Annotated in this window: 48 protein-coding genes (1 of these 48 running past the window's edge); 23 read left to right on the top strand and 25 right to left on the bottom strand. The window is 70.4% G+C overall.

What is annotated here, in order from left to right:
• Positions 1-917: the 3' portion of a GntP family permease gene (locus ML01_RS12040; protein WP_216819163.1), read on the top strand. The gene continues 556 nt to the left of window position 1, outside the view; only the last 917 of its 1,473 coding nucleotides appear in the window; the start codon falls outside the window, past its left edge; its stop codon occupies positions 915-917.
• Between the two features lie 109 nt (positions 918-1,026).
• On the opposite strand, the gene ML01_RS12035 is transcribed toward ML01_RS12040, so the two are convergent.
• Positions 1,027-3,276 carry a DUF262 domain-containing protein gene (locus ML01_RS12035; protein WP_058555650.1) on the bottom strand — a complete coding sequence of 750 codons (2,250 nt, stop codon included), beginning with the start codon at positions 3,274-3,276 and terminating at the stop codon, positions 1,027-1,029.
• A 169-nt stretch (positions 3,277-3,445) separates the two neighbouring features.
• The gene (locus tag ML01_RS12030; RefSeq protein WP_058555649.1) at positions 3,446-4,207 is read right to left on the bottom strand and encodes a hypothetical protein; all 762 of its coding nucleotides are present in this window, start codon (positions 4,205-4,207) and stop codon (positions 3,446-3,448) included.
• A 241-nt stretch (positions 4,208-4,448) separates the two neighbouring features.
• Between ML01_RS12030 and gltS the strand changes: the two genes are divergently transcribed.
• Positions 4,449-5,687: a sodium/glutamate symporter gene (gltS, locus tag ML01_RS12025; protein ID WP_058555648.1), complete on the top strand. Its 1,239-nt coding sequence runs from the start codon at positions 4,449-4,451 to the stop codon at positions 5,685-5,687.
• 86 nt (positions 5,688-5,773) lie between these two features.
• On the top strand, positions 5,774-6,349 hold the full coding sequence (locus ML01_RS12020; protein WP_058555647.1) for a hypothetical protein: 576 nt from the start codon (positions 5,774-5,776) through the stop codon (positions 6,347-6,349).
• A gap of 165 nt (positions 6,350-6,514) precedes the next feature.
• On the opposite strand, the gene ML01_RS12015 is transcribed toward ML01_RS12020, so the two are convergent.
• The 3 genes from ML01_RS12015 to ML01_RS12005 form a co-directional block, all read right to left on the bottom strand.
• On the bottom strand, positions 6,515-7,009 hold the full coding sequence (locus tag ML01_RS12015) for a hypothetical protein (protein ID WP_058555646.1): 495 nt from the start codon (positions 7,007-7,009) through the stop codon (positions 6,515-6,517).
• Between the two features lie 127 nt (positions 7,010-7,136).
• A complete protein-coding gene (locus ML01_RS12010) occupies positions 7,137-7,604 on the bottom strand; it encodes a TerB family tellurite resistance protein (RefSeq protein WP_058555645.1) in 468 nt (155 codons plus the stop codon).
• Between the two features lie 28 nt (positions 7,605-7,632).
• Positions 7,633-9,123 carry a carboxylesterase gene (locus ML01_RS12005; RefSeq protein WP_058555644.1) on the bottom strand — a complete coding sequence of 497 codons (1,491 nt, stop codon included), beginning with the start codon at positions 9,121-9,123 and terminating at the stop codon, positions 7,633-7,635.
• Between the two features lie 225 nt (positions 9,124-9,348).
• On the opposite strand from ML01_RS12005, the gene ML01_RS12000 reads away from it, so the two are divergent.
• The 3 genes from ML01_RS12000 to ML01_RS11990 all read left to right on the top strand — a co-directional run bounded on the left by ML01_RS12000 (position 9,349) and on the right by ML01_RS11990 (position 12,447).
• Complete coding sequence (locus ML01_RS12000) at positions 9,349-9,591, top strand: glycine zipper family protein (protein WP_058555643.1); 243 nt, start codon at positions 9,349-9,351, stop codon at positions 9,589-9,591.
• 16 nt (positions 9,592-9,607) lie between these two features.
• Entirely contained in the window at positions 9,608-11,158 is a 1,551-nt protein-coding gene (locus ML01_RS11995; RefSeq protein WP_058555642.1) for a triacylglycerol lipase, read from the top strand.
• A gap of 146 nt (positions 11,159-11,304) precedes the next feature.
• The gene (locus tag ML01_RS11990; protein WP_058555641.1) at positions 11,305-12,447 is read left to right on the top strand and encodes an AI-2E family transporter; all 1,143 of its coding nucleotides are present in this window, start codon (positions 11,305-11,307) and stop codon (positions 12,445-12,447) included.
• A gap of 80 nt (positions 12,448-12,527) precedes the next feature.
• On the opposite strand, the gene ML01_RS11985 is transcribed toward ML01_RS11990, so the two are convergent.
• On the bottom strand, positions 12,528-13,727 hold the full coding sequence (locus ML01_RS11985; protein WP_058555640.1) for an alpha/beta hydrolase: 1,200 nt from the start codon (positions 13,725-13,727) through the stop codon (positions 12,528-12,530).
• Between the two features lie 313 nt (positions 13,728-14,040).
• Here ML01_RS11985 and ML01_RS11980 point away from each other — a divergent pair, with 313 nt between their 5' ends.
• A complete protein-coding gene (locus ML01_RS11980; protein WP_058555639.1) occupies positions 14,041-15,129 on the top strand; it encodes a phospholipase A in 1,089 nt (362 codons plus the stop codon).
• A gap of 196 nt (positions 15,130-15,325) precedes the next feature.
• Here ML01_RS11980 and ML01_RS11975 read toward each other — a convergent pair whose 3' ends face one another.
• The 7 genes from ML01_RS11975 to ML01_RS11945 all read right to left on the bottom strand — a co-directional run bounded on the left by ML01_RS11975 (position 15,326) and on the right by ML01_RS11945 (position 24,299).
• Positions 15,326-15,826 carry a hypothetical protein gene (locus ML01_RS11975; protein WP_058555638.1) on the bottom strand — a complete coding sequence of 167 codons (501 nt, stop codon included), beginning with the start codon at positions 15,824-15,826 and terminating at the stop codon, positions 15,326-15,328.
• Between the two features lie 99 nt (positions 15,827-15,925).
• Positions 15,926-16,663: a hypothetical protein gene (locus ML01_RS11970; RefSeq protein WP_156427682.1), complete on the bottom strand. Its 738-nt coding sequence runs from the start codon at positions 16,661-16,663 to the stop codon at positions 15,926-15,928.
• Positions 16,664-16,873: 210 nt separating this feature from the next.
• Positions 16,874-18,562: an SUMF1/EgtB/PvdO family nonheme iron enzyme gene (locus ML01_RS11965; protein WP_058555636.1), complete on the bottom strand. Its 1,689-nt coding sequence runs from the start codon at positions 18,560-18,562 to the stop codon at positions 16,874-16,876.
• Between the two features lie 85 nt (positions 18,563-18,647).
• On the bottom strand, positions 18,648-19,862 hold the full coding sequence (locus tag ML01_RS11960; protein WP_058555635.1) for an FtsX-like permease family protein: 1,215 nt from the start codon (positions 19,860-19,862) through the stop codon (positions 18,648-18,650).
• Between the two features lie 86 nt (positions 19,863-19,948).
• Positions 19,949-20,743, bottom strand: a complete 795-nt coding sequence (locus tag ML01_RS11955) for an ABC transporter ATP-binding protein (RefSeq protein ID WP_254045230.1) — start codon at positions 20,741-20,743, stop codon at positions 19,949-19,951.
• A complete protein-coding gene (locus ML01_RS11950; RefSeq protein ID WP_058555634.1) occupies positions 20,740-22,794 on the bottom strand; it encodes a vWA domain-containing protein in 2,055 nt (684 codons plus the stop codon). The genes ML01_RS11955 and ML01_RS11950 overlap by 4 nt, the downstream gene beginning before the upstream one ends.
• A complete protein-coding gene (locus ML01_RS11945; protein ID WP_162268008.1) occupies positions 22,794-24,299 on the bottom strand; it encodes a serine/threonine-protein kinase in 1,506 nt (501 codons plus the stop codon). Before ML01_RS11945 ends, ML01_RS11950 begins: the two co-directional genes overlap by 1 nt.
• Positions 24,300-24,613: 314 nt before the next feature.
• On the opposite strand from ML01_RS11945, the gene ML01_RS11940 reads away from it, so the two are divergent.
• The 7 genes from ML01_RS11940 (at position 24,614) to ML01_RS11910 (ending at position 31,660) form a co-directional block, all read left to right on the top strand.
• Positions 24,614-25,498: a Uma2 family endonuclease gene (locus ML01_RS11940; protein ID WP_058555632.1), complete on the top strand. Its 885-nt coding sequence runs from the start codon at positions 24,614-24,616 to the stop codon at positions 25,496-25,498.
• A 186-nt stretch (positions 25,499-25,684) separates the two neighbouring features.
• Complete coding sequence (locus ML01_RS11935; RefSeq protein WP_058555631.1) at positions 25,685-26,665, top strand: Uma2 family endonuclease; 981 nt, start codon at positions 25,685-25,687, stop codon at positions 26,663-26,665.
• 454 nt (positions 26,666-27,119) lie between these two features.
• The gene (locus ML01_RS11930; protein ID WP_058555630.1) at positions 27,120-28,235 is read left to right on the top strand and encodes a 4Fe-4S dicluster domain-containing protein; all 1,116 of its coding nucleotides are present in this window, start codon (positions 27,120-27,122) and stop codon (positions 28,233-28,235) included.
• Positions 28,232-29,065, top strand: a complete 834-nt coding sequence (locus ML01_RS11925) for an FAD/NAD(P)-binding protein (protein ID WP_058555629.1) — start codon at positions 28,232-28,234, stop codon at positions 29,063-29,065. The genes ML01_RS11930 and ML01_RS11925 overlap by 4 nt, the downstream gene beginning before the upstream one ends.
• Positions 29,066-29,074: 9 nt before the next feature.
• Positions 29,075-29,920: a sulfhydrogenase subunit delta gene (locus ML01_RS11920; RefSeq protein WP_058555628.1), complete on the top strand. Its 846-nt coding sequence runs from the start codon at positions 29,075-29,077 to the stop codon at positions 29,918-29,920.
• Positions 29,913-31,211 carry a Ni/Fe hydrogenase subunit alpha gene (locus tag ML01_RS11915; RefSeq protein ID WP_058555627.1) on the top strand — a complete coding sequence of 433 codons (1,299 nt, stop codon included), beginning with the start codon at positions 29,913-29,915 and terminating at the stop codon, positions 31,209-31,211. Before ML01_RS11920 ends, ML01_RS11915 begins: the two co-directional genes overlap by 8 nt.
• Positions 31,208-31,660 carry a hydrogenase maturation protease gene (locus ML01_RS11910; RefSeq protein WP_058555626.1) on the top strand — a complete coding sequence of 151 codons (453 nt, stop codon included), beginning with the start codon at positions 31,208-31,210 and terminating at the stop codon, positions 31,658-31,660. The genes ML01_RS11915 and ML01_RS11910 overlap by 4 nt, the downstream gene beginning before the upstream one ends.
• Positions 31,661-31,873: 213 nt before the next feature.
• Here ML01_RS11910 and ML01_RS11905 read toward each other — a convergent pair whose 3' ends face one another.
• The 3 genes from ML01_RS11905 to ML01_RS11895 form a co-directional block, all read right to left on the bottom strand.
• Positions 31,874-33,688, bottom strand: a complete 1,815-nt coding sequence (locus ML01_RS11905) for an AAA family ATPase (protein WP_058555625.1) — start codon at positions 33,686-33,688, stop codon at positions 31,874-31,876.
• Positions 33,678-34,874 (bottom strand): ATP-binding protein, encoded by a 1,197-nt coding sequence (locus ML01_RS11900; RefSeq protein ID WP_156427681.1) that lies wholly within the window; start codon positions 34,872-34,874, stop codon positions 33,678-33,680. The genes ML01_RS11905 and ML01_RS11900 overlap by 11 nt, the downstream gene beginning before the upstream one ends.
• 186 nt (positions 34,875-35,060) lie before the next feature.
• The gene (locus tag ML01_RS11895) at positions 35,061-36,989 is read right to left on the bottom strand and encodes a mechanosensitive ion channel domain-containing protein (RefSeq protein ID WP_058555623.1); all 1,929 of its coding nucleotides are present in this window, start codon (positions 36,987-36,989) and stop codon (positions 35,061-35,063) included.
• A gap of 272 nt (positions 36,990-37,261) precedes the next feature.
• Here ML01_RS11895 and ML01_RS11885 point away from each other — a divergent pair, with 272 nt between their 5' ends.
• Complete coding sequence (locus ML01_RS11885; RefSeq protein ID WP_058555621.1) at positions 37,262-37,777, top strand: hypothetical protein; 516 nt, start codon at positions 37,262-37,264, stop codon at positions 37,775-37,777.
• Between the two features lie 345 nt (positions 37,778-38,122).
• Here ML01_RS11885 and ML01_RS11880 read toward each other — a convergent pair whose 3' ends face one another.
• Positions 38,123-38,497, bottom strand: coding sequence for a TusE/DsrC/DsvC family sulfur relay protein (locus ML01_RS11880; RefSeq protein ID WP_162268007.1), 375 nt, complete (start codon positions 38,495-38,497; stop codon positions 38,123-38,125).
• A 510-nt stretch (positions 38,498-39,007) separates the two neighbouring features.
• Between ML01_RS11880 and ML01_RS11875 the strand changes: the two genes are divergently transcribed.
• Genes ML01_RS11875 through ML01_RS11865 form a run of 3 tightly spaced genes read left to right on the top strand, consistent with a single transcriptional unit; the run spans position 39,008 to position 44,052 of the window.
• A complete protein-coding gene (locus tag ML01_RS11875; RefSeq protein ID WP_058555619.1) occupies positions 39,008-39,736 on the top strand; it encodes a DUF502 domain-containing protein in 729 nt (242 codons plus the stop codon).
• A gap of 42 nt (positions 39,737-39,778) precedes the next feature.
• Positions 39,779-40,951, top strand: coding sequence for an efflux RND transporter periplasmic adaptor subunit (locus ML01_RS11870; RefSeq protein ID WP_058555618.1), 1,173 nt, complete (start codon positions 39,779-39,781; stop codon positions 40,949-40,951).
• Entirely contained in the window at positions 40,948-44,052 is a 3,105-nt protein-coding gene (locus ML01_RS11865; RefSeq protein ID WP_058555617.1) for an efflux RND transporter permease subunit, read from the top strand. The genes ML01_RS11870 and ML01_RS11865 overlap by 4 nt, the downstream gene beginning before the upstream one ends.
• Positions 44,053-44,405: 353 nt before the next feature.
• Here ML01_RS11865 and ML01_RS11860 read toward each other — a convergent pair whose 3' ends face one another.
• A complete protein-coding gene (locus tag ML01_RS11860; protein ID WP_058555616.1) occupies positions 44,406-44,945 on the bottom strand; it encodes a type 1 glutamine amidotransferase domain-containing protein in 540 nt (179 codons plus the stop codon).
• A gap of 410 nt (positions 44,946-45,355) precedes the next feature.
• Here ML01_RS11860 and ML01_RS30190 point away from each other — a divergent pair, with 410 nt between their 5' ends.
• The 3 genes from ML01_RS30190 (at position 45,356) to ML01_RS11845 (ending at position 48,696) form a co-directional block, all read left to right on the top strand.
• Positions 45,356-45,622, top strand: a complete 267-nt coding sequence (locus tag ML01_RS30190) for a hypothetical protein (RefSeq protein WP_058555615.1) — start codon at positions 45,356-45,358, stop codon at positions 45,620-45,622.
• A 180-nt stretch (positions 45,623-45,802) separates the two neighbouring features.
• Positions 45,803-47,785, top strand: coding sequence for an ATP-dependent zinc metalloprotease FtsH (gene ftsH, locus ML01_RS11850; RefSeq protein WP_058555614.1), 1,983 nt, complete (start codon positions 45,803-45,805; stop codon positions 47,783-47,785).
• Between the two features lie 296 nt (positions 47,786-48,081).
• Positions 48,082-48,696 (top strand): fasciclin domain-containing protein, encoded by a 615-nt coding sequence (locus ML01_RS11845; protein ID WP_058555613.1) that lies wholly within the window; start codon positions 48,082-48,084, stop codon positions 48,694-48,696.
• 1,015 nt (positions 48,697-49,711) lie between these two features.
• Here ML01_RS11845 and ML01_RS11835 read toward each other — a convergent pair.
• The 7 genes from ML01_RS11835 to ML01_RS11815 all read right to left on the bottom strand — a co-directional run bounded on the left by ML01_RS11835 (position 49,712) and on the right by ML01_RS11815 (position 55,037).
• On the bottom strand, positions 49,712-50,323 hold the full coding sequence (locus ML01_RS11835) for a DUF1080 domain-containing protein (RefSeq protein ID WP_058555611.1): 612 nt from the start codon (positions 50,321-50,323) through the stop codon (positions 49,712-49,714).
• Between the two features lie 132 nt (positions 50,324-50,455).
• Positions 50,456-50,608 carry a DUF5989 family protein gene (locus tag ML01_RS29955; RefSeq protein ID WP_173865168.1) on the bottom strand — a complete coding sequence of 51 codons (153 nt, stop codon included), beginning with the start codon at positions 50,606-50,608 and terminating at the stop codon, positions 50,456-50,458.
• Positions 50,608-51,033, bottom strand: a complete 426-nt coding sequence (locus ML01_RS11830) for an SxtJ family membrane protein (RefSeq protein WP_058555610.1) — start codon at positions 51,031-51,033, stop codon at positions 50,608-50,610. The genes ML01_RS29955 and ML01_RS11830 overlap by 1 nt, the downstream gene beginning before the upstream one ends.
• A gap of 6 nt (positions 51,034-51,039) precedes the next feature.
• Entirely contained in the window at positions 51,040-52,920 is a 1,881-nt protein-coding gene (locus tag ML01_RS11825; protein WP_058555609.1) for a carbamoyltransferase, read from the bottom strand.
• 205 nt (positions 52,921-53,125) lie between these two features.
• Positions 53,126-53,353, bottom strand: coding sequence for an HNH endonuclease (locus ML01_RS11820; RefSeq protein WP_082674199.1), 228 nt, complete (start codon positions 53,351-53,353; stop codon positions 53,126-53,128).
• The gene (locus tag ML01_RS31045; protein ID WP_256363641.1) at positions 53,350-53,472 is read right to left on the bottom strand and encodes a hypothetical protein; all 123 of its coding nucleotides are present in this window, start codon (positions 53,470-53,472) and stop codon (positions 53,350-53,352) included. Before ML01_RS31045 ends, ML01_RS11820 begins: the two co-directional genes overlap by 4 nt.
• A 209-nt stretch (positions 53,473-53,681) precedes the next feature.
• Positions 53,682-55,037: a diguanylate cyclase gene (locus ML01_RS11815; protein ID WP_058555608.1), complete on the bottom strand. Its 1,356-nt coding sequence runs from the start codon at positions 55,035-55,037 to the stop codon at positions 53,682-53,684.
• Positions 55,038-55,968: 931 nt separating this feature from the next.
• Between ML01_RS11815 and ML01_RS11810 the strand changes: the two genes are divergently transcribed.
• A complete protein-coding gene (locus ML01_RS11810) occupies positions 55,969-56,271 on the top strand; it encodes a hypothetical protein (RefSeq protein WP_058555607.1) in 303 nt (100 codons plus the stop codon).
• Positions 56,272-56,399: 128 nt separating this feature from the next.
• Complete coding sequence (locus ML01_RS11805) at positions 56,400-57,515, top strand: hypothetical protein (RefSeq protein ID WP_058555606.1); 1,116 nt, start codon at positions 56,400-56,402, stop codon at positions 57,513-57,515.
• Positions 57,516-57,671 lie beyond the last annotated feature (156 nt).

Raw genomic sequence — 57,671 nt, 5'->3', positions numbered from 1 at the left:
GCGTCATCGCCACGGTCATTACGGTGCTGTTCGGGCTCTGGTGGCTGGGGCGGGTGGAGGCCGCCGCGCGTCGGCGCGGCGAGGGCTTCGAGGCGGTGGCGAGCGGTGGCGCCAGCGCAGAGCAAGCGGCCACGGACCCGATGGTGCGCGAGCGCGCGACGGTGGCGCGGGAGTTCGACCCGGCGGAGGTGCAGCGCGGCGCCGAATGCGCGAACCGACCCGGGGTGCTGGTGGCCGTGCTGCCGCTGCTGGTGGTGCTCGCCGTGAACCTGACCATGACGGCGCTGGTGTTGCCGAACCTGGACCTGGGCTTTCTCGCTGAGGAACGCTTCGGCGCGACGACGCCGGCAGCCGTCAGCGGCATCTGGTCGGTCAGCGTCGCGCTGGCGGCGGCCATCCTGGTGCTGATCGCGCTCAATCGGCGCCGGCTGGCGGACCTGCGCGCGAGCGTCGATGCCGGCGTCAACGCCTCCGTGCTGCCGATCGTGAGCGTCGCGAGCCTGGTGGGCTTCGGCACCGTCATCGCCGCCCTGCCCGCGTTTCAGCTCGTGAGCGACTGGGTGCTCGGCATCCAGGGCGGGCCGCTGGTGTCGCTGGCGGTGTCCACCAACGTGCTCGCCGCGCTGACCGGCTCCGCGTCCGGCGGGCTCACCATCGCGCTGGAGGCGCTGGGCGCGACCTACATGGCGCTCGCAGCGGACTTGGGCATCGACCCGGCGCTGATGCACCGCGTCTCGGTCATCGGCGCCGGCACGCTGGACATGCTGCCGCACAACGGCGCGGTGGTGACGCTGCTCGCCGTCTGCGGCAGCACGCACCGCGAGAGCTATCGCGACATCGTCATGGTGTCCATCGTCGGCGCGCTGCTGGCGCTGGCGGCGGTGATCGTGCTGGGGACGCTGTTCGGGTCGTTTTGAGCGGCGCAGCTTTGGCTCGATCAGGCGGCTCGGCCAGTCGGGCGATGACCGGCTGCTCGTCCAAGAGCGTCTTCGGTAGAGCCAGCCGGGCTCATCGCTCACCGTCCCGTCAGTTACCGAACCGCTGCTTGATGAAGTCCTGGGCCTGGCTCCCCGTCAGCTCGGCGGTCGCCGCTCCGGTCCGCATGTAGAACCGCTCAGTCTGACCATCTTTGACGAAGACCGGGGACTTCGCCGGCAAGCACTCCACCACCAGCACCCGCGAGTGGTCGAAGTCGTCGAACCGAGGGTGGATGTACATCATGTGCTTCGCACCCATGCGCTCTTTGATCAGGTTGACCAGGTGCAGATACATCTTGTCTTCATTCGGGAACTGGTCCACACCGATTCCCACCGGGTTGCCGTCGTCCGCGACACCAACGATGAGTGTCCCGCCAGATGAGTTCACGAAGGCCGCGATGGTCTTGAGCACCGACAGCTCCATTCGCGGGTCCTTCTCGCCCGTGTGCAGATTGATCCGCAGGGTGGATTTGAGCTCCACCGTGGTCGACTCGCCCTGAGTCACGAGAACATCCACGGGCACAATGTCGGCTGTCGTCTGCGCGTCCCCGGCGAGGCCGCGGTAGGCGTCTCGGATCACATGCGCCATGAGTTCCCGGCGCTGGCGCAGGAAGTCACGATACTCCATCTGCTCCCAACCGTCCGGCAGGGCGTGCCAGTAGTACATGCGCTCCAGATCCTTTCCGCTGAACCGCGCGCTCAGCTCGGGCACATACTCCGCCGGGTGCTTGTCGGCGATCTTGGCGTTGTCGCCCCACTCCACCATGGTGAAGTTCGCGATCTGATTCGTCTCGCGAGTGTCCGTGATGCCCAGGCTGGCCAGGTGCGCCTTGGGGAAGAGGTGGTGCCGCTCCAACGAGGCGCGGTGGGCTTGGGTGGCCGGGTCCATCAGCTCCGAGACCTTGTGATCCGAGAACAGCACGCGCGCCTCGTGCAGGTTCAGGGCCGCGAAGAAAGCGAACATTGAGGGGCTGCGTGCCGCGGAGGTCGCCAGCTCCGTGGGTAGGGTGATGCCCCAAAAGTCACTCGTAAGCGTGGCGTCGCAGATCGACCTGAGGGTGCCGACGAAGGCATCCGCATCCTTAACCTGTCGGAAGCGGGCCAGGTCGAACTCCATCGTGGACTCCGGCGAGCTGGAGTAGCGACCGGTCAGCGCCGTCATAAAGAACCACTGGGCGATGAGGCGCCGCAGCTCGTACTCCTCGACGCCGTACTCCGTCCTGCCCAGCAGGTAGAGCATGTAGGCGAACAGGAGATTGTTCTGGGAGCTGATTATCCGCCCACTGCGGAATCCCGCCCGCATGACGGCTTTGAAGAAGTCGTGCCAGTGCTGGAGGTTCAGCACCCGCGCTTGGGCCTGCCCAAGCACGGCGAACTGGGCGTCCCGCATCTCTTTGATCGGGATGTCCGTATCCAGATCCTTGCCGCGCAGCACCGAGTAGACGGCCTTCAGGCGCGCGCGGCGAAACCCCACCCCGACGCTCACCTTCAGAAGCTGGTCCGGGCTAGGCTCGATGAAATGGTTGAAGGGCGACGGCTTGCCCGCGGCAGGCTTGCGGGCTTGGCGGCAGAAGTCCTCCAACCGCGCCCGGCCCTCGTCCCAGAAAACAGACATCAGGGTCAGGATGAAGTCCGCCTGATTGAGCGACTTGCCCTCGCTGTTGATGCGGACGAAAACCTCGGAGACCTGCTCTACGTCGATATTGGCCGCGAGCGCCAGCGTATTGAATGGGAAGCTTAGAAGGTTCTGCAGCTTGGTGACGGCGCGCTTGATGCGCTTGTTCTCGTCCGGCGTGATCTCCCGCACGCCGCCGAGGGCATCGAGGTAGCCTTCCACCAGCTCGAACAGGTCGGTCTCCGGGCTCCACAGCACCGAGATGTTCGGGATAAAGCTCTTGTCCCGCCGGATGGCGGCATCCGCCACCTCGAACTTCTCGGTCAGCGGACTGAAGGCGATCTCAATTAGCTCGGATGCATAGTTCTCCCGCACCACCGGCACGCCCTTCACCACAGCGAACAGCGAGGTCAGCCGCTGCTGACCGTCCACGATCAACAGGCTCGGCACCTTTTGCTTGTCGCCGGCGCCGATCGTTTTGGAGTCCTCGACGTTTGCGTTCTCCCACAACAGGAGATAGCCCACAGGGTAGCCGCGGTACATGGAGTCGAACAGGTTGCGCACCTTCGCGTTCTTCCACACGAACGGCCGCTGGATGTCCGGCAGCCCGATGGTGCCCATCGCTACCGCGTCCATCAGGGCGCCGAGGGTGTAACCGACGTTGGTGAAGACGGTGTCGCTCATGTGAGTTGGTCCTTGATGGCGATGGCTTTGGGGTCCGAGCCGGCCGCATGGGCACGCTGCGCTTTGCCTATCCTACGGCTTGGGTTTGGTGCGCAGCGCGTCGGTCGCGGTCCAGAGGCGGGCCTCGCGCCGGTTGCATGGGCACGCTGCGATTTACCCATCCGCGGGCTCAGGCCGGCGGCGCCTCCCACGCGAACGCCGGCAGCGCCGCGAAGGCCTGGCGCTGGCTCGCCTCCCAGCTCTCGGTGAGCGCCGTCAGGTCCGGCGAGCGCGCGTCGAGCTTGAGGCGCTGGCTCGGCCCCATGGCGTCGCGCGGGCAGAGCACCACCTCGAAGGGCGGCGCGACGGTGAGATTGGCGCGCGCGGTGCTATCCAGCGAGACCAGACAGAGGCGCGCGCCGTCCTCCAGCGACAGGCCCGGGTGCGCGAAGCGGTCCAGGTCCGTCTTGCCGAACTTGCTCTCGCCGATCTGCAGGTATGGCGTCTCCGGCGTGGCGGCGATGGCGTTGCCCTGCGGGTAGATTAAGAGCAGCGAGGGCGGCTCGTGGCCGATGCGCCCGCCCAATATGAACGTGGCCTCCGGTGCCGCGCCGACCTCGCGCAGCGCCGGGCCGTGCAGCAGTTGCACGTCCCGATTCACCCGGCCGATGTAAAGCCCGGCCTCGAACAGGTAGTTGACCGTCGCCAGGTTCTCGGGCGGCGCATCGAAGGCGCCGACCGCGGCGCGATCGAGGTCGCGGCGGATCCGGTCCACCACCTCCCGGGTCGTCGCCAGGTTGCCGGCCGCGAGCAGCACGAAGTAGCGATCCGGCGCGGGCAGGAACAGGTGCAGCTTGCTGTAGGAGGAGATGTGGTCGACACCCGCGTTGGTGCGCGAGTCGCTCGCCATCACCAGCCCCTGATCGAGCAGCAATCCGACACAGTAAGTCATGTCATGTCCTCTGAATGGAAGATCGGCGCCAGCCGCCACAGGGCGCGAGATTGCGCCACATGGGGACATCTGCGCAATTGCCGCTGCCGTTACCGGCTGCTAGGCTTCGCGCCGCAATGCCGGCTCGCGGACGCCGCCCTTCCCGGCAGCGACTGCTCGCCGGTCCCAATAACTCCGCCCGTCGCCGGGCAGCGCCGTTGCGGCTGTCGCGCCGCGGCCAAGAACCGAGAGGACGCGTGCCATGGACTTTCAGGACGGTGTGCTGCGCATCGACTCCTTCCTTGCCGTCACCATCGGCATTCTGGTGCTGTTCGTCGGCAAGCGCATCAACGACGGCGTGCGCACGCTGCGGGAGCTGAGCATCCCGGAGCCCGTCACGGGCGGGCTCCTGTTCTCCATCCTATTCGCGCTGCTCTATGTCGCTACCGGCGCGGCGGTGGAGTTCGAGCTTCGCGCGCGCGACGTGCTCTTGGTCTACTTCTTCACCACCATCGGCATCAACGCGCGGGCGGCGGACCTGCTCGCCGGCGGCAAGCCCTTTGTCATCCTGCTGCTCATCACCATCGGCTTCATGTTCGCGCAGAACCTGACCGGCATCTCGGTGGCGTCCCTGTTCGGGCTGCCAGCCGCGGTGGGCGTGGTGGGCGGCAGCGTGTCGCTGATCGGCGGGCACGGCACCACCATCGCCTGGGCACCGTCCATTGCCGAGCAGTACGGCATTGCGAACGCCATGGAGATCGGCATCGCCAGCGCGACCTTCGGCTTGATCCTGGCCAGCCTCATGGGCGGGCCGATTGCGCGCTTTTTGATCACTCGCCACAAGCTCACGCCGACGGCACCGGCGCTGCTCGACGACGTTCAGGAGGTCGGCCTAACCGATCGGCAGACGGCCGCCGGCATCAATCACATGGACTTCCTGGGCGCGGTGCTCGCAATCCACGTGGCGATCATCTTCGGCTACGCGCTGAACGGCATCATCGCCGAGCTCGGGCTCAAGCTGCCGCTGTTCGTCACCTGTCTGTTCGCCGGCATCCTGCTGACCAACCTGGTGCCGGGGGCGATCTACCGGCGCCTCGGCATCAATTGGCCATCGCGCACGCCGGCGGTGGCGCTCATTGCGGACATCGCCCTCGGCACCTTTCTGGCGATGTCGCTGATGAGCATGCAGCTCTGGACGCTCATCGACCTAGCGGCGCCGATCTTTACCATCCTGGCCGCGCAGTTCCTGCTCGCGGTACTGGTGACGATCTTCGTGCTCTACCCGCTGCTCGGGCGCAACTACGACGCCGCGGTGGTGGCCGCGGGCTTCGGCGGGGTCACGCTGGGCTCCACGCCGACGGCCATGGCCAATATGGCGGCGGTCACGCAGCGCTACGGCGCCTCGCACCGCGCCTTCATCATCGTGCCGTTGGTGTCGGCGTTCTTCATCGATATCGCCAACGCGCTGATCATCCCGTACTTTTTGCAGAGTTTTAGCTGACGAGCGAGCACACCCAGCGGCGGGCTGCGCGATACCCCGCCAGGTTCCCGAGACAACAAGCACCGACCCGAGAGGAGCAACGACCGATGAAGACTCACGCCAACACCGCGAGCGCGCTCGCGCTGACCCTGACGCTCGCCATGGCCACGGGCGCCTGGGCCCAGCCGGACCTGCGCACCCAGCCCATCGAGGCCATGGGCATGGTCAGCACCATCGAGGGCCGCGTTGTCGCGGTGAACCCGGAGACGCGGCTCATGACGCTGCGCACGCCCGACGACAAGTTCGAGGTGTTGCGCGTGCCGCCGGAGGTCTCACGCCTGGATCGGGTGCGCATCGGCAACCAGGTCCAGGTGACGGAGGTCACGACGGCGCTGATCGAGGTGCAGCGGGGCCGCGATGCCGGCGCCATGGGCATCCAGTCGTCCGGCAGCGCGGACCGGGCCCCGGGCAGCCTGCCGGCGGGCACGCTGCGCAGCACGATCCGGCTCTACGGCCAGATCGTCGGCGTGGACAGCGCCGCCGGCACGGTCCAGATCAAGGGCGCCCGCGACACGCATACCTTCGAAATCACGGACAAGGGCCTGCTCGGACAGCTCAAGGTCGGCGACGGGGTGATCGCCACCATCCGCGAGACGCTGACGGGCGAGATCACGATGCGCTGATCGCAGCCGAGGTGCGCCTGGCCTGTTGAGGGACGACAACCGGCCGGGTGCATTCGGCCGCACCCGACGACTACCGGCATTGCGCTCGGGGAACTGGCAGGTCCGCTCAGCGTCAAATTCGATTTCGATAGCGATGGCCCGACGCCAAGGGATGGCGACCGGTGGTCAGCCGCAGGCGCCGGTGCAGCGGACGCTGATGCGCACGCAATTCAAGGCGCGCAATTGCTCGGGCGACAGCGCGACGGCGCCCTCCCCGGTGTGGACCACGGTGGCGCTGTTGCACTGCATCCGGCTCGGCGCAAAGGCCGTGTCCGTCTGCCAGTCCGCGTCCGCGCAGTCGCCGCCGCCGCGACCGAACCGCACGCCGACCTGGTAGGTCGCGCAGCGCAACCGCGGGTGCTCGATCTCGCCGCGCAGGCGCCACTGCCCGGTCGCGCTCAAGGCACCGCGCACGAAGCCATCCTGAAACTCCTGTTCCCGGTCCGCGGCGCTACCGGGGCGCAGCGGCCGGTCGATCTGCGCGACGATGCGGGGCGCGACTGCTGCGGCGCCGTCATCGGCGGACTGCTCCGTCGTCGCGCAGCCGGTGAGCAGGGCCGCCCCGAGGGCCGCTGCCGCGAGGGGCCATGACGCCAGGCGACGCTGTCCTGTGGATTGCATGCTTGTCACTGTTCTGTCTCCGAAGCGGTCGGGGCGTTCCGTTGTCGTGCCAAGCTCGACAACGACAATGAAGAGTTGTGGACCCTTTGCTCGCGGCGCGCGGGCTCCATCGCGCGTGCCAACGCCGTCACCCGGCCGACAATCCCGCCTCCGCCCGATGCTTAGCGGCGATGAAGGCGGCGTGCGGCACATGCAGCAGCAGCGAGATCTTGCGCACCAGGTGCTCCTCGTAGCGGTGCAGCTCGCGGTCGGCGAGTGCCACGGCCCAGAGCTGCTCGACGATGGCCTCCTTTTGCTGCGCGCTGTAGTCGGCGTTGATCAGTTGCGTAAACTGGAAATAGTCCGTGGCCTCATGGCGCTCGGACTCGGCCAGCTCGATCAGCGCCGCGGTCTCTTCGGCGCTCAGGTCGAAGTGCTCGCGGATGGCGGCCTCCACCCGCGCGCACTGCTCCGGGCGTACCTCGCCGTCCACGCGGGTCATCTCCAGCAGCAGCGCGCCGACGGCGAGCTGCAGCCGATGCGCCGCGGCGGCGTCGGAATCGCCGCCGTCCGGGGTCAGGTACTGCTGAAAGAAGCTTCGGATCTGGTTCAGCATCGCAGTCTCTCCGCGTCGGGGTTGCGGTTCAGGGGCCGGCCGGGGCAGCGCCCGCGTTGGCCTGCCCGATCCAGTCCAGCACACGCCGTTCCTGGTAGTCGTAGAAGGGGTTGTGCCGCAGCCGGAGCAGCCATTGCGCCGGCACCTTCAGCACGCCGCGCTCGCCGCGGACGGCGAGCTGGCCGAGAAAGATCTGCCCCGGCTCGTCCGGCGGATAGCGCCCGTAGAGCGGGTCATCCGGCGGAAAGGGCAGGTCCACGTGCGACAGCGAGATGGTGTCGCCGGGCCAGGTCCCGGTGAGGGGCTCGCCGCTCGTGATACCGGTGCTGAAGGGCTCCTTGCGGCTGGCGACGACGCGTCGGCTCGTATCGGACTCGTTGCCGACGAGCGTGACGGTGAAGGGCAGCGTCGCATCGGCCAGCAGCGGCTCGGTCAGCGCGGCGGTGTCGATCATGATCAGCGGCGACTTCAGCTCGGAATGGTTGATGTCGTAGAGCAAGAGCTCATGCCGGCCTGCCGCCAGGTGCCGGAGCAGGTTCTCCACCGCGGCGCGCGGCGACACGGTGGCATCGACGATGCTGAGCAGCACCAGCGTGGACGGGAAGCCATCGATGGGCGCCTGCGCGGCGAGTCGCCGCACCCGGCGGGCGGTCGCATGGGTCATGCGATGCACTTGGAGGCTCGCGTTGGCAGTGAAGGCGTTGTAGTTGAACGGATCGAACTCGGGCACGAGGCTCGTGAAGGCAAGCTGGTCCAGCCCCGGCAGGTGTGCCATCAGATCGAAGAACCGGGTCAGCGTCGCCAGCGGCGTGATGCCGATGGCCGGCGACACCAGCACCAGGCTCGCGGGCAGCGCGAGGTCCGGGGCCTCGCGGGCGTCCAGCGAGTAATCGAGCGCGAGCGCCGCCCCGGTGGAATAGCCGATGATGTGGATGGGCTTACCGGCGAGCACGCCGGCCAGGTGCCGGGCGCCCAGGCGCGTCGCCGCCGCCATGTCCTCCCAGGTCACGGTGACCAAGCCCGCCGGCGCCGTGCCATGCCCCGGCATGCGCAGCCCCAGCACCCGATAGCCCTGCCCGAACAGTGCCTCCCCCAGCGCGCGCAGGCTGTAGGGACTATCGGACATGCCGTGCAGCAGCAGCACGCCGCCGACCGGGTCAGCAGGGACCAGCTCGAAGGTGCGGTTCCAGTTCGGCTCGCGCGCTCGCGGGTCCGCGGCGCTGCCGGCACTGAAGCGGTTCAGGCGCTCGCGCGGGCCGGTGGGGGTCTTGGCGTAGACCGCTGCGTCCACTTCCGCGTAAAGGCGTTCTTCCAGCGCCAGATAGTCCTCCAGCGTCTGCACCTCGCGAGCCTGGGCGGCGGTGAATTCCTCATCGAGCGCCACCTCGTGCCAAAGCTGCAGCGGCGGCTGCGCCCGCGCCCAGAGCACGTAGGCGATGACGAGCGCGGCGACGGCGCCGAGCAGCGCGACGCCTAGGTTGCCGAGCAGCCTGCCGCCGAGGCGGATGAGTGCGGCCATAGGTGGGCTCCTGTCCTGCGGGTGATGCCCCAACGGGCGCATGCCGGGGGTTGCTGCACGCTGCGGCTGACGACCACGCGTGGCGGGCCTGAGCGTAGCGGCACAAACTCCAATGGGCAATGTCTGGTTTGCGCGTCGCTTCGGCGCATAGAATGCGCCGACATCGCGTCCGCCACCGCGGACCCGGTCGGCCCTTCCACCCAACCCACTGACGGTACCCCACCCATGCTCGTGCTGACCCGAACCTTCGCTGCTGCTGCGCTCGTCACCGTCGTCGCACTCGGCATTGCCGGCTGCGGCACCACCACCACCAGCCGTGCCGGTAGCGCCGCCGCCTTCGGTGCCGCCTCCGGTGCCGCCATGGGCTCGCTCAGCGGCAACGCCGGGCGCGGCGCGCTCATCGGCGCCGGCGCCGGTGCCCTCGGCGGCTTCCTCTACGATCAGCACCGGCGCGGCAACATCGACTGATCGGCGCGCCGTGGCAATGCCCGGTCGATCAACAGACCCGCCCGTCTCGCGGCGGGCGCTCGCCGGGCTCGGCGCCGCCCTGCTGGCCCTCGGGCTGCTCGGCTGCCAGACGTCACCGCGGCTGGCACCGGAGCAGCAGGCCGGCGGCCCGCCCGCCCCGGCCAGCCTGGCGCCGGCGCTTGCGCAGTCCATCGATGACCTGGCCCGCTCCGGTGCTCGCGGGACGGATAAGGCCGGCGCCGAGGCCCGCCATCGCGCGCTCGTGGCGGCGCATCTGCCGGCGCTGCTCACAGCCGCGACGCCACCGCACCCGGCCGCGGGCGTACAAGACGCCGACGCGCTGCAAGACCCAGCCCAGCTCGCCGGCGTGCGGCCCGTGCTGCGCCCCACCGGGGACGACACCGGCCTGCGGCGCAGCGGCGTCGGCCTGCCGGTGGTGGCCCGGCTCCCGGCAGCCGCTGATCCGAACGCGCCGCGCGCCGGCTATCACCTACCCGCGACACTGGTGGCACAGCCGCGCGCCGGCAGCGCGGCAACCGCGGCTGCCCTTGCGGACCCCGATGCCGCGGCGCAAGTGCCCACCGCCGCCGGCACCCTGCCTATTGCCATGGACCTGCGCGCGCCCATCGACGCCACCACGGCCACGGGCATCCGCCCCCTGGCCGCCATCGGCAACCTGCTGCGGCCGGGGCGCTTCCGCGGCGAGCCGCGCATTGTCTTCCTGGAGCCCTTTCAGCCGGACAAGACGCCGCTGGTGCTGGTGCATGGTCTGTTGTCGACGCCCGACATCTGGAAGCCGCTGGTGACGCAGCTCTGGGCGGACCCGCGCATCCGCGACTGCTGCCAGCTCTGGTTCTTTTACTACCCGACCGGCCAGCCGGTGCCGCTGTCCGCGCTGCAACTGCGCTATGCCCTCGACGACGCCGTCGCGCACACCGGCCTCGACCGGCCCATGATCCTCATCGGCCACAGCATGGGCGGCATCCTGTCGCGCGCCCAGGTGTCGGGCATCGGCCCGACGCGGGCGGAGACCATCGTGCCCGGCGTGTCGGACCTGGCCGAGTACAACCGCGTGCGCCGGGCGCTGATCTTCGAGCCGCGCACGGACGTAGCCCGGGCGGTGTTTCTGTTCACGCCGCACCGCGGCAGCCGGCTCGCGGCCAACGGCGCGGGGGCGCTGGTGATCCGTTTGATCCAACTGCCGGACACGCTGCTGAACGAGACGGAGCACGCGCTAAACCAGATCGCCGGCGGCGAGAGCCGCCGCCTGCCCACGAGCATTCATGGCCTGTCGCCGCGCTCGCGATTCCTGCGCGCGCTGGACGCCACCACGCCGACGGTTCCCGTACACTCCGTCCTCGGCAACCGCGGTCGCGGCGACGGCAGCAGCGGATCGGACGGCGTCGTGCCGGTGTCGAGCGCGCGTTTGGCGGCGGCCGAGTCCGAGGTCATCGTGCCCACGGGCCACGGCGGCTTCGACCACCCGAACGCAGTGGCGGAGGTCACGCGCATCGTGCTGCTGGAGGTCGAGCAGCAGCGCGCCGCGGCGGCGCCTGCGCAGCCCTAGCCCGGCAGAGCCTGAACCAAGGGCCGAGGGCCGAGGGCCGAGGGCCGAGGAGGGCTCCCTTGGCCCTCGGCCCTTCCCCCGGGCGCGCCGGCACCGACCACGAGCCGCCAACCGGCAGCATTAACCCTAAACGAGGACCCACCGGCATGCAGTCGCAGCTCGAATTCACCCCGCCTGCGCGGGCCATCATGGTCGCGGGCTCCCTCGCGCTCGTCATCGGCCTCATGAAGCTCGCAGCACCCATCCTGACACCGCTGCTCTTGGCCGTATTCATCGCCGTGATCGTGACGCCGGGGCTTGTGTGGATGCGCCGCAAAGGCGTGCCCAAGTGGGGCGCACTTGCGGTCATCGCCTTCGTGCTGCTGGACGTGGGCAGCCTGTTTGCGCTGGTCACCACCGGGGCGCTGGAGGGCTTCCGCGAAAGCTTTCCGACGTACCAAGAGCGCTTCATGCTGCTGAGCCAGGAGCTGGGCGGCTTGCTGGAGCGGGTGGGTCTCGATCATTCGCAGGAGGCCATCCCGGACCTGATGGACCCGGGTAAGGTCATGGTCCTGGTGCGGCTCATGCTGTCCAACGCGAGCGGCGTGCTCGCGATGGGTCTCTTGGTGCTGCTCGCGGTGATGTTCATCCTGCTGGAGGCGCCCGGCATGCGCGCCAAGCTGCATGCGGCCTTCAACCTGACGGCGGAGAACGAGGCGCGCATCACGCAGCTCTTCGCGCGCATCAACCGCTACATGCAGATCAAGACGCTGACCAGCGCCGGCACCGGCGCCTGCGTCTGGGTGCTGCTGTGGCTGATCGGCATCGATTTCGCCGCGCTGTGGGCCATCCTCGCCTTCCTGCTCAACTTCGTGCCCGTGGTCGGCAACGTCGTGATGATGATCCCGGCGGTGCTGATGGCGCTGGTGCAGACGGACATCCCGACGGCGCTGTTTGTTACCGTCGGCTACCTTGCCATCAACACCATCATCGGCAACGGCATCGAGCCCAAGGTCATGGGCCGCGGGCTCGGCATCTCAACGCTCGCGGTGTTCATCTCGCTGTTGTTCTGGGGCTGGCTGTTCGGCTTGGTGGGCATGTTTCTCGCCGTGCCCCTCACCGCCGCCGTCATCGCGCTGCTCGATGCGAGCCCACACACGCGGCCCCTCGCGATCCTGCTTGGGCCGGAGATCAAGGTGGACGACGAGGCACTGCCACCCGCCGCCGAGCTGCCCGCGCCGGATGCCGCAAACGCATCGGCGGCGGCGGCACTGTCCGCTGGCAAGGGCGACGGCGGGGCGGCGGACTGAGCGGGGTTCCACGAATGGACAGCCGGCTGGAAGCCGGCGCCACGAACGGGCAGCCGGCTGGAAGCCGGCTCCACGACGAATCACCGCCCCCGCGTTAGCACGAAGTACCGCCGCCCGTCCGCGGTCTCCAGAAAGTACAGCGGCCGGCTTGCGGGCAGGTCGGTGTGGGTGAGGCGCGAGAACAGATCGTCGAAAAACTCCGGCGTCTCCAGGCTGAAGTTGTGGAAGTTGCGCGTGCGGTTCACCGGCGTCACATCCACCAGCGTGAGGCGCCGGTCCGCCGGCTCCATCAGCGCCGCAAAGCTCGCCGCGACCACGGCCTGATCCGGGTTGCGCGGGTTGAGCGTGCTCTCGCCTAGGCGCCGGCTCCAGTTCACGAGCCGGCTCACCAACAGCGCCCGGTCGTTGGCCGACACGTAGACGGTCAGGTTGTCCGCGAGGGCCTCGATCTCGGCGCGAAACGCCGCATCGAACTCCTGCCGGCCCACGTCCGGCGCGGTCAGAATCACGTTCTCGATCTCGGTCTCGCTGTCCGCGAAGCCCGGCGCTGCCGCCAAGTGCTGGAAGGCGTCCGCCACTACCTGCCCGCCCAAGCTGTTGGCGATCAGCCAGAGCCGCCGCGGCGCCACCTGCTCCACCACCAGCGCCAACGCCGCCGCCAGCTCGGCACCGGATTCGCTCGCTACCCGCCGAGCGCGCTGGTAGCCCGACAGCGACGCCCCCTGATCCCCCGGCCAGTCGAACAACAGCACCGGCGAGTCGATGTCGAGCACATGGGTCAGAAACGCCGTCTTGCGCAGCGCCGACGGAAAGCTCTCGCGGTAGCCGTGCACCACCACCAGCAGCGACTGGTAGGACGACGCCAGTACCTGTTCGCGCAGCTCGCCGACGAAGGCCGGGCGCGTCAGCGGGCGCACGGCCTTGAGCTGGATCTCCTCGTTGATGAGCCAATCGCTCGCGTTCAGCAGCATGCCGACGCCGAGCGCAGGCTCCAGGGTGATGTCGAAGCTGCCGAGCTCCAGCTCACCCTGGCGCGCCGACAGAAAACGCGCATCCGCCGGGCCGTCCAGCTCCGGCCGCGGCACGCGGTTGGACGCATAGAACAGCCGGAAGGTATCGGTGCCCGCCAGCCGCGGCGCCTGCACCCGGCTGAACCGCAGCGCCTCCGCATGCTCCAGCAGCGTGCGCGTGCCGATGAAATAGAGATAGGCCCCGGCGCCGAGCAGCACCGCGACAACGCAGCCGAGCACGATGAGCAGGCGGAAGGTCGTTCGCTTCATGGGGACGGCAGCCAAGGAAACCGGCGTGGGATCATAGCGCAGCGGGTCCGGTGGGCGCCGCCGCCCTGGTCGGTGACGGCTCTGAATCAACCGACACTGTAACTGGCCCGGCCCCGAGAGCGGGCGCGAGCCGCGACACTTCGGGCGGCTTCGCTCGGAATGCTGAATGTATCGGCGTCTTTGCACAGCGACGGACCTTCCGCCCGGCGCCCGGCTTGTTAAGCTCCGCGGCCGACCCGTCACTGCCCGCGGGCAACCACAGGCCCCCCACCCTTCACGCGCTTGCACCGAGCAGACACCATGAGGTGATTCCATGACTGATCCCATGCCGGCATTGAACTCCGCGGCGCTCTGCACAGCGCTGCTGCTCGCCGCCGCGGTTGTCCCGACGAACAGCCACGCGCAAGACGCCACGCAGGCCTGCGCGGCCATCGACGACGATCAGGACAGGCTCGCCTGCTACGACCGCGCGCACGGGCGTGCGCCGGCGCTCGCGGCGACCGGCGCGCCGCTCCCGGCCCTGCCGAGCCCGTCGCCGGCGATGCGCGCACCGGCAGCGGAAAGCCCGGGCCCGGCGAGCCCCGCCGAGTCTCTCGAGACCTCTCACCTGACCCGCGCCTGGAGCTTCAACCCCGACAGCGAGCGCTATCTGATCAAGCTCTATCGCCCGAACTACCTGGCCCCGGTGCGCTGGCAGAGCCGCACCAACGATGCGCCCTTCGAGCCGCTGTTCGGCGCGCTCAACGACGGCGACGGCGAGGTGGACAAGGTCGAAGCGGCCTTCCAAATCAGCTTCAAGACCCGCGTCTGGGCCAGCAACGACCGCCGCTTCGGCGCCTGGTTTGCGTACACCCAGGAGAGCTTCTGGCAGCTCTACAACGGCGACAACTCCAGCCCCTTCCGCGACACCAACTACGAGCCGGAGCTCAAGCTCGTCTGGCAGCCCAAGCGCAGCTTCGCCGGCTTCGACTGGCAGTTGCTGAGCTTGGGTTATGCCCACCAATCCAACGGCCGCGCCGACCCGATCTCGCGCAGTTGGGACCGGCTGGTGGCCGAGATCGGCATCGAGAAGGGCGACTTCGCGCTGCTGCTGCGCCCGTGGCTGCGCATCGACGACGCGACCAGCGACACCGACAACCCAGACATCACGGACTACTACGGCTACGGCGACCTGACCGCTGTCTACAAGCGCGGCGGACACAGCTTCTCGCTCATGGGCCGCGGCAATCCGGTCGAAAAGAAGGGGGCGCTGCGCCTGACCTGGATGACGCCGCCGCTGATCGGACCGCTGCGCGGCTACGTCGTCGGCTTTACCGGCTACGGCGACACCCTGCTGGACTACAACTTCAAGCAGAACGCCGTCTCCGCCGGCCTCGCGCTGAACGATCTGCTGGATCGCTGAGCGGGGCCATAATCGGTTACGTGTACGGACACAAGCCGCAACGAGCGCCCTTCGTGCCGAGGCGCGCACGCCGGCGCGGCTGAATCATCCCCACTTCGTGCGCGTGCGCCAATTTCTCGAAGCCCACGGCAGCGCCTATCTGATCATGGATTACCACGGCAACTTTGCGATGCCGTCACCGTCGATAGCGACCGGCTTACACTCCACCCACGGCGGTGACCATGCCGTCGATCTCGCGCAGCTCCTGCTCGATGCTGCGGGACTTGGCCTGCAGGCTCGGCAGCGGATCGCGCGCGACATCGGCCGCGCGGAGCTTGCGCTTGGCGTCGCCGGCGCGGGTTTCCGCGCGCTTGAGCTCGGCAAGCCGTGCGCGCTCCGCGGCGCTCTGTTGTTTCAAGGCCAGGATCCGGGCGCGTTCGGCGGCGATGCGCCGCTGCTGCGCCGCGAGCTTCTGCTCCGCCCGTTGCAGCTCGGCGCGTACCGCGTCGCGCTCCAGCTCGACCTCCTGCCGCTCCACCGCCAGGCGCCGTTGCGCGGCCTGCTCGGCACTGAGCGTCTCGCGGCGCTCATCGATGCGCCGCTGGTAGCCGCCGCTGAGCCCGACGACGCCGCTGACGAAGCCGCCGTCGCGCGGGTCAGGGCTGGTCGCACAGCCGGCGAGGGCGACCAGCAGGGATAACGACGCAAATGCCGGCAAGAGAGCCGCGCGACGACGCCGCGGCGGGCTAAGCCGCGGCCGTTCTGCGCGCGCACAAGCGGGCTGTGCAGGATGGTTCATAGCGCAGCGCCTCCCGGCTCAGGCCACCGATATGCTGTCGGCGAGCCCATCGAGGGTTTCGATCTGTTGCTTGTAGGTTGTCAGCTCGGACTTAAGCCCTTGGGTGTCCGTGCCCGGGCTCTTGTCCCGAAAGGCGCGCTCCGCACCGGAGTACATGGCGAATTGCTCGCGCGCACCCTTCGCGGCGTCCTGCGCGATGGAACGATTCACGGCGACGCGCTTGCGCGTAGCCGCAAGGTCAGCCTCGGTGGCCTGCCCCGCGCGATAGCGCCGCTCCACGGCGGCAAGCCGGGCCCGGTCCTCGGCGATGACCTCCCGCAGGCTGGCAATGAGGGCCTCGGCGTCCCGGTTTGACTGGCGCACGTCCGCGATCATCGAATCGAGCTGATCCTCCTCCGAGGCGAAGGCCTTTTGCTTGCTGGCGATGTAGGCCCCGGCCAAGCCGCCGACGGCGCCGCCGATGGCCGTCTTGGTGAGAATGCCCTTGGTGTCGTCCCCGGCGAGCACACCCCAGAGCGCGCCGGCGCCGGCGCCGATCAGCGCGCCTTCCCAAACCGTGCGCTGAAAGGCTCGGCTCTGCCGCCGCAGGCGCTCCTCCGCAGGCGTGAGCGGAGCACTCGACTCGGCTGCCGCCGCGCCGGATTGCGCCGCGCCGCTCCCCAACGTCGGCATGCCCTGACCCAGTTGCTGAGCGAGGGCGGCCGCACCCTGTGCGGCACTGTCGAGCGCCGTGGGCGTGCTGACGCAGCCCGCCATCGTCAAGGCCAGCGAACAGGCGGGCAAGACCAGAAAGACTGGACGCGAATGATCCGATAGACGGTTCGTGGGCGGCACGCAAGAGTCCTCCAGTTTGGATCCAAAGCCCACGGCAGGCGGGGCGTTTCACTGCTGCTCGGCATCTTAGATGAAAAGCTGCAGCGTCGACGGAATTCCCAAATCGGCCCGAAGCGCAGCGCCGCAGGCGGCTCAGGGCGGGCTCACCTCATGCAGCTCACGCAGCCATAGGGCCTTGTCGGCCTGTCCCGCCGCCCGATACAGCGCCATGTGCTCGGTGAAGCGCGCCGCATAGGGCGCCAGATAGGCGTTGCGCTGGAGGCGGAATTCCTCGGCGACGACGCCGAGCGCGGTTGCCGTTTCGGCCTCGCCATAGTCGCGCGCGGTCTGGATCACCATGTCGCCGTAATAGGACAGGCCGTTGTCCAGCCCGGCGCGGATCTCATCGCGCTGTGCACGCCATTTCCCGAGCTTCTCGTCCAGCACCGCACGGGCCTCGGCGATGGCGTCCGCGCCGCCGGCGCGGCCGGCGACATCGGTCTCGAAGGAGGCGAACCGGCTCTCCGCCAGGTCCATGAGCTGCTCCACCGCGTCGGCCCGGCGTGCGTCGGTGACCACCCGTTTGCCGAGCAAGGCGCCCATCTTCAGCAGCGCGCGCAGCGAGCGCAGCCGCGCCTCGTTCAGCTCCGCCTGCCCCTTGGCCATGTCGCGCTCGATCAGCTCCAGCCGCGTGCGCAGCGCGTCGTCGTCGGTCTGCTCGGCGAGTTGGCGCAAATCCGACAGCGCCTGTGCGGCATCGCCCCCGGCCGCCATGGCCGGCGCCGGCAGGGCGGTCCACGCCGCCTTGATCGCCTCCAGGCGCTCGCTGGATACGATCACGGGCGCCGTCAACACCAGCCGAAAGCCGAGGCTGTCCATGCGCTTGGCACGCGCATCGGCGGCGACGAAATAGTTGTGCTCCTGGCGCAACGCGCTGGTCAACTGACTCGCGGGCGTGCCGAAATCGCCACCCCGGCTGACGAAGCCCCCGGCTTGCCCGTGCGGCCGTCCGCGCCGGTCCAGGTGGAAGGGCGCCAGCGTCATCTCCGCGGCGTTGCCGAGCACGTCGTGCAGTCCGAGCGGATTGGGCTTCAACAGCCCAACCGGATGCAGCTCCCCGCCCGCGGAGCCGCTGCTCTCGAACCAGGCGTAGCGTGCGAGGTCGCCCGCCGGCATCGGGAACACCGGCGCCAGGAATTCGGTCTCGTCCACCTGCATGCCGCCGCGGGCAGCGAACTCCCATTCCTCTTCTTTCGGCAGCCGCAAAAAGCCCGGCTCACTGCCCTCGGACGGCAGCGCGCGCGGGGCATTGGCCAGGAGCCATTCCGACAGGCGCCGCGAGTAATCCACGGCCTCGAACCAGCTCACCTCGGTCTTCGGCAGACGCCCGCGCATGGTCGGACGCGGGCAGTCGGACGCTCCGGCCGCCATCACCGCGGCGTATTGGTCGACGGTCGTCTCGTACTTGGCGATGTAATAGCGGCGGGTCGGTGCGTCGGCATCGCTGAAGGAGCCGGCCAACCAGCTCATGCGCCGGCCCTCTTTGTAGCCGCGCTCCGGGTCGCCCTGGCCGATCTCCACCGGTCGGTCGTCAAGGAGGCCGCCGGCCGGGATCACCACGGGGCGGAGCACCATGGCACCGCCGCAGGGCAACGGCAGGATCAGGTCGTCATCGGCCGGCGCGGGGTTGTAGAGCTTTTCGGGCCACGCGATCTGCGCAGCGCCCGATCCGGCGGCGGCGGGCTGCACGGCGGCGGCCCCGCTCGGCGCGCCGTTCGCATCTTCGGCGTGCGCCGGGCCGCAGATGGGCAGCAGCCCGGCGAGCAGAACGCAGAGCAGCAACCAGAGCAGCGCCGGAGGCGGCCCGACGCGGCCTCGAACCGCGGGCGCTTGCCCAGAACAGGACCACGCGGGCATCGGCACGGACTCACACATCGCGCAACCCCTCGGCAGGCTCGATACTCGCCACCCGCAGCCCCGCCCAAGTGGCCGCGACCACGGCCATGAGCATAGTGGCGGCAACCGCGACGGCGACATGGCCGGGCAGCAGCCGGCAAATGCGCTCGCCCGGCTCCAGGCTCTCAGCAAACCAGACGTTCAGCGCGCCCGCCACCGGCAGGTAGGCCGCCAGCGCCAGCGCCGCGCCGAGCACCGCCACCAGCAGCGCCTGCACCACCGGGAACAGCACCAGGCTCGACGTGGTGAATCCCAGCAGCCGCACGACGCTGAGGTCGCGCCGCTTGCGCTCGACATTGGCGAGCAGGTTGGCCGCCAGGGAGGCGAGAAAGCCGCTGGTGCCGAGCAGCGCCACGAGCCAGAAGACCCGGCCCAGGTTCCGATCCAGCGCCTGCATGGTCGCGATCTCGGTGACCTGCGTGCGCACCTCGATGCCCTGCTCGCGCAGGGCGGCCGCGAGACCGGCCACATCGTCGATGCCGCGGGCATAGAGCCGGAAGCGGGCATAAGGGCGCGCTGCGCCGGTCGGCGCGGCGCCCTCCCAGCCGAGTGCCGGCACCCCCACGCCGTCGCGATAGTCCTCGGTTGCCACGAGCAGCGCCGTGGCGACCAGGGCCGCATCGTCGGGCAGCGCCGCGGGCGCGGTGACCCCCACGACGGTCAAGGGCCAGATCGCCGTCTCTTCGCGCCCATTGCGGCGGCGGTCGATACGCGCGAGGACGCGGTCGCCGGGCACCGCGCCGAGACGTTGCGCGGTTGGGGCCGACAGCACCAGCTCTTCCAGCCCCTGCGGCACCGCGACCTCGCCCAGCAGCGGATCGCCGGGCCCGGTGGGGATCATCTGCAGCGCATCGACCTCCGCGCCGGAGCCTAGGTGCTTGAGCCGGCTCAGGCTCGCCGCGATGCGGCGCGTATTCGGCGCCAAGAAGGCGACGTCGTCGCGGGCGGCCGTCGCTTCAAACCAGGCGGGGTCGTACTCGGTGCTGCCGACGGCGATGATCTCGCGATAGGCCGGCGTCTGGATCAGCCGCTGGGTCAGCGTATCCACCAGCCCGAACTTGAGCCCGAACAGCACCAGCAACGGCGCCAGGATGGCCATGACCGCGAGCACGAAGCACAGCGAGATGCGCGCCTCGAACAGGAAGTCGCGGTAGGCCAGGTGCAGGATCTCGCGATTCGGATGCATGGGATGGCAGGGCTTGGGCTTGGGCTCGGTGGGGCTGGGGCCTGGTCGGCGCGGGCGCGATGGGCTGCGTGCGGCGCCGCGCGCACTCAAGTCCAGAACAGCGAGCGTGTCAGGGCGTCGCCGCGCTCGAGCCGATGCTCCAGCACCCGCACTGGCACCGTCGGCGCCCCATTCGGCTGCGCCGCCGTCGGCACCCATTCGCGGTCGTGCGTGGCAATGACGGCCGTGACGCCGGCCTCGCGCACCAGCTCCAGCATCAGGGCCAGGATGCCCCGGGCCGCGAGGGGATCCACCGAGGCCGTCGGCTCATCGGCAAGCAGCACGGTCGGGCGATGCGCGAGGGCACGCGCGATGGCCACGCGTTGGCGCTCGCCCACCGACAACTGCAACGGCGACTTGTTGAGGTGCATGGCGATGCCGAGCCGCTCGGCAAGCTGCGTCGCGGCCGGTTCCGGCGCCTTGCCGAGCAGCCGACAGCCGAGCGCGATGTTGTCGCGCACGTTCAGGAAGGGCAGCAGGCCGCCGGTTTGCAGCACATAGCCGAGGTGCTTGCCGCGCAACCGGCCGAGCGCGTCGAGCCGGCCGCTGCGCCACAGGGCCATCACATCCACCGGGCCCGGCTCGGGCCGGAAGCGAAACTCGGCCGCATCGCTCGGCCGCAAGGCCAGCGCCAGCAGGTCCAGCAGCGTGCTCTTGCCGCAGCCGCTCGGGCCGTGCACCAAGATCACCTCGCCTTGCAGGATGCGCAAGCGCGGGACGCGGAGCTCGAAGCCCTCGCCGGCGGCCTCCCGCCGCTTGACCAGATCGCGGCACTCGTAGACGGCCGGCGCCACCACGGGGCGCGCCCGCAGCGCTTGCGTCATGTCGCCGGTGGGCGTCACGGCAACGCATCCAGCGGTAAGGTCGAAACCGCCTCGCCCTTGGACGCGCGCCCGTCGAGGTCGATCCAGCGGTCGGTGTCGTCGTGGATGCGCTCGTAGAGGCGGATCTTCTCCTCGATGACGTCGAGCACCTCTTGCTGCTGCGCATAGGAGAGCCCCAGCCAGCGCGCATCGGTGAGGTTCATGATCTGGCTGGTGTACGGCAGCTCATCGAGCCACTCGCCCACCAGGCCGACGTCCGCCAGGCGCCGGACCTGCGGCGCGCTGACCCGCTCCGGGTCCCGCGCCAGGGTCGCCGCGGCGCCGCGCAACTGCGCGAAGAAGTCCTTCGCGGACATGGTGGTACGCGTGCCGGCCGCGAAGATCGCCGCGAGCGTCTCCTGGAGGTTGCTGAGCTGATTCTTGGTGATCAGCACCCGCACCTCAAGGTTGCGGATGGCGGGATCGGCGAGGTCCCGGTCGCTGACCCAGGCCTCGATCAGCCGCGGCGCCCGGCTGCCGGTCTTTTGCCCGAGATACGCAAGCTGCATGGCCCGGCCCACCAGCGCCATCTTGCGCGCCAGCGGCGTCGCGGCGGATGAGTCCTCCGACTCGCTCGGCGCGCCCGAGCGGACTTGCCGCAAATGCTCAAGCAGCGCGTCCGCCAGGCTGTCCACCTGCTCGCCGAAGGCGCCGACGCCGCCGCCCTCCACCGGGAAGTACCAGTCCTCGGCGTCGCCCCACCGGCTCAGCGTGCGGTACTGCGCCGCCGCCCGCTCGTGGGTCAAGCGGCCTTCCGGCGTCTTAAGGTGCAGCACCACAATGGCGACTTGGGCGCCGCCGGGACGCTGCGCCTGTTCCTGCGCCAACAGCCGCAGACGCTCCGCGCTGAGCCCCGTGCGCGACAGCGGATCATCGGCGTCGCGCGCCCCGGCATCGGTGATCAGCACGACGAAACGCGCGGCGTAGCCGGTCCAGTCGATGGCTTCGATGGCGTCGAGCACGCCCGCGTAGGCGTCTTCATCGAAGCCCTTGCTGGGCATAGTCGCCGCCTCGACGCGCTCGACCTTGGACAGGAACCCGGCCGGATCACGCCCGTCCGCGAGGGTCGCCGCCACGCGGCTGACATAGCCCAGGGCAGGCGCCACGTCGGTGTTGTCGCGGAAGGCCACCAACCCGAAGCTCAGCGCGTCCGCGACCTGCGAGTCCGCGAGCCGGGCGTAGATCTGCTCCACGGCGGCGCGCGTGCGATCGATGTACGGCCCCATCGAGGTAGTCGTGTCGATCACGAACACGACGCCGGCGCGGTAATCCTCCGCCGGCCCGACGGCGGCGGCACCGGGGTCCGCGTCCTGAGCCCCGCCCTCTGCGCCGTCGCGGGCGAGCAGGTCGGGCTCGCCGGCTTCCAGCGTCACGGCGGCCACTTGCAGCAGGTTCGTCTTGTGCCCGCTCTCCAGCCAGGCCTCCTCGTGACCGAGGATGGGCAGCAGGTAGAACTCCCGGTTCGGGTCGACATAGGTGTCCGGCTCCTTCGCAATCACCGGCGCATCCGCCGGCATCTGCCCGCTGCGGGCGGCGGCGACGAGCTGCTCGGCGTTCGATATCAGCGTCTCGGATTCGAGCAGCTCCAGCAGCGCGGCGCGATCGCGGAAAAAAAGCGTCGGCGGGCGATCGGCGGTGCGGGTGAAGGCGACGGTCAAGGTCTGACGCCAATCCACCACCATGTCTGCCGGCAGCCAACCGGCGACGGCATCCTCGGCGCCGGTGCCGACCTCGACCCAAGCCTGCCCTTGCACGCGCTCGCGCCCGTAGACATACAAGGGGCTCAAGGGCGGCACCTCGGCCCCGGCGGACGCGGCAACCGCGGGCTGTGCGTGCAGGACGGCACCGGGGCGCGTCAGCACGCGCTGGAACAGCGCCGTCTTGCCGGCCATGGGCAGCGCCTCGCGGGCCACGGCGGCGGCGCACCAGAGGAGCGAAGCCAGACACAGCAGGGCCAGCGCAGCGCCCGGCAGCAGGCCGGCGCGGCGTTCGGGCACTTGCTCGGGCAGTGCGCGCGCGGGCCGCGGCATCACTCGCCTCCCGCCGCCGCCAGGGCGCTCGCCGCCTCGGCCGCGCCGCTGACGCCGGCTTCGGCCGCGCGCCGATACCAATCCAGCGCCTTTGCGGCGTTGGGCCTGGAGAAGGGCGAGTCGGCGCCGGTCCAGCCGCGCGGGTCGTACATTTTCGCAATCGCCATCGCCGCCTCGCCGTGGCCGCGCAACGCCAGCTCCCGGCTGACCGCGAAGGCCGGGTCGAGCATCCCTGCCTGCTGCAGCGCCCGGGCCAGCGCCCAGGCCGGCGCCTCTGCGGGCGGCTCGCCCTCGCCGAGCTGCTGCATGAACAGCGCGAAGGCCTCATCCAGGCGACCCGCCGCCAACAGCGCCGACAGATCCGGCGCCGTCGCGTCGGGCACAACCGACGGCGCGGTAACGGGTTCCACGGCGGTCGGGGTCGATATCGGCGGGGGCTCGATCGCCGGTTCCGGCGGCTCCGGCCACCACCACCAAACGGCCGCACCGGCGGCGCCGACCGCCAGCACAAGCCCCGCGGCCCATGCGACACGCGACCCGCGGCGACTCTGCCTGCCGCGCTCGGGCGGCTTCGCGCCCGCTACCCCGGATGCCGGCCAACGCGCCAACACCTCCGCCATGGAGGCCGGCCGTTGCTCGGGATTGGGCTGGAGCATTGCGCGCAACCAACCGTGCAACGCCGCGGGCACATCATCGAGCGGCGGCACCTGGCGGCGGGCCGCGATGGCCGCTTCAAAGGTATCGCCCATCTCGAGCGGCTTGCCGCGGGCAGCCGCCGCGAGCACCAGTCCGACCGAATAGATGTCGCTGCGCTGATCGACGTTGCCGCCGAACAGACCGAACTGCTCGGGCGACGCATAGCGCAGCTTGCCGGCGAAGGACGCGCCGATGATGGTTTGCTGGCCAGGGTCGGTGAGCTTGCAGAGGCCGAAGTCGATCAGTTTGGCCGCTTCAATGCGGTTCTCCGGCAGGATCAGGTTGTCCGGCGAGATATCCCGATGCACGGCGCCCTTGCGATGGGCCTCGTCCAGCCCGAGGGCGAGACGATCGCGCAACGCCAGCACGGCCGACGGCGGCAAGGGTCCGTCGTGCATCCGCTCCGCCAGGGAGGGCCCGCTGACGTACTCCATGACCAAATAGTCCCGGCCCTCGGCATCGCGCATGAAACCGTCGTAGCTGACCACGGCGTCGTGGCGGACCCCGCGCAGCACCCTCGCCTCGCGGTAAAAGAGGTCCATGATCGCCTGATCGGCCACATTGGCGGGGCGAATCACCTTTACCGCGTGCCGGGTGCCGAGCCCGACGTGCTCGGCCTCATAGACAACCCCCATGCCGCCGCCCCCCACCAGCCGCAGCACGCGGTAGGTATTGGCCAGCAGGGTTCCCGGCGCAATCTCCCCCGTCGCCGCTACCCGGGTTGCATCCCCGCTCCACGCGGTGGCCGCATCCGCGCTCGGCGGCGCGGGGCGCCCGGCGGGCGCAAGACGGGTTGGGTCAGATGGCAACACAGGGCTCCGGTCCGGGTGATCAGCAGTGCAATAGCCCCAGCCGATGAACTGTAGCGAAGGAAGTGTAGTGAAAGGGTGGCCCGACTGCTCGGGGACTATGCGCCGCAGGGAACAGCCCCGGCAACATCGGTCTCGGGCCATCCTCGCGATCGGTAGCCGCGGCGGGCTCGCCGGGGCAGGCAGTGGTCGGCGCCGCGCCGCGTTGCGGCCGCAGCCGGCGCTGCGCGGTTCGCCGCCGCTGGCCGCCGCCGGCCCCGCCGGGTCGTGCTAACCTCACGCCTCTGCGCCCGCGTCCACCGGGGAGCCCCGCGATGCCCACGACTGCCGCTGCCGACCCGCCCCGCGCCGCATCCGCCGGCCCGGCGGACCCGGCCGAGCCCATCTCCGAGGCCGGCCGCCGCGTCTGCGAGGCGGACTACTGGGACGATTGGTACCACCGCGACGACATCCTCTACGAATGGAACGACGGCCGCCTGGAGGAGATGCCGATGTCGGACTTGGAGACGCTGTTGGCCTACCACTGGCTCCTGGACCTGCTGCGGCGCTACCTGGAGAGCCATCCGGTGGGGCAGATCGTCGCGCCGGACTTCGGCTTTCGGCTGGCAATCGCCGCCGGCGTCAAGATCCGCCGACCGGACTGCGCCGTGGTGCGCACCGACAACCCCCAGCCCATCGGCCTGCGCGATGCCGCCTATCGCGGCATCTACGACCTCTGCATCGAGGCCCTGTCGGACCGCACGCCCGCCGACGTGCGCCGCGACACGGTCACCAAGAAGGCCGAGTATGCCGCCGCCGGCGTGCCCGAGTACTACATCCTGCACCGCGACCCCGCGCAGCGCGCCTTCTACGCCCGCACCGCCGACGGGCGCTATGCGCCGATCCCGCCCCGGGACGGCGTGATCGCATCCCGGGTTCTGCCGGGCCTTCGGTTTCGCATCGGCGACCTGGACGCGCGCCCGCCGCTCGCGGCCCTGAGCGCCGATCCCCTCTACGCCGGCTTCGTGCTGCCGCAATGGCAGCAGGACCGAGACCTGGCCGCGGCCTGCCGCGCGGCCGAGCAGCGTGCCGATGCCGAGGCACAGCGCGCCGCAGCCGAAGCCCAGGCGCGAGCCGACGCCGAGCGGCAGGTCCGGGAGCTGACGCTGCGCTTGCGGGAGCTGCAAGCGCAACCCGGCCCGGACGACGCCGACGCTTGAGCGACGGCGGCGAGCGAGCAACGAAGCGGAGAACGGGGACCCTACGCTCGCCCATCACCAGCGCCGACCCTAAGGAAACCCCCGACTCGGAATCCACCGGATCGAGGATTGACATCGATCCCCGACCTACGCACTCTGAAATCGGACCTCACGCCTCTGCGCCCGCGTCTACCGGGGAGCCCCACGATGCCCACGACTGCCGCTGCCGACCCGCCCCGCGCCGCATCCGCCGGCCCGGCGGACCCGGCCGAGCCCATCTCCGAGGCCGGCCGCCGCGTCTGCGAGGCGGACTACTGGGACGATTGGTACCACCGCGACGACATCCTCTACGAATGGAACGACGGCCGCCTGGAGGAGATGCCGATGTCGGACCTGGAGACGCTGTTGGCCTACCACTGGCTCCTGGACCTGCTGCGGCGCTACCTGGAGAGCCATCCGGTGGGGCAGATCGTCGCGCCGGACTTCGGCTTTCGGCTGGCAATCGCCGCCGGCGTCAAGATCCGCCGACCGGACTGTGCCGTGGTGCGCACCGACAACCCCCAGCCCATCGGCCTGCGCGATGCCGCCTATCGCGGCATCTACGACCTCTGCATCGAGGCCCTGTCGGACCGCAAGCCCGCCGACGTGCGCCGCGACACGGTCACCAAGAAGGCCGAGTATGCCGCCGCCGGCGTGCCCGAGTACTACATCCTGCACCGCGACCCCGCGCAGCGCGCCTTCTACGCCCGCACCGCCGACGGGCGCTATGCGCCGATCCCGCCCCGGGACGGCGTGATCGCATCCCAGATTCTGCCCGGCCTTCGGTTTCGGCTCCGCGACCTGGACGCGCGCCCGCCGCTCGCGGCCCTGAGCGCCGATCCCCTCTACGCCGGCTTCGTGCTGCCGCAATGGCAGCAGGACCGAGACCGGGCCGCGGCCGAGGCACGACGTGCGGAGGCCGAGGCACGACGTGCCGAGGCCGACGCGGCAGCCCGCCACGCAGCCGAGCAGCGTGCCGAGGCCGACGCGGCAGCCCGCCGCGCGGCCGAGCAGCGTGCCGATGCCGAGACACGGCGCGCCGCAGCCGAAGCACAGGCGCGAGCCGACGCCGAGCGGCAGGTCCGAGAGCTGACGCTGCGCTTGCTGGAGCTGCAAGCGCGACCCGGCCCGGACGACGCCGGCTCCTGAGCCACCCCCTCGCCCAGCGGAGAACCCGGACAACGCCGAGCAGCGCCTGCATGGCGCCGCAGCCCACGGAGCCATCCCCCGCCCGCGCTTGCTTGGCTGGCGGCGCGGCTGCCGCCCGCCCGCAAGTCCCGCCGCAACCCGGCCGTGCGTTCCATAGGCGTCACGGCCTCTCCCCAAATCCACCGCCTACCGGTGCAATTGAGCCGAGCTGACCGGCGCTCAAGTTCCAACGGTTGGCTACACTTAAGGTGGTAAGCAGCTCGCGGTTCAGGTGGTATGCCGCTTGCTTTCACCGCGGTACGGTGGCGCGCCGTGCACTTACGGAGCCAGCAGGCCCGAGCCCCTCGGACCCGGACCCGACGCCGACCACAGAGTGCGCAGCCGACCTGGCACCGATCCGCCGACTGGCCCTGGCGGCCGTCGGTGTTGCTGCACGCACCCGGGGAGCCCCGCCGTGACCGAAGCCCATTGTCTGCCCCGCGCCCGACTGCAGGCGCTCTTCGATCGGCTCGGGGAGCGCGGCTTTCGCTGCATCGGGCCGCAGGTGCGCGACGGGGCCATCGTCTACGACGACCTCAGCGATGCCAGCGCCCTGCCCGTCGGCATCGGCACCCACCAGGCACCGGGCCGCTATCGGCTGGAGCACTATGCGCATGCGCGCTGCTTCGCCTGGTCCAACGGCCCGCAGGCGCTGAAACCCCTGCTGTTCGCGCCCGAGGAGCCGCTCTGGCAGGTGACCCGCGGGGCCGACGGCCGTGTCACCTTCGCGTCCATCGAGCGGCCGGCACAGCGCCGCGCGGTCATCGGCGTGCGCGCCTGCGACCTCGCCGCGCTCACGCTGCACGACGCGCACTTCCTGGGCGCCGCGGCAGACCCTGGCTACGCCGCCCGTCGGGCGGAGCTTTTCATCGTGGCGGTGGATTGCAGCCACCCCGCCGACACCTGCTTCTGCGCCTCCACCGGCGACGGGCCCGCCGTGACCGGCGGTGCGGACCTGACACTGACGGAGCTCGACGCCGGCTTCCTGGTCCGCGGCCTGACCGATGCCGGCCGGAGCCTGATGGACGCCCTGCCGTTGCTGCCGGCGAGCAGCGACGACCTGCGCCTGGCCAAGGCCGAGATCGAGCACGCTGCAACGAGCCAGCGCCGGCAACTGCCCGGGCGCAACCTGCGCGACGTACTGTTTGCCAACCTTGACCACCCGCGCTGGGACGATGTGGCCGAGCGCTGCCTCGCCTGCGGCAACTGCGTCGCCGTGTGCCCCACCTGCTTCTGCTACACGGAGCGCGAGGATGCCGCGCTCGACGGCAGCCACAGCACGCACCTGCGCCTGTGGGACACCTGCTACTCGGCGGAGCACAGCTACCTGCACGGCCGGCTGCTGCGCGCCAACACCCGCACCCGCTACCGCCAGTGGCTCACGCACAAGCTCGGCGGCTGGCACGATCAGTACGGGCGCTCCGGCTGCGTCGGCTGCGGGCGCTGCATCGCCTGGTGCCCGACCGGCATCGACATCACCGCGGAGGCCGCCGCGCTGTGCAAGCCGCCCGCCGCGGAGACGGACACGTGAGCGCCGCCGCCGAGCCGCGCCAGGCCGAGGTGATCGAGCGCGTGCACGAGACCCGCGACCTGTTCACGCTGCGCCTGCGGCTCACCGAGCCGGCCGCCCGCGCGGCGTACCGCTTCGCGCCCGGGCAATTCAACATGCTCTACCTGCCCGGCATCGGCGGCGTGCCGATCTCGATCGCCTCCGACCCCGACGACCCCACGACGCTCGATCACACCATCCGCGCCGTCGGCCGCGTCACCCGCGTGCTGGCCGGCCTCGGCCACGGCGACCGGCTCGGCCTGCGCGGCCCCTACGGTCGCGGCTGGCCGCTGGCGGCGGCCGAAGGACACGACCTCGTGGTCCTGACCGGCGGGCTCGGCTGCGCGCCGGTAGTGGCGGCCATCGACTACGCCGTCGCGCGGCGCGAGCGCTTCGGGCGGCTCGCGATTCTGCAGGGCGTGAAGCACGCGGCGGACCTCCTCTGGCGGCCCCGCTACGACGCCTGGGCCGCGCTGCCGGACACCGAGGTCCGCCTCGCCGCCGACGAGCCGGACCGCCACTGGCCGGATCACGTCGGCTTGGTGACGGACCTGCTGGGCGAGGTCCGCTTCGACCCCGGCGCCACCTTTGCCCTGCTGTGCGGGCCGGAACCGATGATGCTCGCCGGCGCCCGGCGGCTCATCGCCCTGGGCGTGCCGGACACGCACATCTGGCTCAGCCTGGAGCGCGGCTTCCAGTGCGGCGTCGGCCACTGCGGGCACTGCCAGCTCGGGCCCTGGTTCGTTTGTCGCGACGGGCCGGTGTTTCGGTTCGCGGATATCCGCTGGCTGCTCGGCACCCCGGGCTTCTGAGGCACCGCCATGACCACGCCCCCGAAACCGCCCTTCGCTGATCCGGCGCCGCACCAGCGGCGGCCGCGGCTCGCCGTGCACAAGTTCTCCTCGTGCGATGGCTGCCAGCTCGCGCTGTTGAATGCCGGCGAGGGGCTGCTCGCGGTGGCGGCGCACTTCGACATCGTCCACTTCGCCGAGGCCGGCGTTGTGGACGAAGCCGCCGAGGCCGACATCGCGCTGGTGGAGGGCAGCATCTCAACGCCGGACGAGCGCGAGCGCATCCGCGCCGTGCGCGAGCACAGCCGTTGGGTCATCCCCATCGGCGCCTGCGCCACGGCGGGCGGCCCGCAGGCGCATCGCAACCTGGCCCACGCGGAATCTTGGCTCGCGTCGGCCTATCCGCAGCCCGAGCACGTAACGGCCCTGCCCACGGCCACCGCCATCAGCGCCCACGTGCCGGTGGAGCTGGAGCTGCCCGGCTGCCCGGTGAGCACCGCACAGGTGCTGACGGCGCTCACCAGCCTGCTCGCCGGCGCGAGCCCGCGGCCGGAGCAGGACAAGGTGTGTCTGGAGTGCAAGCGCCGCGGGCAGGTCTGCGTGCTGGTCGCCAAGGGCGCACCCTGCCTCGGGCCGGTGACGGTGACCGGCTGCGGCGCGCTCTGCCCGGGGCTCGGGCGAGACTGCTACGGCTGCTACGGCCCGGCGGAGAATCCGGAGGTGGCAACGCTGGCGCGGCGCTTCCGGGACTTGGGGCTGGACGCCGACGCCGTGGCGCGCCGCTTCGCATACCAGAATATCGGCGCCGCGCCGTTCACGCAGGCGGTGCGCGACTGGCGCCGGCCCGCGGTCGGCCATGGAGACGGCGATGACTGAGCGGCGCATCGAGGTCCCCGTGCTCGCCCGCGTCGAGGGCGAGGGCGCGCTCGACGTCACCATCCGCGACGGGCGCATCGCGGACCTGAAACTGCGCATCTTCGAGCCGCCGCGGCTCTTCGAGCAGTTGCTGGTCGGCCATCACTACAGCGAGATCCCGGACCTGGTGGCGCGCATCTGCGGCATCTGCCCGGTGGCCTACCAGATGAGCGGCCTACATGCCGTGGAGCGGCTCTTTGCGCCGGACCCGGACGCCTGGCCCCTGCCTTGGGTGCATCGCATGCGCCGGCTCTTCTACTGCGGCGAGTGGATACAGAGCCATGCGCTGCACATCCATTTGCTCGCGGCGCCGGACTTCCTGGGCTTTGCGAGCGCACCGGCCATGGCCGTGCAGTACGGCGCCGAGGTGCGCCGCGGGCTCGCGCTGCAGGGGCTCGGCAACCGCATCATCGCGCTGTTCGGCGCCCGCTCTGTGCATCCCGTGGGGGCGCGGCTCGGCGGCTTCTGGCGTGCACCGGCCCGCCGCGACGCCGACCGGCTCGCCGCCGAGGCCGAGCGCGCCATCCCGCAGGCCGAGGCGCTGGTGCGCTGGACCGCGGGTCTGCCGCTGCCCGCGGCGCCGCAGGCCTTCAACTGCGTGTCGCTCCGCCACCCCGTGGAGTACCCGATGATGGGCGAGCGCATCGTCAGCGAGTCCGGACTCGACATCGCCGTCGATGACTTCGAGGCCCAAGTCACTGAGCATCAGGTGCCCCACTCCACCGCACTGCACGGACTCCTGGCAGGCGAGCCCTATCTCCTCGGGCCGCTCGCGCGCGTGAATCTCAACCACGACCGGCTGCACCCGCGCGTGACGGCGCTGCTCGGCGACATCGGCGTCGAGCTGCCGAGCCACGACATGTTCCAGAGCGTCGTCGCGCGGGCCGTGGAGATCCTCCAGGCCGTCATCGAGGCCGCCGAGATCCTGTCCGAGTACGCGCCGGAAGAGCCCGCCTACGCCGAGATCGCGCCCCGCGCCGGCATCGCCCGCGGCGCGAGCGAGGCCCCGCGCGGGCTGCTTTGGCACCGCTACGACCTCGACGACGCCGGGCTGATCACGCACGCCCGCATCGTGCCACCGACCAGCCAGAACCAGGCCCGCATCGAGGCTGACCTCGCCGCCACCCTCACCGCCGTCGGCCTCGACGCGGACGACGCGACGCTGCGGCAGACCGGCGAGATGGTGATCCGCAACTACGACCCTTGTATCTCATGCGCCACCCACTTTTTGCGTTTGACCCTGCACCGGTGACCATCATCGGCATCGGCTCGCCGTTCGGCGACGACCGCGTCGGCTGGTCCGTCGCCGATGCCCTTGCCGAGCGCCTGTCCGCCAGCAAGGCACGCGTGCTGAAGCTCGACCGCCCCGGCACCGCGCTGCTCGATGAGATCGCCGGCCGCCACCGCGCCGTGCTGGTGGACGCCGCCGCCACCGGGGCCGCCGCCGGCACGCTGCACTGCATCGCACTGGAAGACCTGCCGGCGACGTCCGCCGGCTCCAGCCACGGCCTCGGGCTCGCGGAGGCCTTGCAACTCGCCCGAAGCTTGGGCGTGCTGCCGGCGGAGCTTTGCCTCTACCTCGTCAGCATCGACCCCGACAACGCCAGGCTCCCCGGCGCCGACCTCACGCCCGCCGTCGCCGCCGCCGTCGAGCCACTGGCCGCCGCCATCTGCAAGCGGCTTGTGGCCTGCGCGGCGTGACGTGTTCGACAGCAAAATCGCACTTCATCGCCGTAGATGGTCTGACCCTCTCGAACCTGGTATGCCCATTCCCCCTCAACGGCTACGGCTCAGCATTGCGGCCATGCGGTCCAGCTCCATTTGTGGCTCTGGCTCTGCGCTGGTAAACCCAGGCGACGTAACCGCTCGAGAGACATTTCAGAACCGTGGCTTAGACAGCGGCTTACAAAACACTCAAAACTCGAAACTGTTCGCCAGCACCTCCTCCGCCACCGCCCGCAGCTCGGCCGGCGTGCCCGCCAGGGCCTCGGCAGGGTCCGCCGCTGCGGCGGCGTCCAGCGCGAGCGCGAAGGGTTGCAGCAGGTCGGCCCAGGCGCTTGCGTTCATCAGGTCCCGCAGCGCCGGACCCAGGCCGATGGCGTGACACTCGCTGACTTGTTCGCGGATGCGGGCAAATGCCTCCGCGTTGCCGGCCGCTGCGGCTTGGGCCAGACGGTCCAGCGCCTGACGGGCCAGATCGCGGTTGCCGAGCCAGAGGTGGGCTTGGAGCAGTAGCGGCGCGTGCCCGAGCTGCTCGGCTCCATGCGAAGTGGACCCGGCACCGTCATCGGCGATGCGCTGCGCGTCCGCGCCGACGCGCGCAATGATCTCTCGATACGCCTCATCGGCCTGCGGGCCGGCGCGCGGGCGGGCGAGGGCGGGCATCGCGTCGCCGCCGTACCAGAGCCGCAAAAATTCCACGAGCCAATCAAGGCGCCGGCGCACGCGCCGGGAGGGGTAGCGCATCAGGTACCAGACGTTGAAGAGCCGCTCGGCGGCTTGGTAGCCGGCCTTCTTGCTGGCCTTGAGCGGCGCCTTCTCGATGAGCCCTTCCGCTTCCAGCCGCACGAGCTGGCCGCTGACCGTGTTGGTGGGGACGCCGGCGAGCTCGCCCAGGGTGCGGGCGGAGACGGGCGCCCAGTGCTCCAGCAGGTGCGCGAGTAGCTTGCGCGCCTGGTCGGACAGGGATTCCATGCGTGCCTGGTAGCGCGGGGTCATGCTGTCGAGCAGCCGGCACAGGTCGCTGTGGACGTCGTCGGCGCCGCCGGCGGCGAAGAGCTCGTAGAGCATCACGGTGGTGCGCGGGTTGCCGCCGGTAATGGCGCGCAGGGCCCTGAGCCATTCCGGGCGCTGGTCCAGCGTGCGGGCCATCTCGCGCTCGCCGGCCGCGCCGGTGAGGCCGCGGCCGGCGCCGAAGGTCCGCGCCAGGGCGAGCATGGCGACGCGCATCTCGGCGACCTGGAGTGGGCGCAGCTCCAGCCGGTCGAAGAAGTCCCAAAAGGCATCTTCGTAGGCATGCTCGGCCTCCAGCGCCTGCGAGCTGGTGCCGAGCCAGAAGATGCCGCTGTCGTGGGAGAGGGTGCTGCGCAGCCGCCAGAGCGGCGTCGCGCCGCCATCCGCGCGGCCCGGGTCGCGGGGCCGCTTGGCGCGGGCAGCCCCGGCTACGGCCCCGGCGATGTTGGCGAGGATCAGATCCGTGCTGTCGATGAGGAGCAGCAGGCGCCGGCCATTGGCCGCCACCCAAGCCGTGAGGGCCGTGAGCGCGGCGGCCTCGCGCGCTTCGATCGGCAGCTCGCCGATGCGCCGAATCTCGGCGTCGAGCCCCTTAAGCTCCGCGGGCGATGCGCCCTCGCGCTCGCGGGCATCGGCGAGGGCATTGAGCACATTCCGCCACAGCTCCGCGAGGGTGCTGACGGTGTACTGCTCTTCCGGAAAGGTCACCGCGATCCAGCGGGCGGCAAGGTCCGGATCATCCGCAACGGCCAGCGCAAGGCGGCGCAGCAGCGTGGTCCGGCCCATGCCGCCGGCGCCCGTTATCAGCAGGTGCTGCGCGACCTGCCCGTCGGCCGTCGCGCGCAGCCGCGCCAGCAGATCGGCGAGCTCGCGCGTGCGCACGACGAAGATGGCCCGCAGCTCATCCGGCGCCCAGAGATGCGGGTTGTATTTGACGGTGGCGCCGAGCGCGAGCCCCGCCGCCGCGGGGCTGGCCGGTCTCTGCTCAGCGGGCATGGTTGCGACGCCAGTACTCGCGCAGGATGAAGGAAGGGAAGCGGATGCGATCGCCCGCCGGGCTCAGGTAACCGTCCTCCTCCAGCACGATCATGACTGCATCGAGTCGGGCTGCGCGCCGGTCCGGGTCCGGCTCCAGCTTGGCAAGACGCGCCAGAATCTGGCGCCGGGTGAGGCCATCGTCGGGCTTGGCGACGGCTGCGAGCACGCGCAGCGCGAGGGTCAGGTCGGCCGGATCGAGGTCGCGCTGCAGGCGGCGGTACCAGTGGATGAAGCGCGAGCGCACTGCGAGCAGGCGGTCGAAGCCGTCGTCGATGTCGCTCTGCTGCACGCGCTGCTCGGGGGCGCCGGTCTCCTGCCGGCGGTCTCGCGCCGCGGCCATTGCCGAATCCATCAGCAAATTCAAATAGAACGGCGACAGCCAGCCAACCCGCGCGCACAGATGGCGCAGCGTCTCTTCGGCGGCCGTCCAGCCTTCCCGCGCGCACTCCGCGGCGAGCATCTGCAGGGCCGCCGGCTCGGTAAAGGGGCCGAGCCCGAGATCGAAGCAGTCGTTGAAGTACGTCACCAGCCCGTGGCGGTCCAGCAGGGCGTTGAGGCCGATGGACCCGGAGAAGATGAAGCGACAGACCAGCCCGGATTGCTGGCGCCACGCACGCAGCCACGCCAGCAGACGCACCGTGTCGGCCGGGTCTCTGGCCAGGGCCTTTTCCAGAAAGACGGAGACCTCGTCCAGCAACAACAGCACCGGGGCAGCGGCAAGGCGCTGCTGCAAGCGCGCGGCGTCCGCCGCCCAATCGGCATCGGGCGGACCCTGCAATTCGATGCCGCCACCCATACCGCCCGGCAGCTTGACGTCGATCTTGCGCAGCCGCGACAGCCAGCCGCCCATGGCCCCCGCCGCGCCGCGCGCATGTCCGGACACGGTTGCATCCGGAAAGGCCCCATCCATAGCGCGGATGAACGCGGCCGGGGTATCGAGCCCCTCCAGATCCACCAGCCGACCCAGCAGCCCCCGCTCCGGGGCTTCTTCGGCGAGGCGTTGCAGCACGGAGGTCTTGCCGAGCCGCCGCGGGCCGCTCACGACCACGTGATTGCCTTCGAGATGGCGCCAGAGGGCCTCGCGCTCCGTCTCGCGATCGAAGAAATCGGCACCCTCGGCCTTGTTGCCCAGTCTAATCGGCATGTCGGCACCCCAGCAGGTCGGTGCCGGCATTGTACTTCACAATCGACGCACTTCAAGATTGACGCGCTTTCCCGCAGCATCTCCGGCGCTCGCACCAGCGCAAGAAGAACCCCGGCCTTCGGCAATCGCCGTACCTGGGGCGGTCTGGGTACGCCGGATTCATCCGGCCCCCGGGGGCGGAGGACTTCAGTCCCCCCGGGCCGGCTCCGACCCGTCGCCGCGGCGCAGGATGATCTCCTGGGTCGGATACGCAAAGGCGACTCCCGCGCCCTGAAAGCGGCGGTGAATCGAGAAGTTGATGCCCTGTTGCCGGTCCATGTAGAGGTTGTAGTCGGCGCCGAGCACGTAGTACACGACCTCAAAAACGAGCGCGTGCGCGCCGTACTCGAAGAAGTGCGCACGGTCGAAGCGCACGTCGGCCTGCTCGCGGATGCTCGCCGCAATGAGCCCCGGCACCCGCTCGAGCGTCTCCCGCGGCGTCTCGTAGGTGATGCCCAGCCGGAAGGCGACGCGGCGCTCGCGCATCTGCTTGTAGTTGTGGATGCGGCTCTTCAGCAGATCCGTGTTGGAGACGATCACCTGCTCGCCGGACAGGCTGCGGATGCGCGTGGTCTTCACGCCGATGTTCTCGATGACGCCGAGCGTCTCGCCGGCGACGATGAAGTCGCCGACCCGAAACGGCTTATCCAGGATGATCGCGAGCGAGTTGAAGACGTCGCCGAGAATGCTCTGCACGGCAAAGGCGACGGCGATGCCGCCGATGCCGAGCGCGCCGATGAGCCCGGCGATGGGGTACCGGAACCAGGCCAGCACCGAGATGCCGACGATGATCCAGACGCCGGCGCGCAAAAAGAACAGCAAGAGCCCATAGCCGGTGACGGCAGACGGGTCATGCAACTCCTTGCGGCTGCGTTTGCGCATGAAGTAGTCGCTGAGCGCGGCCGTGACCCAGAGCCCGATCTGCACATACAGCGCCACGACCAGGAGACCCCACAGCCAGTCCCGATACGCCGGCCGTGCGAGCCCCGACAGCACGAGCGCAAGCGCGAAGGCCGCGACCAACACGACCATGGGGCTCGTCTCCTCCACCATCGCGTCCAGCAGGAGCCCGAGCTTGCCCCGCTGCGTGCCCGCGTTGCGGGTGCGTCGCCGCTCAAGCAGGCGCCGCAGCATGCGCTTTGCGAGCGGCACCGCGGCGAGCACCAACAGAAAGATCCCCGCGGCCACGGCCACGTCCCGCACCGTGACGCCCTGATCGTCGATGACGAAGAGCTCGGCGGACCACCAATCGCTGAGCCCCGCCCGGGCATCGCGCAGCCGAACGGCGAGTGAGCGGGCGCCGGCCAGCGGCGCCAGATGCTCCCTCAGCCGCGTGAGCAGCGCCCGGCGCTCGGCGTGCGCGGCGAGCAGCGCGCGGGCGTGGGTCTCCTGCGCCGCCAGCGCCGCGGCGCGGCGCTCGAGCGCCGCGCGCAACGCATCATCAAGCCCCGCATCGGCCAGGCGTTGATCGAGCTTGAGCTGCAGGTCCCGCAGCGCGTTCAACTCGCCCTCCAGGTAGTCGATCCCTTCGGCGAGCGCGGTAAGCGACTGCTCCGCCTCCTGCTGCCAGGCGACCGCGGGCGCTGCCTCGGGCTCGGTCAGCACGGCGTGGCGACGGCGCCAGAGCGCCTCCATGGCGGCAATGTCGTCCAAGGTCTGCTGCACGGACTCGATGCCCTGGCGGGCGGCGGTCACCTCCGCCATGCGGGCATCGACCTCGGCGTCGAGCAGGTCGAGCCGCCCGTTGGCCGCCCCGCCATCGGCGGCGCCGCGGGCACGCCTGGCCTCGTACAACGCGCTGTCGGCGGCGTCGGCGCGCTCTTCCAGGCGCTCCAGCGTCTGCCGCTGGGCTCGCGTGCGTGCCCCGAGCCGCTCAAGCTGCTCGGCGAGCGCCGCGTCGTCGAGCACCGCGCGGGGCTCCACATGCTCGATCTTGAGCCCGAGTAGCCCCGCCTCGGCGTCGGCGAGCGACCCCTCGGCGCGGGCGACCTCGACCCGCGTGCCCGCTGCCGCCAACCGCCGGTGGGCCAGCATCTGCTCAAGCCGCGCCGCCTCCAACGCGCGCTCCAGGGCCATGATCTCCGCCGGCCCCGAGCCGTCGGCGCCCGCGCGCTCCTCGGCGGCGACCAGTCGGTCGCGCAGCGCGCGACGCGCACGCGTCGCCTCCGCGAGGGCCGTCCGGGCCGAGCGCAGCCCGCGCTCGGCGCTCGCGAGCCGCCGCGCCGCCGCGCCGCCGCGCGCTCGGCGACGATCCGGCTGCCGCGCTCGGCCAGCAACTGATCCAGCAGCGTGATCGGATAGGGCGGGTCGCCGTTCACGGCCTGCGCGGCCGGGTCGTCGAGCTGCTCGTGCCGCCGCGCAATGGCTGCCTCAAGGTCCCCGCGACGCTGGATCAGGGCAGCGTGGCGCTGCACCTCACGGCGCAAGGCGCGCAGCACCTCGATACGCGGGTCCGCGGCGCCAGCGGCTGGATCAGCCGCCGCCGCGTCATCCGCAGCCGCGGTCTCACCGGCGGCTTCGGCGGCGCCGTCGAGCGCGGCGATGCGCTCGTCGATGATGGCGAGGGCTTGCTCCACGTCCCGCGGGGCTTCGACACGGGCGGGCAGACCCGCGAGCCCGACCTCCGCGGGATCGATGGCGCCGTTGGGCTCCGCCGACGCCGCATCCGCGCCGGGGTCGGCGCCGGTGTCCGCGGTGTCGACGGCATCACCGTTCTCGGCCGCGGCCGGATCGTCCGCAGCATTGAACGCGGCGCCGAGACCCGGCATCTGCGCGCTGGCAGGCGCGGCGATGATGATCTGGCAGGCAAACAGGAACAGGCCGAGCGCGGCGAGCGCCCGGCGCGTGATGCGTCGGGTCATTGAAGAACAGCTTGGTTGCGGGTGCATGACGTAGATCGGCGCACCGCCCCCGCGGCGCACCGATCGGCGGCGCCCGACCCGATGCAACATCGGTGCCCCGCCCCCGCGAGCGCCCGACGACACCCGCCTTGAGGCCGCCTTCACGACCGCCCGGGCCGCCAGGCACGGGACGCCGACCGGGGCAATTGCCCCAACCCGGCTCTTCTGCACCGCCTCGGCGGTGGCTCAAGCGGCAGCCGGCCCGCCGCAGGCGCAGGCGCAGAACCATCGGGCACGGTCGCGCTCGGGGCTGCGGAGGCTCGGTCGCACCACGCGACGCCCCCGATCCGCCGCTCAGTCCGCCGCGCGTCACGCGTCGGGCGGTTCGCCGGTGATGCTGTCGGCGCGCTCCATGTCCTCCATGTACACACGCGCTTCCTCGCCGGGGTCCGGCAGGCCTGACACCTTCCAGGCCTCGACGAGCCCGCCGAACAGCGACGTCACACAGGCCTCGTCGTCGAGCGCAAGATCGCGGCACAGCAGCCGCTGTACGGGCAGCCGGTGCTCGGTCAGCCAGCCAGTGCGCAGGTGCGCGATGACGCGCCAGTGGTCGACGGCAAGCTCGCCGATGCCGAGCTGGTGCGCGACGTCCGCTGCCATCTGCGCGTTCCAGCGCATGGGGTCGCGCAGGAAGCCGTGGGCATCCACGGGCAAGCTGCGCGGGCCGAGGGTTGCATCGTTCATGGTCAAGCTCCGCTGCACGGGCGCGGGCGCCATAGGGCGCGGCCCGGGCTTTCCATAGCCCAATGCAACGGCCGGACCAGCGGTAACGCTCCAACCGGCATCGCAGTGCCGACCGCCGGGCGCAGACGCCGAGCACCGTCTGGCTACGGCACTTCCACCGCCGCCGGGGCATAGCGACCCGCCCGTCGGCGCCGGCAGCCTGCCCGCGCCCCCCGGCTGGCACCCGCTTTGCTTCCAGGTCTACCGAGGCAGAGCCGCAGACCGACCAGGGCACGGCGCGTCGTCTTGCGCAGCCCGCTCGTTGCCGCAAGTGAACTGAAGCGCCGCGGCGGGCTCCCTTGGCCCTCAGCCCTAGGCCCTTCTGCCCTTGAGCGCCTCGTCGCCACGCAACTCGGCTCATCTGCAAGCATTTGGCGCCGTCAAGCAATCGCCGCCGGGCATAGCGACGCCGGGGCATAGCGACCAGAGGTCGATCCAAACCATCGTCCAAGCACCGGGAGCAACGCCGACATGTCGAAGCGATCCGTCATGGCCGCCCTGACGCGCCTGCGCAACCTGTTTCTGCAGGGCATCGCGCTGCTCGCGCCGCTCACCCTGACCATCGCGCTGCTCGTGTGGCTCGGCCACTCGGTGGAGGCGCTGGTGGGCGGCGCCCTCGCCGGGCTGCTGCCGCAAGGCTGGTACGTGCCGGGGATGGGGCTCGCCGTCGGCGTGCTGCTGACGCTCGCCGCGGGTCTGCTCGCCAACATCTTTCTGGTGCGCTGGGTGCTGAACCTGCTGGAGCGGGTGCTCGACCGCATCCCGCTGGTCAAGAGCCTGTTTCAGGGGCTGAAAGACGTGGCGCGTTTTCTGGAGCAGGGTGCGGACAAGCAGTTCGGTCGCCCGGTGACCGTCGCGCTGCCCTTGGGCGACGGTGGCGGCAAGATCGAGCTGGTGGGCTTCATGATGCAGGAGCCGGCCGCCCTGCCCCGCGCGGGCGTCGGCGACGCAACCGACGCGGACGGGCGCGTCGCGGTGTACCTGCCCATGAGCTACCAAGTGGGCGGCTACACGCTGTATCTGGACAGCGCCCTGGTGCAGTCGCTCGATGTGCGCTCGGATGACGCGCTGCGCGCGGTGCTGACCGGCGGCGCGCTCGGCCGAGGGCGCCGACCCAGCCGCGGCCGCGGCCCGGCCGTGCCCGCTGCCGACGCGAGCACCGCGGCCGCCGGACACGACGGCGCGGCGCGCCGCCGCTAGGCCGGCACTTGACGCCCCGCGTGCTACAGGACCGATCCGGCGATGCCTGAGCCAACCCGGCATGCAGGCCTGCGCCGGGCCGTCATCGGCCTGCTCGTCTTGCTCGCCCTAGCCGCGCTCGGCGCCGCGGGCTGGCTGTTTCGGGACGAGCTGAGCGCGCTGCTCGACGCGCCGGGCGACGGCAACGAGTCGACCCGCCCGCCGCCGCTGGTGGAGACGGCACCGGCCGAGCTGCGCCGCGTCGAGGCCCGCATTAGCGCCACCGGCACGCTCGAAGCCCCGGAGGCGGTCATCATCACCGCCGATAGCCCGGGGCGCGTCGCCGCCGTGCTGTTCGAGGAGGGCACCGCGGTGGCTGCCGGCGAGCCCCTGCTGCGGCTGGAGCGCGAGCGCGCCGCGGCCCGCGTCGAGGAGGCGCGCGCGCAGCTCGCCGAGAAGCGCCAAGACCTGGCGCGCATGCGCGAGCTGCGCGGCGAGCAGTTCGTCTCGCCGGCGGAGCTGGAGCGCGCCGAGGCCGCCGCCGAGTCCGCCGCGGCGGCGCTCACGGTGGCCGAAGAGGACCTCGGCGACCGCGAGATCGAGGCCCCCTTCGCCGGGGTCATCGGCCGCCGGCATGTCAGCGTCGGCGCGCTGCTCGATCCCGGCACGCCGGTGGCGGATCTGCGCCGCGTGGACCCGTTGGACCTGTTGCTCGACGTGCCGGAGACGGCGCTCGGGCGCATTGCCGCCGGCCAGCGCGTGACGGCCACGACGCCGGCCTACCCGGAGCGGACCTTCACCGGCGAGGTCAGCTTCATCGGCACCGCCTTGGACACCGCCACGCGCACCTTGCCGTTGAAGGCGACGCTGCCGAACCCGGACCGGCTGCTGCGCCCCGGCATGTTCATGCGCGCCGCCGTCGTCACCGGCGAGCGCGAGCTCGTCACCGTGCCGGAGGCGGCCGTCATCGCCCGCGGGCCGACCGAGCACCTGTTCGTGCTGGTGCCGGGCGACGACGGCGCGCCGCCGACGGTGACGCGTCGGCAGGTGGCGACGGGGCTGCGCCGCGCCGGCTGGGTGGCCATCGAGCGCGGCGTCGACGCCGACGAGCAGGTGGTCGTCGGCGGGCTCGCGGCGCTGCGCGACGGCGCGACGGTGCGCACCGGGCCGCCGGACGCTGCCGCAGGCTCGCCCGAGTCCGCAGGGGCGCAGCAGCCCGGAGCGCGCGAGCCATGATGCTGACCCGCCTCGCCGTCACCCGGCCCGTGGCGGCCACGGTGCTGTCGCTCTTGATCATCGTCATCGGCGGCGCGGCACTGCTGGGCCTGCCGGTGCGCGAGTACCCGGATATCGATGATCCCACCATCACGGTCAGCGTTATCTACCCCGGCGCCGCCGCCGGCGTGGTGGAGCGCGAAGTCACCGAGCCCATCGAGGAGGCGGTGAGCGGCATCGACGGCGTGCGCCAGATCCGCGCGACCTCCACCGACGGGCGCGCGCAGGTGGAGGTGGAGTTCCTGCTGAGCCGCGACCTGGACCTCGCCGCCGCCGATGTGCGCGACCGCGTCTCGCGCATCAGGAACGAGCTGCCGGACGCGGCGGAGGACCCGGAGATCGCGCAGCAGTCGCTGCAGGGCCAAGTGGTCATGTGGGTCGTGCTCACCAGCGAGCGCCTGAGCCGGCTCGACCTCTCGGACTTGGGCGAGCGCGTGCTGGTGGACCCGCTCTCGACCGTGCCCGGCGTCGCGCAGGTGCTGTTCGGCGGCGAGGAGCGCTACGCCATGCGCATTCACCTGGACCTGGACCGCCTCGCGGCGCACGACCTGACGGTGCTGGACGTGGAGCAGGCGCTGCGCGCGCGCAACCTGGAGCTGCCGGCCGGCCGGCTGGTGGGCGAGACGCGCGAGCTGACGCTGCGGACCATGACGGAGCTGAAGGCGCCCGCCGGCTACCGGGATCTGATCCTGAAGGACGTAGACGGCGTGGAGGTGCGCTTGGGCGACGTCGCGGATGTCGAGTACGGCCCCGAGTCCTATCGCACCGGCGTGCGGCTCGACGGCGAGGACGCCGTCGGACTCGGCGTGGTGCGCCAGTCCGGCTCCAACCTCGTCGCCATCTCCCACGCGGTGCGGGCGCGGCTTGATGAGCTGGCCCCGCGCATCCCGGACGCGGTGCAGGTCAGCGTGCCCTACGACGCGGCGACCTTCGTCGAGGCGTCCATTCGGCAGATCGTGCTGACGCTGTTCTTGACCATCGGGCTCGTCATCGCCGTGGTGTTCCTGTCGCTCGGCTCGTGGCGCGCGACCCTGGTGCCGACGGCGACCATCCCGGCCTCGGTCATCGGCGCCTTCATGCTGCTCTACGTGCTCGGCTACTCGGTGAACGTGCTGACGCTGCTGGCGCTGATCCTGGCCATCGGCATGCTGGTGGACGACGCCATCGTCGTCGGCGAGAACGTGTTCCGCTATTCCGAGCAGGGCAAGCCGCGGCTCCTGGCGGCGGACCTGGGCGCCGGCGAGGTGGCCTTCGCCGTGATTGCCACCACCACGGTGCTGCTCGCGGTCATCACGCCGCTCGGCTTCCTGCCGGGGGACACGGGGCGACTGTTCGGCGAATTCGCCGCGGCCATGGGCGGGGCGCTGGCCATCTCCAGCCTCGCGGCGCTCACCATCGGCGTAACCGTGGCCGCGAAGCTCATCGACGCCGAGCGCATCCGCGCGAACCGTTTCCAGACGCGCGTCAGCGGCCTGTTCGAGGCCGTGGCGGCCGGCTACGCGCGGCTGCTCGGCGCCGTGCTCAGGCTGCGCTGGCTGGTGCTGCTGCTGGCGCTGGCGCTGGTGGCGGGCACGGTTTGGCTGTATCGCACGCTGCCGCGGGAGCTCTCGCCGCGCGAGGACCGCGGCGCGGTGTTCATCCCCGTCGCCGCGCCGGAGGGCGCGACCATCGGCTACATGCAAGACGTGCTCGCGGACATCGAGGCGCGGCTGCTGCCGCTGACGGGGCCGGACGGGCCGGCCGAGCACGTCATCGCGCTCATCGCGCCGCGGAGTCGCGGCCAGGGACCGGTCAACTCCGCCATCGTGATCCTGAAGCTCAAGCCCTGGGGGGAGCGCGACGCGAGCCAGTTCGACGTGACGCGCCGGGTGCTGCCGCTGCTGGCCGGCGTCACCGGCGCGCAGGCCTTTGCCGTGAATCCGCCGAGCATCGGCGGCGGCTTCGAGCAGCCGGTGCAGCTCGCCATTACCGGCCCGCGGCTGGAAGCGGTGCAGGCGGTGGCCGAGCAGGCGCTGGCCGAGGCGCGCGCGCTGCCCGGCATCGCCCAGGCGCGGCTCGACTACCAGCCCACCAACCCGCAGCTTCAAATCCGCGTGCGCCGCGACCGGGCCGCGGCGCTCGGCATCCCGCTGGCCGACATCGGCCGGACGCTGCAAATCCTGATGGGCGGCGAGGACATCACGGACTTCTCCGTCGATGCCGAGACCTACGAGGTCATGGTCCGCGCCCGCGCGCCGGACCGCGACGCGCCGGAGGATTTGGATCGGGTGCAGTTGCGCACCGGCAGCGGCCGGCTCGTGGCCCTGTCCGGACTCATCGAGACCGAGCTGGTCGGCCGTGCCGCCGAGCGCAAGCGCGTGGACCGGCTCCCGGCCCTTACCCTCCAGGGCTCGCTCGCGAGCGGCTACGCACTCGGCGACGTGGTGGACCGACTCCAGGCGCGGGTGCGCCCGCTGCTCGCGCCGGAGATGCAGTTGCGCTGGCTCGCCGCGAGCGATGACTACCAGCGCCAGGGGAGTGCCTTCCAAGTCGCCTTCGTGCTCGCGCTGGTGATCGTGTTTCTGGTGCTGGCGGCACAGTTCGAGAGCTTCGTGCAGCCGCTGGTGCTCTTGGCCGGCGTGCCGCTCGCGCTGTTCGGGGCACTCGCCGCGCTCGCGCTCGGCGGCGGCAGCATCAACATCTACAGCCAGATCGGCTTCATCCTCGCCATCGGCATCATGGCCAAGAACGCGATCCTGCTGGTGGAGCTCATCAACCAGTTGCGCGACCGCGGCGAGGACTTCCGCCGCGCCGTGGAGCAGGCGGCGCGGGTGCGCTTTCGGCCGATCCTGATGACCTCCATCGCGACCCTGTTCGGCGCGCTGCCGCTGGCGCTCGCCGTCGGCCCCGGCGCCGAGACGCGCGAGATCATCGGGCTCACCATCATCGGCGGCGTCATCGCCGCGACCCTGTTGACGCTGTTCCTGGTGCCAGTGCTCTACCTGCTGCTCGCGCGCAAGAGCCGCCCGCGCGCGGCGCTGGCGCGAGCGCTGGAGGCGGAGAGAGAAGGGGCTAGGGGCTAGGGGCTAGGGGCTAGGAGACCGACGAATCGTGCTCGTCGCTATCGGCATCGGTATCGAAATCGAAATCGAACGGAGCGGCAGCCGATCCCGATCCCGATCCCAACGCACCTGGCCAGTCCGACGCCCCGTCGAAGCTTGACCCATCTGCAATCGAATGGGCGCTGACGGTTGTTGACTGGAGTGTTGACCTCCAGGTCAACACAACCACAGAGCGCGATGCCCCCTGCAAAAGGGCCGAGGGCCGAGGGCCAAGGGAGCCCTCCTTGGCCCTCGGCCCTCGGCCCTTTTGCCTGCAAGCGCCTTGTCGTCGTGAAACTTGACTCATCTGCAAGCATTCGGCGTCGTCAAGCAATCTAGCCCAGCGCCGCGATCAGGGTGCGGCAGAAGGCCGGCAGGTCGCCCGGGTGGCGGCTCGAGATCAACGGGCCGTCCTGCACCACCTCGCTGTCTTCCCAGTGGGCGCCGGCGTTCTCGAGGTCGTCGCGGATGGACGGCACCGACGTTACCCGGCGGCCGGCGACGATGCCGGCGGAGATCGGCACCCAGCCCGCGTGGCAGATGAAGGCCACGGGCCGCCCGAGCTCCGCGATACCCCGCACCAGCGCGAGCAGGGCCACATCACGGCGCATGCGGTCCGGCGCATAGCCGCCGGGAATCACCAGCGCGTCGAAGTCGCCGGGCGCGGCGGTGCTCACCGGCGCATCCGGCTCGGCCGCCAAGCCGTGCTTGCCGCGATAGCTGTGCTTACCGGTGCCGAGCAGCATCACGTGGGCGCCGGCCTCGCGCAGGCGGATCACCGGGTACCAGAGCTCTAGGTCTTCGAACAGGTCCTCCACGAGGACGCCGATGTTGCGCCCGGCGAGTGGTTCTGCCGTCGCGAGTGGTTCTGCCATCGCTTTTGCCTCCGGTTGAGTCGGCGGTGGTTGAGTCGGCGGTGGGTGCATCGCCGCGGACACCTGCGCCCGCGCCGGCCCCGCGCCGGCCCCGCGCCGGCATAGCTCAGCAGGGTCGATGCCAGAGTCGGCAGGGTCGATGCCGGCCAACCGGCTCCGACCCCGCGCGACGCCGCGCTCGACTCCCGAACGGGCTCGCGCTGCGCCGCCGGGGGTTCTCGGCCGATTCCGGCGCAAATGCCCCGCGGCAACGCCCGCAGCACAGAGGCAGCACCCCGCTCGGCCCGGCAGCGTCCGGCCCCGCTCGCGTGCCCGAGCACGCGCCGCAGCACGCGCATCCGCGGCCGCGTAGCCGATCTGGCGCATGCCTTGCTGTTGGCTCGTCGAGCCGCCGTGTGGAGTCGGCCGGAATGGCGGCTTGCTGTTTCGCAGCGCTCGATATCGACGGCAACGGCGCGCTCTCGAAGCAGGAGGCCGCGGCGCTGCCGCGCCTCGCGGGCTACTTCGACGAGCTGGACGCGGACGCCGACGGCGAGCTCGGCCCGTCGGAGTTTCAGGGGGAGCTGAACACGCCGTCGCAGCTCGGCGGCGGCGAGGGCTGGTCCTTCGTTGCGGGGATCCCGAGGCCGGGGTCCCTCGTTGTCGAGTCGTTGTCGTTGTCGTTGTCGTTGTCGTAATCGGGCGTGAGTTCGGGCCGTAATCGAACATTCACGATCCCGATCCCGATGGCGATCCCGACCCCGACCCCGATCCCGATTTCGATTTCGATTTCGACGCGCCTGGCCAGTCCGACGCCCCGTCGAAACTTGGCTCATCTGCATACATTCGGCGCCGTCAAGCAATCCAGGAGACCAGTCATGCCCCCAACCGCACCCTTCGGGTCGCGCGCGCCGCGCACCCGACTCATGCCCGGCGGCGGGCCGCCCTGGCGCAGATATGCGCTGGCCGCCGTGGCGATCCTCGTGCTCGCCGCGGTCTTGAACATCGCCATCGCGCCGCCGGCGCCGACCGAGCTCAGCTACACGGCCTTCAAGGAGGCGGTGCGCGACGGGCGCGTCGCCGAGGTTACCTTCGATGGGGACAGCATCCGCGGACGCTTCCACGCCGAGGCCGACGGCACCGCGGCAGGCGACGGCGCTCCGGACGAGCAAGGCAAGCCCGCAACGACAACGGACAACGCCGAAGCCGCACTCGGCGAGCGCTTCACCAGCACCAAGCCCGGGGTGGAGGACCCGGCGCTGCTGGAGCTGTTGGAGCGCGAAGGCGTGGAGGTCGACGCCGAGCCCGCCGACAGCGGCCTGTGGGCGCGCATGCTGCTCTCCGTGCTGCCCTGGGTGCTGATTCTGGGCGGCTTTCTGTACATCAGCTATCGCATGCAGCAGCGCCTGATGGCCGGCGGCGGCAAGGGCGGCGGCCTCTTCGACTTCGGCAAGTCCAAGGCGAAGCGTTTTCGCGCCGAGGACTCGCAGGTGGGGCTCAAGGACGTCGCGGGGCTTGAGAACGCCAAGGCGGACCTCGCCGAGATCATCGGCCATCTCGCGGAGCCGGAGCGCTTCCGCCGGCTCGGCGCCAAGATGCCGAAGGGCGTGCTGCTGGTGGGGCCGCCCGGTACCGGCAAGACGCTGCTCGCGCGCGCCGTCTCCGGCGAGGCGGGCGTGCCCTTCTTCAGCATGTCGGGCTCGGAGTTCGTGGAGATGTTCGTCGGCGTCGGCGCCTCGCGGGTGCGCGACCTGTTCGAGACCGCCAAGCGCGCCGCGCCCTGCGTCATCTTCATCGACGAGATCGACGCCGTCGGTCGCTCCCGCGGCGCCGGCATGGGCGGCGGCCACGACGAGCGCGAGCAGACCTTGAACCAGATCCTAAACGAGATGGACGGCTTCACGCCGCATGAGGACATTGTCGTGCTCGCCGCCACGAACCGCCCGGACGTGCTCGACACGGCGCTGCTGCGCCCGGGGCGCTTCGACCGCAAGGTGTACTTGGAGCTGCCCGGCCGCGAGGCGCGCCGCGCGATTTTGGACATCCACGCCCGCAAGGTCCGCGTCGCCGACGACGTCGACCTGGATCGGCTCGCCGCCCGCACGGTGGGCTTTTCCGGTGCCGACCTCGAAAACCTGGTGAACGAGGCGGCGCTCCTCGCCGGGCGCACCCACCAAGACGAGGTGGACATGCGGCACTTCGCCGAGGCCCGCGACAAGCTCGTGCTCGGCGCCGAGCGCGAGCAGGGCATCGGCGACGAGGAGCGCCGGCTGGTGGCCGTGCACGAGTCCGGCCACGCGCTGCTGGCCTGGCTGCTGCCGCACGCGGACCCGCTGGATAAGGTGACCATCATCCCGCGCGGGCGGGCGCTCGGCGCCACCGAGCAAGTGCCGGAGGAAGACCGCCACACCTACCGCGCGAGCTACCTGCGCGACCGGCTCGCCGTCATGCTCGGCGGGCGCGTGGCCGAGCGCGTGGTATTCGATGAGGTCACCACCGGCGCCGAGGCGGATCTCGACAACGCCACCCGACTGGCGCGGCGCATGGTGAGCTACTGGGGCATGAGCGACGTCATCGGCCCCGTCGCCTTCAAGCGCGGCGAAGAGCACGTCTTCCTCGGCCGCGAGATGGCCCGCCCGCCGGACTTCAGCGACACCACGGCCGCCCGCATCGACGATGAGATCACGGCGCTGATCCGCGCCGTGGAGGAGCACGCCATCAACCTCGTGCGCCGGCACAAGGACGCGCTCCTGCGCCTCGCCGACCGCCTGCTGGAGGCCGAGACCCTGGACCGCGAGCAGATCGACCGGTTGCTCCAAGAGGACCTGAACGCCGAGCCGGCACGGGCCGCGCAAAGCTGACGCCGAGCGCGCCGCAGCCGGAGCGCGACCGGGCTGGGTATTGCCACCACCGCCCGGGGCAGATGGCCCGATGCCGGGCCCATGCGTCGGGGAGTCCAACCGGCCCCGGCGCCCGCTGCGGCCGCAGGACTGCTGCGCGACACGCACGGCGGTCGGCTTCGGCATGGCGGTTGCTGCATTGTCGGAAACCTCCCCGGCAGCCCAGCGGGCGCCGACCCATCGGTCGCAGCGCCCCGCCTCGGGCATGCCGGACTTCCGACATCCAGCGCCGCCACCGGCGGCAGGAGAATACCCCAATGAAGCAAGAGACTCTGCAAAAGCGCAACCGCATGGGCCTCGCGGCGGTGCTCATCATTGCCCTCTTCCCGCTGGCCCTGCTCACCCTCGGACCCCGGTTCGCGACGGAAGAGATGGAGGAGCGCGCCGAGGCCGGCGAGCGCAACAACGAGCCGGCGCAGCGTTTTCCGGACAGCGCTTACGGCCTGCCTCAGGTCACCGGCGCCGCCGCCGACACCACCGTGGTGGACGTGACCCGCGACAGCGGACTATTTCAGCGCTTCAATGAAGCGCTGCAGCAGGCGGGCTTCGAGCAGGTGTTAAACGGGCCGGGGCCGCTCACGCTGTTCGCGCCCACCGACGAGGCCTTCGAGGCGCTCCCCGCGGATCAGCGCGACGCCCTGCTCCAAGACCGCGAGCGGCTCACCGCGCTGCTCAGCAACCACATCGTCCGCGGCAGGCTCTCCGCGACGGACCTACTCCAGCGCGACCAGGTGCAAACGCTGGGCGGCGAAACCCTCCGCATCGATGCCGGCGGCGGCCCCGCCATCAGCTTCGGCAACGCCGACATCGTCAGGGCCGACCTCGTCGCCGGCAACGGCGTCGTGCACATCGTCGACAGCCTCAATCTCTGACGCCGGGCTGAAAGGGCCGCGGGCCGAGGACGTCGTCCTTGACCCTCGGCCCTTGTCTAGTCCAGCTAGCTGACACTCACGCGCGGCGCCACCCCCTGCCACCGCCCTTCCAGCAAGTCGCGGACCCGCTCGCGCAGCACCGTCTCCAGCACTTGGGGCGACGGCGCCATGCCCCGATCACGTGCCCCCGCGTAGATCTGCCCGAACAGCACGGATTCACCTTCCCGCCGCTGATGCCCGCCTTCGCTCGGCGCGGCTTTGCGCTCCGCGCGTTTCGTCCGCTCCAGATCGACCCTCGGCGGGGGTAGCCCCCCAGGCATCCTCAGGACCGGCGTCTCCGCCAGGTCTGGCCCTTGGCCGTCCAAGTTGCGAACCTGCACGACGATGCGGGCGCTGACTCCTGCCGACGCTCGCCGGCGCCGACAGGCCTCCCCGTTGACCTCGCGCTGCCGTCCGATCGTGCCGCCCCCAACCACGCCCACCCCGCCTCACGACGACGCAGTTACCCTCGGCTACCGGGCCTTGGCATACCCGGACGCGGACTTACACCGTGCTGACAATGCGCCCTCACGGGCGTACGAGCGCCGGCTTTCAGCCGGCTGTACCCCCGCTGCGCGATCTGTGGCGCGGGGGCCGGGCGGTTGCCCATGCCGCGCCGCCGGGCGGAGGAGCGCGCATGTGCCCGTCTATCGGCCCAGACGCCGCCGACGCGGCATCGAGCCGCGTCGGCGGCGAGCCGGCTGGAAAGCCGGCGATCCCAGTCCACCGAGCCGGCTGGAAAGCCGGTGATCCCAGTCCGCCGAGCCGGCTGGAAAGCCGGCGATCCCAGCGCTTTAGTGTCCGCCGTGCGGACCGCTTGCGTGCGGCAGGCGATGTGGCCGGCACGATGATCGAGGCCCTCTTTTCTTGTGTCGTCTGCGTGAAACGGCGCCATCCGATGGACATGCTGCGGAGGCCGCACCCGGCCCAAGCGATTCGACGCTGACCGCCCGGGCCGGTGTCCGAGTAAATGGGGTCAGGGCAGGGGGCGGATCATCACCTTGCGCCACTTGATGGCTCCGCCCGGGATGCCCCCGGCGCCGGCGGCGTATTGCAGTGAAATCGGTCCTGCCTTGAATTCGTCATTCTGCATGCGGACGGTAACCTGTCCGTTCAGCTCCACGACGGCTTCGGAGCCCTGGATGCGGACCTCCAACGTATTCCACTTCCCGCCGGCCGTCGGGAAGGGTTCCGCAAGCGCGGCGAAGCCGACGATGGCGCCGGTGCTGTACTCCTGCCCCGGGCGCTGGTCGAAGATATTGACTTCGTACGCATTGGCAAAGCCTATCTGTTGCGGATTCTGGGCGCGGAGGAAGATGCCGCTGTTCGTGGTGTGGTCGGCCCAAAACTCGGCATACACCTCGACATCCTCGTAGGCATCCTTGGTCACCAGGTGACCACCCGCGCCCTGATCGGCCACGATTGCGCCGTCCTCGGCGCGCCAATTAGCATCGCCGATGCGATTGAAATGCTCCAAACCCTGCTCACCCTCAATCAGCGTGATCCAGTCCTCCGCGTTTGACGCGGTGGTGAATCCGACCACCAACAGCGCATAACCAACCATCGCCGCATTCAACAACATCTTCATCACGCACCTCCGGTCAAGTGAGACCTCACCGACATGGCAGAACTTGTCGATATCGTAAACAAACATGCGTGCAGGCCAGCCACAGTGCCGCCCACAACGCACGCGCGGAAGCCCCGCGAACAACGACATCGGTCAGAACAACGTATAGATGAACGGTGCCACCGCGGAGCCCTGCGCGAGCACGACCAACCCGCCGAGCAGCAACAGCACGACAATAATCGGCGCAAGCCAGAACTTCTTGCGCACGCGCATAAACTGCCACAGGTCCTGCAATAACTCGAACATCAAAAGGGCCTCTCGAAATGGCATGGGGGTGGCGCCGCGCTCGGCACGCGATAGGTGGTCACGCGATCCTCGCGGCGGCGGCGCAACGGGTCATGCCCCAACAGGCGCATCACCAACCCGATCGGCAGCAGCAGCAGATAGAACACCAGGCCCAGGATGAGCCGCGTATTGATCCAGCCGAGCACCGCCCCGAAGGCCATCCAGCCGCGATAGACCGGTGCCAGGCCGCGCGGCGCAACGAGCGCGAGCAGCCCCAGCGTTGCGGCAATGACCCAGGGCCACCAGGGCAGCCCGCGATCGAACAGCCAGGGCAGCAGCAGCCCGAACAGCGCGGCGACGATGGCCCCGGTGAGCAGCCCGAATTGGCGCAGCAGCACGGGCGTCAGCGTGGTCGTGGTCGTGGTCGTGGTCGTGGTCGTGGTCATCTTGCTTCAATCCAATGCAAACTCGGATCGCCAATCGCTGTCGGCGGCCAGCGCAGGCTGCCGGCGCTTGTCCAGCAGGCAGTTCTCCAGCACCAGGTAATCGAGCTCCGTGCGCATGAAGCAGCGCCAGGCATCCGCCGGGGTGCAGACGATGGGCTCGCCGCGGACGTTGAATGAGGTATTGATCAGCACCGGGCAGCCGGTCTGCGCGTAGAAGGCCGCGAGCAGCGCGTGAAAGCGCGGGTTGGTCTCGGCATGCACCGTCTGCACGCGCGCCGAATAGTCGACATGGGTCACCGCCGGGATCGCCGAGCGCGGCAGGTGCAGCCGCTCGATACCGAACCGCGCCGCCTCGTCCGCCGGTGGCGGCAAGCGGTGCTCGTCGCGCACCGGCGCGACGATGAGCATGTACGGGCTCGCGCAGGTCAGAGCGAACCATTCGCCGACCCGCTCCGCCAGCACCGCCGGGGCGAACGGCCGGAAGGATTCGCGATACTTGATCTTGAGGTTCATCACCGACTGCATCGTGGGATTCCGCGGATCGCCGAGGATTGAGCGTCCGCCCAACGCGCGCGGGCCGAGCTCCATGCGCCCCTGGAACCAGCCGATGACCTTGCCATCGGCGAGCAGCGCGGCCACGCGCGGCAGCAGCTCCGCATCGTCGAGGGCCTCGAAGGGCGCGTCGAGCTCCGCGAGCACCGTGCGGATCTCGGTATTGCAAAACCGCGGGCCGAGATAGCTCCCGGCCATCGCGTCCGGCGGGGCGGGCGTGTGCGCAGCGCTGCCGACCGCGGCTGCCGCTGCCGGCGGGGCGCGGGGCCGATCCAGATATTCATGCCAGACCGACAGCGCCGCGCCGAGCGCGCCGCCCGCGTCGCCGGCCGCCGGTTGCACCCAGAGGTCGGCGAACGGCCCCTCGCGCAACAGGCGCCCATTGGCGACGCAGTTGAGCGCAACGCCGCCGGCCAGACACAGGCGGTCGAGCCCGGTCTCGCGCTGCACCGTGGTCGCGAGCCGCAGCACCACCTCCTCGGTGACGACCTGGATGGAGCGCGCCAAGTCCATCTCGCGCTGGGTCACCTCCGCCTCGGGCTGACGCGGCGGCCCGTCGAACAACCGGGCGAAGCGCCGATTGGTCATCCTGAGCCCGGTCGCGAAGTCGAAGTAGCGCATGTTCAACCGGAAGCTGCCATCCGGCTTGATGTCGATCAGCTCGCGGCGGATCAGGTCCGTGTAACGCGGCTCGCCGTAGGGCGCAAGGCCCATCAGCTTGTATTCGCCGGAATTGACGCGAAAGCCCGTGAAATACGTGAAGGCCGAATACAAAAGCCCGAGCGAATGCGGAAAGTCGATCTGCCACAGGGGTTCGAGCCGGTGCCCGCTGCCGCGCCAGACCGAGGTCGTCGCCCACTCCCCGACGCCGTCGAGACACAGCACCGCCGCCTCGTCGAAGGGGCTCGGGAAGAAGGCCGAGGCCGCGTGCGAGCGATGATGCTCGTTGAACAACAGCGACGGCAGGTCCGCCGCTGGGAGGCCGCCGAGGGCGGCGAGCTCGCGGCGGATTGTCGTTTTCAGGAACAGCTTGTCCTTGAGCCACACCGGCATCGCGGCCATGAACGAGCGGATGCCCCGCGGTGCCGAGCCGATGTAGGTCTCCAGCAGCCGCTCGAACTTCAGCAGCGGCTTATCGTAGAAGCAGACATGGTCGATCTCGGCCAGCGCGAGTCCGGCGTCGCGCAGGCACCAGGTGACGGCCTGGGTGGGAAACCCGGCATCGTGCTTCTTGCGCGAAAAACGCTCCTCCTGCGCCGCGGCCACCACCGCCCCGTCGCGCACCAGCGCCGCGGCGCTGTCGTGGTAGAACGCCGATATTCCCAGAATATTCATCGGTTAAGGCAACTGCGTCATCGCCCGGTTTGGCCCGAGATGCTCATCGGACATCGGAAGCGCGAAGATCGGGGGCGGGATCTATCGTCAGCGCCGCCGCGGGCCGGTAGAACAACCGCTGCGGCGCTGGCAGGGCCGCGAGTATAACGACGCCCGCGCACGCTGCGTGATGTGGCGTCCGCCACGGCCAGACCACCCTGATTAGTCAGGACACTCTGCTTCGTTGGCAGAGGCCGAGGGCGGAGGGCGGCGGGCCAAGGCTGCGGGCGAGGTTCTCGGGGTCGGTCGAGCCGCCATGCTTCTCGGCGATGATGTGGTCGATCTGGTGCGGGGCGAAGCTCAACGGCTCGGGCATTCCGCAGTATTCACAGCGGCCCGCGGCACGCTGATGGACCTGCCGTCTTAGGCTCGCAGGGATGAAGGCGCCGCTCACGACCGCTGGAGTTGCTGCGCGGCACGAATCTTGGCCTTGCGCAGGATCCGCGGCAGACGTGCCTGGTGCCGTCGCAGGTCTGCCGCCAGATCGTCCGGGACGTGCAGGGTGAGTTGCATCCGATTGACTCCTCACTAGAAAAACAACATGGATACCGCAGCAGGCAAAAGGGCCGAGGACCAAGCACCGAGGACCGAGGACCGAGGACCGCAACTCGGCCCTCGGCCCTTGGTTCACCTGCGGCGACGACCGGATTGCGCAAGCAAGCGCTCCGCGCGCTGGTCGGTCTTAAGGCTCTGCCTCGCCAGCCTACAGCGCGTCAAGGCCCTTAGCTTACCGGGGTGCCAGACCGTCGGGAACGCTCGGCGTACAGGTCGGCACCTGCCGGCGGCGGATGCACCGCGACGCGGTTGCGGCCCTGTTCCTTGGCGCGGTACAGGGCCTCGTCGGCGTCGTGGATCAGCGCCTCGTGGTCGAGCTGGCCGTCGGCGACGGCGGCGACGCCGACGCTGATGGTGACGATGCCGAGCGGGCTGCCGGGGTGCTGCAGGCCGAGGTCGGCGATGGCCTCGCGCAGTCGCTCGGCGACCCGCACCGCGGTGGGCAGCCGGGTGTTCGGCAGCACCAGCACGAACTCCTCACCGCCATAGCGGGCGCAGAAGTCACCGTCGTGGCGCCGGCTCTGGTGCAGCACGCCAGCCACGGTCTGCAGGCAGTGGTCGCCGGCCTGATGGCCAAAGCAATCGTTGTAGCCCTTGAAGTGGTCGATGTCGCAGATGATCAGCGACACCGGCAGCGCGCTCGGGCGCAGCGTGCGGACGAACTGCTCGATGAAGTAGCGCCGGTTCGGGATCGAGGTCAGCGCGTCCATCACCGCCTGCGTGCGCAGGTCCGCATAGGCGTGGGACAGCAGTCGGCCGAGCAGCAGGATCGTCAGCCCGCCGGCCAGCGCGATCAGCACATGGCTCCAAACCAGCGCCGCAAGCGGCAGCGGGGCGATCCCCGGCAGCATGATGCTGATGCCGCCGCGCACGTCGCCGAGCGTGTAGCCCTGTTCCTCGTGGCAGGCGAGGCAGGCCTGCTCGACCATCAGCGGTGCCATGTAGCGATAGCTGCCCTGCCCGTTCGCCACCTGCAGCTCGCCGACCTCGGCCACGCCCGCCTCGAAGGCCGCGAGCGCCTCGGCCTCCCACGGGCGCGGGGCGTTCTGCGGGCGGATCGGGTTGCGGCTGGTGATGCGAAACTGCACGCCATCGGTGCGCTCCGCCAGCTCACTCAACTGGCGGGTCATGTAGGCCGGGTTGATCATGGTCAGCATCAGGTCGTCGCTGACGACGATGTCGCGCACCGGCACCTCGAGCCAGGGGTTGGGCTGGGTCTCGGCGCTAACCGGCGCGAACAGGCCACCGTGGCCGGCGTTCCAGCGGCGGGTCAGTACCAGGTGCGCAAACATCGCGCGCGCAGACTGTAACGCCAGGGCCTCGCGGTGTTGCCCGGCCTGATGGAGGTTCCAGCCGAAGGAGGCCGCGACCAGAACCAGCCACACCACGCCCGCCAGGCCCAGCTTGAGCCCGAGGTGCGGTTGCCGTTGTTCACTGAGCGTGAGGCGGCAGGGGCCCTCCTCTGCCGATGCGCGGGAGCCGTCGAGGCCGCAGGCTGGCGCGGCCGCCCCGCGACCGGCCAAGCAACCCTCGGGCGGCAGCCGACCTGGCGGACAGGCAAGCCCGCAGGGGGCAGTGCGTGGTCGGTTCCGAACACCGGCGGGCGCAGCCGCCGCGGACGATTCGGGCGGCGCATCGGGCGGCAATGGCGCTGCGGCGGCAGGGGGTGGGACTGGCGTCATGGTCGGCCACGCGCAGCGCGGCCTCGTTGTTCTGTTGTCATGTCAACGAATCCTAGTCCATTCCGTTCAAGATTTCGCAGATGCTCCCAGCGAAAACACAGTTCCAGCGACAACATGGACGGACACGTTTTCACAGCGTGGCGAGATCCAGGCAATCGACGCCGAGCAGGCGTAAAGCCGCTCCCACAACGCTCCGCCCGCCCTCCCCGTGGGAGCGGCTTTAACCGCGACAGCACCGGCACCGCCCCAATCTCTAACGAGCCCTGCCCATCCCCACAACCTGGATGCCGAGACGATGCGGACCGGGACCGCCGGCTTTCCAGCCGGCTGCGCGCGCCGGGGGCTCGATGCCCCCGGCGCGCGCTCTGCAGCGCCACCGTTGTGCAGCGCGAGCGCCGATACACTGCCCCGTAGCGAGCCGTGTCGCCCGGCCGGAGCAAACGCCGACGGCGCGGCATCGAGCCGCGCCGTCGGCGGGCCGGGGAAAGCCGGCGCTCCCAGTGGCCGCCGTGGCGCCGCCACTACGGTCGAGCAAGCAACGCACTGTTCTGGCGGGTTTTAATCCGGGGATACCTCAGGGTCCGTCCCGGTTTCCCTTCCGTCCCGGTTTCCCTTCGCGGACGCTCCGCCTATACGGATCATCCGCCCGCGCAAGTCAACCTGGCAGGACTTATCATCAACGCTCGCAGCCCAGCCCGGACCACTGCCCAAGGGCGGCTCGGACACCACGGCTCACCGTGCAGCAAACCTCCCACGCAGCCCCCTCACGACCATGGCCCACAGCATCGACCTCTACGAAGCCATCGCCAACGCCCCCGACGAGCGCAAGCGCGCCTTCGTCATCGCCCAAGCCTTCGCGCGCTTCCTGGACCGACACCCCGAGCTGCGCATGTCCAATGAGGAATACCGGCTCGCCGAGCGCGAGCGCCTGCTGCGGGCCGAATTCGACCACCTCCGCACCCTGCTCCACGACACCGAATCGCGCCTCGGCAGGCAGATCCAAGACCTCCGCATCGAGCTGCAAGACACCCGCCACCGGCTCCAGCAGGCCATCGACGCGCAACCCAGACGCTGAACGGGCTCGCCGCGGAGCAGGCCCCGATAAGGCAAGATGACGAATCGCTGGACGCCCGCCGGCATCCGCAGAGAAGAAGAGAACGAGGCCGCGCCCACAAGCGAGTCCTACCGTTCAGGAGACCCCGAATGTCCACACGCGGCTGGTACGACTTCTACGTCATCACCCCGGATCAGGGAATCCTGTCTCTGGGCATGTGCTTCTACAAATGGGGCGACGGCACGCCGGAGAATGCGCTTGAGGAATATCTGCTGTTCCAGGGCCTGCTGCAGCAGCACGGCAACCGCCTTCCCGTCGAATGGCTCGATCGGCTGTTGCGCGAGCAGCTCGGCAACCTGCATGCGCGCTTGCCCCCGCATTTTGCAACCACCGCCTTCCTATTTCTGATTCAGCGTGCCGCGGAAGAAGCCGAGCACGAAAGGTGGCGAGGCCTAGGCGCGCAGTATTGGCAATCGGACCTGCATCTGCGCTTCGCGCTCGATGAGGCCATGGCCGCCGCGCCCTTCGCAATCCCGCCGCATCCCGACCCCCTGTTGGAACGGGTCCGCCGCTTCATCGCAACGGCGCACTACCTGCGCCCTTGGCCAAACTATGCGCTGCGCCTCGACCTGCTGCATTGGCTTCAGTACATCACCCAGCCGACTTGCAACCCGGAAATGACCTCGCTGGCGGGCGACTGGGAAGCGCCCTGGGAAACCGACTTCCGCTACCGACTGTTCTGCTGGATAGACCCGGAAGACCCCTGCCGAATCGACCAACTGGCCATCGAGCTCTGCCAGCGCGACGGTACAGATGTGCTGAACCCCCCGGACCCGAGCGACCATCCGCACACGGAGTGGGAGCGCGAGCAACTGGAGCGACTGCACGCGACCATCCGCGAGCACAATATCGGCATCACCTCCCTGGCCCTGCTCGAGCACGAGTACACGGCCATGCCAGACCGCTTCTTCCGCTTCCACGAGCAGCCCGACCCGGAAGCGACCGCGCGACGCGCGCGCATTAGCGAGCTACGCCCGAGCCGCAACATGCTGGTGCGGCTGATCGAAAAGCGCTTCGGCCCGGAGGTCGCCGCCGCGACCCGGCTCATCATGGAACAAATCGACGATGTCGATCTCCTGCACGCTCTCGCGGAGCCCGTGCTGGACAGCCCCGACAGCGCCACCTGGCTTCGCACCCTGCGGGAGCGCGCCGGCCATCGAGATCGACAGCCGAGCCGACCATCGGCGCCGCCCGCTCGCGGCTAAAGCCGCTCCCACAGCGCCCGCTCTCCCCCGTGGGAGCGGCTTCAGCCGCGACAACTGCCGGGGCCCGCACCGCCCCCTCGCGGCTAAAGCCGCTCCCACAGCGCCCGCTCTCCCCGTGGGAGCGGCTTTAGCCGCGACAACTCCGGGGCCGGCATC

It is taken from the genome of Thiohalocapsa sp. ML1 (genome assembly GCF_001469165.1).
In the GTDB taxonomy this organism is placed as follows: domain Bacteria; phylum Pseudomonadota; class Gammaproteobacteria; order Chromatiales; family Chromatiaceae; genus Thiohalocapsa.
This window is presented reverse-complemented; position numbering and strand designations above follow the sequence as displayed.

Bases quoted from the DNA above. Each gene is read 5' to 3' on its own strand.
- ML01_RS12035 (WP_058555650.1), bottom strand. From the start codon at position 3,276: ATGAGCGACACCGTCTTCACCAACGTCGGTTACACCCTCGGCGCCCTG.
- ML01_RS12030 (WP_058555649.1), bottom strand. From the start codon at position 4,207: ATGACTTACTGTGTCGGATTGCTGCTCGATCAGGGGCTGGTGATGGCG.
- gltS (WP_058555648.1), top strand. From the start codon at position 4,449: ATGGACTTTCAGGACGGTGTGCTGCGCATCGACTCCTTCCTTGCCGTC.
- ML01_RS12020 (WP_058555647.1), top strand. From the start codon at position 5,774: ATGAAGACTCACGCCAACACCGCGAGCGCGCTCGCGCTGACCCTGACG.
- ML01_RS12015 (WP_058555646.1), bottom strand. From the start codon at position 7,009: ATGCAATCCACAGGACAGCGTCGCCTGGCGTCATGGCCCCTCGCGGCA.
- ML01_RS12010 (WP_058555645.1), bottom strand. From the start codon at position 7,604: ATGCTGAACCAGATCCGAAGCTTCTTTCAGCAGTACCTGACCCCGGAC.
- ML01_RS12005 (WP_058555644.1), bottom strand. From the start codon at position 9,123: ATGGCCGCACTCATCCGCCTCGGCGGCAGGCTGCTCGGCAACCTAGGC.
- ML01_RS12000 (WP_058555643.1), top strand. From the start codon at position 9,349: ATGCTCGTGCTGACCCGAACCTTCGCTGCTGCTGCGCTCGTCACCGTC.
- ML01_RS11995 (WP_058555642.1), top strand. From the start codon at position 9,608: ATGCCCGGTCGATCAACAGACCCGCCCGTCTCGCGGCGGGCGCTCGCC.
- ML01_RS11990 (WP_058555641.1), top strand. From the start codon at position 11,305: ATGCAGTCGCAGCTCGAATTCACCCCGCCTGCGCGGGCCATCATGGTC.
- ML01_RS11985 (WP_058555640.1), bottom strand. From the start codon at position 13,727: ATGAAGCGAACGACCTTCCGCCTGCTCATCGTGCTCGGCTGCGTTGTC.
- ML01_RS11980 (WP_058555639.1), top strand. From the start codon at position 14,041: ATGACTGATCCCATGCCGGCATTGAACTCCGCGGCGCTCTGCACAGCG.
- ML01_RS11970 (WP_156427682.1), bottom strand. From the start codon at position 16,663: ATGGCGGGCTGCGTCAGCACGCCCACGGCGCTCGACAGTGCCGCACAG.
- ML01_RS11960 (WP_058555635.1), bottom strand. From the start codon at position 19,862: ATGCATCCGAATCGCGAGATCCTGCACCTGGCCTACCGCGACTTCCTG.
- ML01_RS11950 (WP_058555634.1), bottom strand. From the start codon at position 22,794: ATGCCGCGGCCCGCGCGCGCACTGCCCGAGCAAGTGCCCGAACGCCGC.
- ML01_RS11940 (WP_058555632.1), top strand. From the start codon at position 24,614: ATGCCCACGACTGCCGCTGCCGACCCGCCCCGCGCCGCATCCGCCGGC.
- ML01_RS11935 (WP_058555631.1), top strand. From the start codon at position 25,685: ATGCCCACGACTGCCGCTGCCGACCCGCCCCGCGCCGCATCCGCCGGC.
- ML01_RS11920 (WP_058555628.1), top strand. From the start codon at position 29,075: ATGACCACGCCCCCGAAACCGCCCTTCGCTGATCCGGCGCCGCACCAG.
- ML01_RS11915 (WP_058555627.1), top strand. From the start codon at position 29,913: ATGACTGAGCGGCGCATCGAGGTCCCCGTGCTCGCCCGCGTCGAGGGC.
- ML01_RS11905 (WP_058555625.1), bottom strand. From the start codon at position 33,688: ATGCCCGCTGAGCAGAGACCGGCCAGCCCCGCGGCGGCGGGGCTCGCG.
- ML01_RS11900 (WP_156427681.1), bottom strand. From the start codon at position 34,874: ATGCCGATTAGACTGGGCAACAAGGCCGAGGGTGCCGATTTCTTCGAT.
- ML01_RS11895 (WP_058555623.1), bottom strand. From the start codon at position 36,989: ATGGCCCTGGAGCGCGCGTTGGAGGCGGCGCGGCTTGAGCAGATGCTG.
- ML01_RS11880 (WP_162268007.1), bottom strand. From the start codon at position 38,497: ATGAACGATGCAACCCTCGGCCCGCGCAGCTTGCCCGTGGATGCCCAC.
- ML01_RS11875 (WP_058555619.1), top strand. From the start codon at position 39,008: ATGTCGAAGCGATCCGTCATGGCCGCCCTGACGCGCCTGCGCAACCTG.
- ML01_RS11870 (WP_058555618.1), top strand. From the start codon at position 39,779: ATGCCTGAGCCAACCCGGCATGCAGGCCTGCGCCGGGCCGTCATCGGC.
- ML01_RS11865 (WP_058555617.1), top strand. From the start codon at position 40,948: ATGATGCTGACCCGCCTCGCCGTCACCCGGCCCGTGGCGGCCACGGTG.
- ML01_RS11860 (WP_058555616.1), bottom strand. From the start codon at position 44,945: ATGGCAGAACCACTCGCGACGGCAGAACCACTCGCCGGGCGCAACATC.
- ML01_RS30190 (WP_058555615.1), top strand. From the start codon at position 45,356: ATGGCGGCTTGCTGTTTCGCAGCGCTCGATATCGACGGCAACGGCGCG.
- ftsH (WP_058555614.1), top strand. From the start codon at position 45,803: ATGCCCCCAACCGCACCCTTCGGGTCGCGCGCGCCGCGCACCCGACTC.
- ML01_RS11845 (WP_058555613.1), top strand. From the start codon at position 48,082: ATGAAGCAAGAGACTCTGCAAAAGCGCAACCGCATGGGCCTCGCGGCG.
- ML01_RS11835 (WP_058555611.1), bottom strand. From the start codon at position 50,323: ATGAAGATGTTGTTGAATGCGGCGATGGTTGGTTATGCGCTGTTGGTG.
- ML01_RS29955 (WP_173865168.1), bottom strand. From the start codon at position 50,608: ATGTTCGAGTTATTGCAGGACCTGTGGCAGTTTATGCGCGTGCGCAAG.
- ML01_RS11830 (WP_058555610.1), bottom strand. From the start codon at position 51,033: ATGACCACGACCACGACCACGACCACGACCACGACCACGCTGACGCCC.
- ML01_RS11825 (WP_058555609.1), bottom strand. From the start codon at position 52,920: ATGAATATTCTGGGAATATCGGCGTTCTACCACGACAGCGCCGCGGCG.
- ML01_RS31045 (WP_256363641.1), bottom strand. From the start codon at position 53,472: ATGCAACTCACCCTGCACGTCCCGGACGATCTGGCGGCAGACCTGCGA.
- ML01_RS11810 (WP_058555607.1), top strand. From the start codon at position 55,969: ATGGCCCACAGCATCGACCTCTACGAAGCCATCGCCAACGCCCCCGAC.
- ML01_RS11805 (WP_058555606.1), top strand. From the start codon at position 56,400: ATGTCCACACGCGGCTGGTACGACTTCTACGTCATCACCCCGGATCAG.